Raw genomic sequence first — 57,671 nt, forward strand, 5'->3', positions numbered from 1 at the left:
AATATATTCATCATTTACATTAGTACTTGCAGAGTCACAATAAGTTACTCCACTTCCTTCTAAGGTAGTGAAAGAAACGGTAGCACTTCCAGAGATATTTCCTGCTGCATCTTGTGCTGTTACTGATGCATTATAATTGGTCAATGGAGATAGACCGGTAACATTAAAAGTAGGACTTGCAGAAGTTCCTACTGAATTACCACCTATAGAAATGTTGTATTGAGTAACACCAACATTATCTGTAGAAGCTGTCCAATTCAGAGTTGCTCCGCTTGAAGTGATATTGCTAGCAGTCAAATTGCTTGGATTCGTTGGCGCTTGTGTATCAGCAGGTCCTGATTGTATTTGGAATTTTCCAACAACTCCTTTTCTACCATTTTTCATGTATTCGGTTATAAACCAAAATGAAGAATTATCAGATGGATCAACATCTATTTTACTGTAATCTCCATAGCGTAAACTAGGAATATTACCATTTCCGTTAGAAATTAATTGTTCTGTTCCTGTCATCACACCGAGAGGATCCGAACTTAATCTTCCGGTATAATATGAACTTACCCTAACAGTTGATGAGGTACTCGGACCAGACATAGATGTATATCCCATACCTATATTACCTTGTGCATCCATTGCCATACTAGCGTTCCAGGCGTGTCTTCCATCAGGAGCAGTATAGGTGCCTTCCTGGTGTAAAGACCATGGTTGATTATCTCCACTTTGACGGAATTCATACCAGCGTACTCCGGCAAGCTTACCAGATCCACCATCGGTATCTACTACAAAATTGAATATAGCAGAATTATGAGTAGCAAATTTTCTGAATTGCGCCTGATTCATAATCGTTGCTTGTAATGCATCAATAGTATCGCCTCCTCCAGGTTGAGGTAAGTTAGAAAAACTTCCTCCATCAAATACACCAATAAAAGGAGTTGTGTTAATCTGCTGTGGATTGGATATAGTAGAATTATTTGAATTGTTCCAATCTACATTAACAGTCCATAATTTGATATGATCGGTAGAAACTCCTGACCAGGCATTATCCTGCATATATACAATGGTAGCACCGCCAGCTGCTGGTAAATTAGCATCAGTTACGTTTAATGCCTGTGGGCTGTAAAAACCACTAGTAACAATTCCCGGAAGATTGAAACCTACTATTTGTGCATTAGAATCACCTGTTAACATTTTAGATCTCTCTAATGCCCATATTTTGTTATTACTACTAGTATTATCCGTAATATAATATCCATCACTCCATATTGATAATTTTTGGTAGTCACTAATTGATGATATATTGTATACATACCACCCGGCATTTACTGGATCAGGCCCATCAGATATAGCTACCTGTGCTCCGGATCCCAAAAATGACAATACCCACCTATCGGCGGCATTATCATAAGAAACGGTAAGGTCACAGCATCCTCCGGATGGAAAAATTGCAGGGTTAGGAGCTGTCTGCCCCACTAATTGATTACCTGCTTTATCATAAATCATAAACCCTGTGTTGTAAACAACAAACACATGATTTGGCCCAACAGCTAATGATGGATCTGTTGGTTGAGAATTAGATGAATAGGTATCAAATACAAGACTTGGAGCAGCTAGACTCATACTTGCCGATTTCTGATGCCTGTTTTTTACATAATAATCATTAGTAGTTTGTGGATCTTTACCGGATACAACCATGTTTCCTAATGATCTTTTGTCTTTTGCTTCCTTAAAAGAATTATCAGGAGGTAGGAGATCTTGAGGTCTGGAAGACATTGGAGAAACATACTCTACAGAGGATATTTTTCCGTGATAAAAAGCTTTGTTTTCATTTTGTTGCCCATAGGTCATCATAGAGAAGACCAACAGCAAAGCTAGTGTTGCTAAATTAGTTGATTTCATTTGTGTTGATATATTAAAGTTAGTATTCTAAATTAAACAAATGTGATAAACTACTCGTTATCAAGTAGTTGATTTTTTAACGTTTTTTTGCTAGAATTACGATGTTAAATCATTGATAATCAGTGTTTTGTTGTCAATAAGAATAAAACAGTATTAATTTTGTGGTTATCACACATGGTCAAAAACGGCAATTTATATGTGTATAAACTGTTAATTATTAAATAATTAAAAGAAAATTATGCTAAAAATGAAGTTACTTTTGTTTTGGAGCTTTCTCCTAGTGACCTCGGCAGGATTGATTATAACCTTTCCTGGCAAAGCTCCGTTTTGAGAATCACAAAAAGAATCACTTGGCTTTGTTTCAAAAAAGAAACAACCAAAACCATCCCAAAACCCAAAAAAATTATCTCGATCAACAGTGGTGATTTTGTTATCTTCTTTTTTATCAATTTTGATAATAGAATTATCAGTACGATTTTAAGTGATTTATGAAATCTTAAAATTTATTTCTTCGGGATACAAAACTCCCATAACAATCGAAATAGAATTTTATAAACTTAAAAATGTAGCATATATCTTCGAAAATTGCCCGACTTTTTCTTGCAGGTTCAATAAAAAGAGGTTGTCCAAAGACAAGACAACCTCTTTTGTTAAAAGAAAGGAACAGAATAACTCTGATCATCTTTCTAAAATCGTTTGAATTATTTTAATCAGGATCTTACTTTATAATTAATTTTTGAGAACTACTTACACCGGAAGGGTTTAAAATTCTCACCATATATAATCCTGATTTAATTCCTGAAATATCAATAGTCATATTCATTGTATTTTCCATTATTGTCAGGGATTTTACTTCTTTTCCGTTAAGATCGTAAATAGTAATTACATTGCCTTTTAGATTTGTTTTATTTCGTATTGAAATATTTGTAATTGCGGGGTTCGGGAACATAGCAAAAGAAAGTTCTTTAGCCTTTTTTGTTCTGGTTGTTATAGCCCCACAATCAGGCGTTGTTGACGAACTGCTGAAATAGATAGTATGCGCATCGTCTTTGGAAACCATTGCAAAGTTTCCTTGGTCAATCGTTACATAATAATCTCCATCTAAACCGGGAATACCTGTTCCCGTTAACGAAATTTCCGGATTAGGCCCATTAAAGTTTTGCGTAGCATTTGAAAAATTCATGTACCATGGAGCCGAATTTAAATTGAAAGAAAATTGGTATAAACCATTATTAGCTAAATCCCAATTTATGGTAAACATAGTAATACTATCTAGATTAGGACCATTATCTCCTAATACGTGGACATTTGTATATGTTTGGATTAAAGAAGGTAATGCCGTTGCAATAGGAGTATCAAGAGGACAAATAGGTTCTACACAATCTGGTTCTTCTAATAAGCTAATTGTTTCGACTATACCACTACTGAACTCTCCATCACTTACGGTTAATGTAACCGTTGCGCTATTCATATTAGAATAGCTATGAGAAACTGTAGCACCTTGAGCAGTATTACCATCGCCAAAGTCCCAGGTATAGGTAAGTTCGTCTCCATCAGGATCATAAGAATCAGATGCGTCAAAAGTAACATTAGGACCACCACATCTACCATTATTGCTTTTAAACGAAGGCACGGGAGGTTTATTTGGCCCACCTCCAAAATCAACATCACTTGTTGAGTAAAAAGCTTCTCCGGTAAGTGATCGCTGCCAGATACTATAAATAACATGCTTACCTGTTCTTTCTGGTAATGTAACATCTATATTATCAATTGAAGAAGCAGGTCTTGGTCCGGTACGTACAAGACGCTCCAGACTGTCCCAGGTAAGTGGTTGATCTGGTGTCCAATCTGCTTTTGTTATATACACATCAAAGTATAATGTTTGATGCGGAGCCGAATTAGTCCAGGTTACTGTAAATGGACCAGGAGTAACAGGGGTAGATACCCAGTCGTTTCTTACCTGATCCAATCCTCCATATTTATCTGGTCGTCCGGCACTGGCCAGGTTACCATCCGGAATAATTTCTTGATGCATACCATGTGCATCCATTCTTGCAACCTCATTCCAATCGTAGAAAGCTTGTGTTCCGTGAGAGAGAACTGCTGCGATACAAGCTGGTGAATCGGGACTCTCGGGATCTTCTTGATAACAAATCCAAACTCGGCTGGGAGGACTTGTTACTGTACCATGCGTGAAAATGGACTGAACAGGTGAGAATAATAAGATTATACAGAGTAAAATCTGTAATGACCAATCTTTTAAACGGGGATTTATCCCCGTAAAAATCTCGTTTTTACGGTTATAATTCTTCATGTTAAAAATAAATTTAAGTTAGTTAATAATGCTATTAAGCTAATGCTAATTGTGCGTATATTAACTAGTTAGCCTCTGTATTTGCTAAATTTTAACACAGTTTGTATCAAAAAAAGCAATTTTTTACGGCTAAAACTCAAATGAAGTAAGGCACACTAGTACGATAGAAGTAGGATTGAATATGGATTGATGATTTAAAAACAAAAAGGAAATAAAAATTTCGATCACTTCTATGTCAATAATAGTGTAAATGGTATGGTAAAAAAGTATAATGTTTGCGGGAAAATGGTGTCTATAAATGATTGATTAACAGCTTGTTTATATATAAGGCAGTAAGCGAAATCGTTTTTGTTGTTTATTTCAAAAACGACTGAGTTTACCATAAAGTTTATACCAACTTAAAAATACGAATCTCATGAAAAAAATTAGGAAGCTTATTGCAATAGCTTTGTGGTGCTTTTGGTGTACACATTGTATTGCGCAGTTTAATTATGGAGAAGCATTACAAAAATCGCTTTTCTTTTATGAAGCACAACAATCAGGAGCGATACCCGATTGGAATAGGGTAAACTGGAGGGGAAACTTTGCATTGAACGATGGTTCGGGTGTAGGTGTTGATCTTACAGGAGGATGGTATGATGCCGGCGATCACGTAAAATTTGGTTTTCCAATGGCTTATTCGGCTACAGTTTTATCCTGGGGAGCGCTAGAATATAAAGATGATGCAGAAAGACATTTTGATTACTGGACTACAGGGGTTAGTGGAGAAAGAATTACTTATAGCCCTGGAGGACAAGCACATTTAACGAATTGGAAATCTTTAAGACATAGTGCTAATACCGCTTTTCTTGCATTTATTTATAGTGATAAAGTAGCTACACCCAAAGCGATTACGTATAATAATTTTGCGGTAGATCAAATCAATTACATTTTAGAAATTTTAGACTTTGCCTCTAATCAGGTAATAAGAAGTAAAGTTGTGATTAAATGATGAGTTGAATTCATCTAATTTAATGTAAACGTATAGCAAACTGCCAAAAATCGAAGTTCAATCTTAGTATTCGGCTTCATTTTGAATGGCAGTAATAGTATTATAATTTATAATCTTCATAACACGTCATGAAAAACATAATTAAACAAATAAAACGAGTATTGGTTACACTATTAATTTTTGGTGCAACTTTAAGTTCTATAGCCCAACAACAAAATTGGCTTTCTGTATCGGGAAATAAATTATTTGATTCTGAAGGAAAAGAAGTACGGTTAACAGGTGTTAACTGGTTTGGTTTTGAAACTTCTTTATATAGTCCTCATGGGATTTGGACCAGAGATATGAAAAGTGTACTTCGGCAAATAAAAGATTTAGGGTTTAATACGATCAGAGTACCTTGGTGCAACGAGATGCTTAATCCCGGATCTACGATCAATATCAATTCATTTGGAACCGATCCATATACAGGAATTTCTCCTATGAATGAAGAAGAATCAAAATTAACGACACCTATAGAACTAATGGATGCTATGGTACAATGGTGTCAGGATAATGATATCAAAATAGTTTTGGATAATCATTCAAGGGCAGCAGATGGTTTTCTTAACGAAGCTCTTTGGTATACAAATGTGTATTCTGAGAATCGTTGGATTAATGATTGGATTTTTATAGCAGAAAGATATAAAGATTTTTCAGCTGTTGTTGCTATGGATTTAAATAATGAACCTCATGGATCTACCTGGGGGAACAGTAATCCGGCAACAGATTGGAATAAAGCTGCAGAACGATGCGGAAATGCTATCTTAGAGGTCAACCCAAATGTATTGATTATTGTAGAGGGAGTTGGAGAATTTGAAGGAAATTCTTACTGGTGGGGCGGCCAGTTGATGGGAGCCAGAAAATATCCAATTCAGCTTTCTAATCAAAATAAACTAATGTATTCTGCTCATGAGTATGGCCCAGAAGTGTTTAATCAAGATTGGTTTGGAGCAGCTAATTTTCCTCAAAATATGCCTGGAATATGGCAGGAAAATTTTCATTACCTGTATGAAGAAGAAATTTCTCCCATATTTGCTGGAGAGTTTGGAATCAGAAACCAAGGAGCTTTTGGAGGAGCTGCCTATACCTGGTTTACAGAGTGGATGAATTTTATGGGAGATATTTATTCCTGGACTTTCTGGACGATGAATCCTAACTCAGGGGATACAGGTGGGATTTTGAAAGATGATTGGTTTTCAGTGAACCAATGGAAGATGGACGTCCTACGACCTCATTTTGCACCATTAATCCCAAATATTGTAGGAGAGAATTTGCCGCCAACAGCTAGATTTACAAATGACGTGTCTTCTGGAGATGCGCCACTAACAGTTCAGTTTGATGCATCCGATTCTTCAGACCCTGAAAATGATCCACTATCGTATTCCTGGGATTTTGGAGACGGAACCACAGCTACAGGGATCGCCACATCGCATACTTTTACTAATGTAGATACTTATTCTGTAACGTTAACTGTTTCGGATACTGCTGGTAATAATAGTATATCAACCGGTATTATTATTGTTACTGAACCAGGAAACGGTGATCCTTGTGATTTTGGAACACCATTAGCAAACCCATTACCTAGTATTACGAATGCAACGTACACCAAGGTTCATATATTAGGAACCAATGGCCCTGACCTAAGCAATATGGCCAGTTTTAGCGTAAATTGGGACCTGCCTAATAATGGCTTATGGCAGTTGTCTATGAATACTACAAACGGGATTCCTAATTGGTGGAATGATTTAAAAAGTAAAATAACAAGCCAAAACTTAAACACTTCAAGCCCTTCGATTACCTTGTCTGACACAGGCTTTCCTAATCTGGATGATTCATATTATGTAACTTTGGATGACCAGAACTTTGTTCTTGTTTCTAAAAGTAGAAACGTTACTATATATTTTAGTAATAGTGATGTAGCACCCATTTGTAAAGAAGAAGTCAATGAAAAAAAAGTACTTAATCAGTTAGAAGTCTATATTTTCCCTAATCCGGTCTTAGACAAAATTATGATTCAGGTACAACCCTCTATGAATGGTTTACCGATCCATATTGTAGATGTTAAAGGAAAAGTTATAAAAAACGGTACTTTAAATCCCATTTTTGGTATGACGACGATAGACATTTCTGAATGCATCCCTGGGTTGTATTTTATGAAAATTCCTTATGAAAAAGGAATAATTACTAAGCAAATTATTAAGAAATAGTACGCTATATAAAATTAATACAATGTATTATTTAGCATGTTAAATCTATAGCTCTATTTAAATCTAGGTATTAGATAAAACTAATGAAAAAAGTGCTAATAGAGTTAGTTAATGCGTAGTGTTTGTTAATCAATGCACAAAGACTGCCTGAGAAATATTTTTTTTGGTGGTCTTTATTTATAATATAATAAGAGTAAGTTATTTTTTTAATTATGGAGATTTGAATTCTCAGATTCATAATTAAAAGGACTGTGATAAGATCACTTAATAATGACAATAAGAAACCACGAGTTGTTACTCTAGTTCTTTATTTTATTCCAAAACTTCAAACTACGTTTGGTTTTTCCATAAAATAAAAAACCACGTCTTTTGGACGTGGTTTCTTGCTTGTTGTGACCTCGGCAGGATTCAAACCTGCAACCTCTTGAGCCGTAATCAAGTGCACTATTCAGTTATGCTACGAGGCCTTTTTGCGGGTGCAAATATAGTTGTTTTTTATATTGCTGGCAAAATTTATATAGACTTTTTCGCAAACAGAAAAAAGCTACTCGACAGGTTTTAGATAAATAAGATCTAAAAACAGGATTTGAGTAGCCTGATAGTATGTGTGTTAAAACACAGTTATGCTATATGCGAGTTAATTTATTGACTTTTCCTGGTCATCATTTTTTTGGCAAGATCTGCACCAATTAGTGATTGTAATAAGTTTCCATTAGCATCTTGTTTGCCACCATCCTGTATATAAATCTCTGGTAGTTTTAGTTCTTTAAGCTCTCTGGCTATATTTACAGAAGTCTTATATTCCCACTCGGCACGTTCTTGTGGAGTAAGACCGGCACTTACCAGTTTAGCATTTTCATAGGACTGTGCATCTGCCATGGTTTTTTGTGTTTTGGCTTTAAACTGTGCAACTTCATAATTCTTACGCTCTTCGATAAGGTTAAATTCTGCTACTTTGGCTTTTGTTTCGGCTTCGATAGTTTTTTGAATTTGCTCTTTTTCTAGTCGGGCACGTTCTGTTGCTTTCTCAGCTTCACCCTTTGCCGTTTCTTTTTGAGCACGATAGAATTCACGCTCTGCTTGTTGTTTTTCTAATTGTGTTTGTGCTACCTCTTCTTTTTGTAATTGTAATCGTTTATCAAAGGTGCTTTCCCAATCAATTTCGGTAACCACAGCTTGTACCACGGTAAGACCATAAGCTTTTAAAGAGTTTCCTTTTTCTCGTACAGGCTCTCCATTTACGTATTTGATCTTAAAACGTTTTTGTTTAGATTCTTTATTAACGATAGTTCTCACAACACTGCTATCACCAATCAATTCTCTGTTTTCGTTGGCTATGTATTCTTCTAGTACATACATGCCGTTTTCTAACTGATCTTTAAAATATCGATCAAAATCAGAAGCTTGTCCAGAGATATAATCCTGAGCATCCATTAATTTACATGTATTCTTAATAGATTGATCTATATTAGGGATGATACGTGATCGAATAAGGTTTTTTTCGGTTTTATTACGGTCTGCAACAGATAAGAATTGTGATTCATCTGTAGTATTAATACTAATTACTACCGAAGTTGCAATTCTTGCTTTTACAGCATCGCTAAATGCCCAGTATTTTGCCACATCAACATTGGCATATTTACTTTGTTCTCCGAGCTCACCACTATCTTTATTTGGAATTACATATTTGATAGGGAGTTCGAATTGTATAGGGATCAAACGTCCCCACATTTTGGTATTGATACCTTGATGTACAACAGCTTTTTGGGTGCCCCAAGGATATTGTACTGCATAGGCAGTACCAGGTTCTGCATAAAAAAACATACCAGAGATCACACTTAGCACAAAACCGAATCCAATTAATTTAAAATTACGCGACTTGGTGAACCAATTTATAATTTTTGAATTTGAAAAAAGAGGTTTGATTATGAGCATTATGATTCCTGTAAGAATCATCACGATTCCTATAAATGTTAGCATATTAAATGGTTTTAGAAATGATTAATTGATTTAATTTTTAGGTACAGAAGAAAGTAGTTTTGTTTACATGATTTCTAGATTTTTATAGTTAAAATTAATGGTATTTCTATATTGTCTTTTTAATATATCTGAAAGAAAATTATGGGCAAAATATTTTTATTGAAATCTGTGAAAGTGATTATTATTTTGTAACTAAAAAAACGATAATTGTTTTAGAGTGTAACCACATTTGCTTGATATTGATTAATAAATGTAATTAAAAAATACTTATATTGTTATAAAATGAAACTTTTGTAGAGCGATTTTACGTCGTATTTTGATTTTGTAGGCGATTTTCATCTTTTTTTAGCCTCTTTTTTTTATTTTCATTATTTTCGGCCAATGAATTTACAAGATTATATCAGGGATATTTCTGACTTTCCCAAACCTGGAATTTTATTTAAAGACATTACTCCTTTATTAGCAAATCACAAAGCTTTGGTAAGTTGCGCGGATCAATTAGTTGGTTTATGTCCAGACGGTATTAAGATTGATAAGGTAATTGGTATAGAAGCCAGAGGATTTATTATAGGAAGTATGATTGCAGAACGTTTACAAGCAGGATTTATACCTGTTCGAAAAAAAGGAAAGTTGCCCTATGATGTAAAATCAAAGAGTTACGGCTTAGAATATGGAGAAGATACATTAGAAATCCATATCGATGCTATCAAAGCCGGGGAACATGTGTTGATTCATGATGATGTACTGGCTACCGGAGGAACTGCTAAAGCTGTATGTGATCTGGTTAAAGAACTGGGTGGAGTAGTAGTACAATGCAATTTTATTATGGAGCTGGAATTTCTTAACGGAAAAGATAAACTAGATGTTCCCAGATCTGCTCTTTTAAAATATTAATGATAAAAAAAAGCCTTCAAAAAAGATGAAGGCTTATATTGTTTTTTATAAGAAATTTATTCTTTGGTAGTGGCTATAATAGCACCATCTTTGGCTTTGTCACCATAAATACTAATGGCAGTTTCTGGTTTAAGAAAATCTACTTCGGCTAACTTATCCGACTTTGCAAGCGTATCCAGAGTGTTAAAATCAGCTTCCTTTCCGTCAATAATAATTAGCTTTTCAATATCAGGATTGTCTACAAAATTATATCTTTTGGATTTAAAGTTTTGAAAATGCGGCATTTGCTGCCCGTTAAAAAAGAAGTTTCCATCCTCGTCTTCTTCAAAAGTAAAAGATTTCATGATTTGATCCTTTAGTTTTTGTGCATCAAAATGCCCTTTATAAAATAAAGAGTCATTCTCTTTATCAAAATCAAAAACGAAATTATGCTTCTTCATAATGCTATCCATATCAATTTGTATGTGACTAAAGCCCGACTGATTTTTCCAGGCGGCAATGTCAAACATACCAGAGTTTGAGATATACAAATTACCATCTTTATAACCCAATTCTATTTTAGAAATAGGTGTCTTAGAAGATGAAGAGTATTGACTTTTCGAATTTCCTTTTTTAAGAACAATACTTAGACTGGTAATCTCTTTTTTGTCATTAAATTCTATTTTTTTGATAAGCAATTCGATACCATTTTCTAAAAAGAATGCTTTTAAATCCTCTAATTCTTTTTCTGAGGTGTCTTTGTTTATTACCGCAGTTATTTCGTTAGGTTGAACGTTATCAATTATCAAATCCTTACTAGAATTTGTTGTAAATGCGGTTAAGGAGAGCATACCTAGCATGCTGATTCCCATAATGATCCATTTTTTCATACTACATATTTTTGGTTATTTATAGATGATATTACTTCTTCTTTAATTACGAAAAAGAGTTGCTAGTGTTGCAAAAAGAAGTATTTTTTTATGGATAAGACTATGGTGTTACCCCAAAGCTCTTTTGGTAACATATAGTCGCCATCCAAATATGAGAAGTTGTAATTTGGATGCTTTAGCAAGATCCAGGCGCTTTTTGGTAAAACTCGGTAGAATTACTTTATTAAGTTTGGCGATAAACGAAAAGAAATGTTTTTGCATGGTCAAAAATACAAAAAACTCACTTGAAGGAAGTGAGTTTTTTAAAGATTTATGTCTGGATTGAGTTAGTTCTTTTTGGTAGTAATTTCGATTACTCCATTTTTTGCTTTATCACCATATTTTTTAATAGCAGATTTTCCTTTAAGGACATTCATCATTTCTATGGTATCAGAATCTAATTTTTCCATTTCTTTTTTGGTCGTTTTTTTCCCATCTATATAAATTAATGGTTCACCGTCTCTATCACCAGTAATGTAAGCAAAGGTTTTGTTGTCATTGGTGTGTATCTCATAAATATCTTTTTGATCTCCATCGCTAAAAATGAACTCATTTTTCTTATCACCAGAATGGATTTTCATTGTTTTTCCTTTTTTGGTTTTACCATCCTTATCAACCACCCACACGTAATTTGAGCTATTTCCGGATTGTCCAATTTCGATTTTACCAGTTTCACTATTGTATATAATGGCAAAAGAATTAATTGGGGTGTCATTTGATATGGCGTAGTTGGTCGTTCCTTTTTTAGAGGATATGTCTACTTTAATGCTCGTAATTTCATTAGCATCATTTCGCTTAATACCAGAAAATTTAACTTCAAGGCTGTAGTCATTTTTTAGAGTGTTTTTGACTTTATTGAGATCTTCTTTTGAAGAGCTTTTGTCGACTATAAATTCAATAATCTTTTTTCCTCTTTCTTGAATGACAATATTTTCTGAAGCTTTTTGGTTTGTTTTTGTATCCTGTTTGATTCTAACAACTTCCCGGGTGTTAAAACTCCATAAAAATAGACTTAACAAGGGAAGAATAACAGTGATTTTCCATAACTTCTTACTTTGAGAACTTTGTTTGTTTAGCATAATAATTCGTTTTTTGATTAATGATTGATAAAAATTATTAGTAATGGTAGAGTAATTATTTGATGATACTTTTAGTAAAGTTAATTGATACTCTTTTCTAGATGTCATTTGGTTTATAGCTTCTCGATCGGCGATAAATTCTAGGTTCTGCTCCAGGTTTTTTTTGTATAACCAGGCAAAAGGATTGACCCATTGAAATATGAGAAGAAAGTTCACTAGTATTAAATCAAGAGTATGAAATTGCTGAACATGTATTTTTTCATGTTTTAGAATCATATCTAATTCTTCTCGAGAATGTAATACTGGATTGTATACGATCGTATTAAAAAAAGAAAAAGGAGCGATATCCTGAGTAACTTCAATAAAATTGAAACCGTCTTTTTTTCTGCCTTGATGATGTGCTAGTAATTTCTTTAAGGATAACAGTTGCAGGCCAAAACGAGATAGAAATATAAAGGCACCCAGGCCATAAAGTATAGATCCAATTAACCACCAGTTTATAGTTTCGGGAATTGCATTTTCTGAACCAGATAGATGTGTTCCTGTTACATAAAAGTCTGGATTTTCAATAAACTTAATGGTTGTAAACTCTATGAATGGTAATAGTATAGATGTGATGATACCAACCAATAGAAAATGCCTGTTTATTGTGAAAAAGGTGTCTTTTCTAAGTAGTAAAAAATAAACTCCGTAAAATGTCGAAAGTAAAATACTGGCTTTTAAAAGATAAATTAAGAAGGTTTCCATAGCTTATTTTTCTTTTTCTATTACTTTTAAAATCTCTCGTAACTCATCTGCAGTTATTTTCTCTTCTTTAGCAAAAAAGGAAACCATGTTTTTATACGAGTCGTTAAAATATTGTTTCATGGCTTTACTTACAAAATTGCTGCGATATTCTTCTTTTGTAATAATAGGGAAGTACTGATGTGTTTTCCCATATGCTTGATGACCTACATATTTTTTATCCTCAAGATTACGTATAATCGTGGATACGGTGTTGTAATGTACGGCATGATTTAATTCGGCCTGAACCTCTTTTGCGAAAGCTTTTTTTAGCTTCCATAATGCCTGCATGATTTCTTCTTCTTTATTAGTAAGTTTTTCCATAAGAGAGTATTAATAATGATCAAAAGTATAACTATAATTCTAGTTTCACAACTATTTTTGTAGTTATTTAACTATTTACGTAGTTGTTGAAGAAGAAAAGAGGTGATAATTTTACACTTATAGAGTATAGAAATGCTTTTTTGAAGCGACTTTTTTGTTTTGTGTAAACTACTGTATTACAGTAAGAAAAATGTGACTTATCATCAATTTGTTAATAAAAAAATTTTTCGTTATGTAAATGGAATGTTAAATTTATCACAATAAAATAACACAAACTTAACTTTTATTTAGAATGAGAAGAATCAAATCTTTAGTGATAGCCACTGCAATGGCTATTACACTAACGCTGGTGTCTTGCGATAAAGACCAGGTTAATACTCCCGTTGAAGAATCCTCTTTGGTTGTTGAAAAAGATGTTTTAAACAAAATCACAACATTACATTTTAATCCTAACGGCATAGAAAAAGTAATGGTTAATGATATTGACGGCACTAAAAAAACAATGTATCGTATTGAAGATGATATCATGTTGTCAAAGTCTCAAATAATGGATATGGGGCTTCACGGTGGGATTCAAAATAAGCAGTATAGAACTAATAATTTGGTAACATCAACTAATGTTATTCGTGTAGTGGGGTATACGGGTAATAATCAATATGGATTAAGTTCTACTGCACGAACAGGTCTGCAGTATGCTGTTAATAATTACAATAATGAAAACCTTAGTATTAGGTTTATCGTATCTTTTGGAACAAACTGGGGACCTAATGATATCTTGGTATATGTCGATAATAGCATAAATCCAGATCCAAACAGATCTGCAGGGATTGCAGGTTTTCCTAGTAATGGATATCCTTTTACAAGAGTTAGAATTAATAACGGAGCTAATTTAACACAAACAAATCAGCAACTAGAACATTTATTAGCGCACGAAATTGGGCACTGTATAGGATTTAGACATACAGATTGGGATACCAGAAAAACGTGTGGAGAAAACAGCAATGAAGGAGTAAGTAATGTTGGTCTTGTATATATTCCGGGAACAGCTGGTCCTGGTGGTGACCCAAATTCTATAATGAATGCTTGTTACCCTGCAAATACCGATGGAGAGTGGAGTAATCTGGATAGGGTAGCATTAAACTACCTTTACTAATTTGCTGGTCGAAAGTATATTTAGATATAGATAAAAGACTGCCTTTTGGTAGTCTTTTATTATTTTATAATAATACGGTACGATATAAATAACAGGAGTGTTTTTAGATGCGTTTAAGAAGTTCTCGTTTCTTATCTCTGGAGATAGATAATGTTTTTCCGTCACTCATTACAATATGCCCTCCATCATCATTACTTAACAATTTGAGGTAATGGATATTGATAAGATTAGATTTATGGATCCTGAAAAAGTTAGGTTGTGTTAGCTTTTCCTCAAAAAACTTAAGATTTTTTGATACTACCATCTGTGGTTGATTATTAAGAATTATAGAAGTGTAGTTGCCCTCTGCAATACAATACATAATGTCTTCAATTTTGATAACATGTAGCCCTCTGGCATCTGATAATGTGATCTGTGGAGATTCTCTTAAATTATACAGGTTTTTTAAGTTTTCTTCTACACTGCTCTTAGAAGCTGCTTCTTTACTTATATATTGAGTTACCTTGTTAACAGCTTCTTTTAGTTTTATAGGGTCTACTGGCTTTAAAAGATAATCAATAGCATCATACTTGTACCCTTTTAATGCATATTCATCATGCGCAGATATGAAAATTATTTTGAAATCCATAAGCTCATGACTAGGGATCATATCAAAAATAGTACTGTTTCCTAACTGAATGTCTAAAAACACAATATCGGGATTAAATTCTTTGAAGAGTTTTCTCATTGATGTTTTGTCCCACCCTTCGCCAATCACTTCTACTTCTGGGCAATAGTTTTGTAATAGAACTTTTAAGCTATTTCTTGCCATTTTTTCATCATCTATAATGACGCATTTAAGTGATGTACTCATAAACTATTAATTTATAATTGGTAGATTAACGGTAACCCTGGTGCCTCTTGATTTTTTATTATCATCCAACAAATCTGTAATTTTCATAGACGTTTTTTTATATCCTACCTTTCTAAGAAGCTTTATCCTTTCTGCTGTATTTCCTGATGCAATTGATAAATTGGTAGTGTTTTTTGATTTTTTATTTAATTTGGCAGATTTTTTTCTGCCAATACCATTATCCTCGATAATGCATTGTATACTATTTTTCTTTTTTTGAAATGAAAGCTTTAGTATTTTTTTATTTTTAGAACTTAACCCGTGTATAACAGCATTTTCGAGATGCGGTTGAATAATCATAGAAGGTATTTTAGGGTTAAGCTCTATTAAATTCTCATCAATTGTTAGGTTTAACTCAAATTGATCCTCAAATCGTTTGTTTTCTAGAGTTATATAGGTCTTGATAATCTCTAATTCTTCCTTAAAACTAATGTATAGACTATCTGAGTTAGATAGTATTTTTCGAATTAATTGAGAAAGTTCTCTCATATGTTCACTGGCTTCGAATTTATCTTTTTGAAGAATATAACTTTGCAATGTATTGAATGAGTTAAACAAGAAATGTGGATTCATTATTGATCGTAATGATTTTAATCTAACCAAACTTATTTCTTCGTTGAGTTGTGATATTTTTAACCTGCTTTTTTGATAAATAGTTAAAAAAAACAAGATGCATATTATAGTGATAACTCCCGAACTTAAGGCGAGAATTTTACTATTGTAAACTTGTTTATTTGTTTTTTGATTTTTCTTCTCCAAATTAGTAATTAGTTTGTTTTTTTCGGCTAGTATTTTATTATACTCTGATCGGGCAATCTCTTTTTTAAGATTATGTTCATTAAATTTTTGAAGATAGTTTTCTTTAGCTTTTAAGTATTGAATAGCCTTTTTTAATTCTCCTTTGATTTCATAAATTTCTGCCAAATCATTTAAACTCATTAGATTAGAAGGAGGGTAGGCGTTCTCTGTGTAACTTATAGATTTCTTGTAATAATCAATTGCCTTGTCTAGATGACCTAGCTTATAATTTAATTCTCCTACTGTGTTGAAGAAAAATGATCCAAACTGTTCTTTTTTACTATCTGTAATATTATTTAGATCAATATATTTATCAATAACTCTCGACGCTTCTTTTAGTTTATTCTGCTTGATATAACCATAAGCAACATTATTTGCAGCTATTTCCAGGGAATTGTCTCCCTTTGGATTTTTTTCAAGAATACGTATGGCCTTATTAGAAAAATAAGCCATCGAATCGGGATTTGTTTTTTCGAATGTAGAAGAAATATTTAGAAGCGAAATAGCCATCCTGTGCTCTTCATTTGGTTTAATATACTTAAACGAAATCTTAAAATTTTCCCTGGCAAGCTCTGGTTCTAACAACTCATTGAATAGTGTTCCCTGATTAATTAGAATGTGCCATTTAAAAGGTTCTTTTTCAGTAGCGTTAGAAAGATCAATAGCTTTGTTGTAATATTCTAAAGCTTGCGAGTATTGATCTTTTTTTTGCATTTGCCAGGCTAGCATAGCGCATACTTCTATACGACAATTAATATTGTCGTTATCTGTGCAATACTCTAATAAATCAAATAGCTCACCTGTGTCCGTATTTTTAGATTGATTATATGTGTAGAATCTTAATAATGATAGGTCATTTTTGATAATGCTATCTTTATGATTTAACTGCCTTGCCTGTTCTCGTTTTTGTTTAAGATTGATTAAAATTGAATCCTGAACTCTTTTTTTTGGATCAATCACTGTTGTGTCTTTTGCATAAATTGATACAACAGAGAGCAATTCGAATAGAAAAAACAATACGATAATATACCTGTTTGTTGTCATATCTGTGATATATGGTAAGTAAAATTACGAAACTAATAAAGTTATACAGTATGTATTGCAATTTTGTTGTTTACAAAAAATGAATTGTGATTGGTGTAAATAAATCTATTATTAATGAAATAAGTTGTAGAGCATATCTTGTGAATACCAGATAAAACCATACATATTAAAGTGTTATTGCGCTTTTAACGTTAAAGAAATACGGGTTTGTTACTGTTTATTGTCAAAAAATAGCAGTTTATGTAAAGAAATCGACGGTTTGTGTATTATGATTAAGTTTTAAGAAAATTTAAGAATATATTGTTAAAGTTTTAACATAATAATACAAACTCAATGAAAAATTTTAAAACCCTTGCAGTAGTGTTCATTACTGCTACATTATCAGTTTTTACATCATGTGAAAAAGAATCTCCAGAAGTTGTGGCAGATCAGTCTTCTCAAGAAATTTCAAAAGATGTGTTAAACAAAATAACAGAATTACATTTTAACCCTAATGGTGTCGAAAAAATTACTTTAAACGATATCGATGGAACCCAAAAAACCGCATATAAGATTGAAGATGATATTCTTTTTACCGAAGATCAACTAATGAATATGCAGCTTCATGGTGGTATTCAAAACAAACAATATAGAACAAACAATACAGTAACTGCCACTAATGTTATTCGTGTTGTTGGGTATACAGGAAATAATCAATTTGGGTTAAGTGCTACAGCACAAACAGGTCTTCGATATGCGGTTGACAATTATAATAATGAAAACCTTAGCATTAGATTCGAATTATCCTTCGGAACAAACTGGGGTGCTAGAGATATATTAGTGTATGTAGATAATAGTATAAACCCAGATCCAAACAGATCAGCAGGGATTGCAGGTTTTCCTAGTAACGGATACCCTTTTACAAGAGTAAGAATTAATAACGGAGCAAATTTAACACAAACAAATCAACAACTAGAACACTTATTAGCTCATGAAATTGGTCACTGTATAGGATTTAGACATACAGACTGGGATACCAGAAAAACATGTGGCGAAAATAGTAACGAAGGAGTAGGTAACGATGGTTTAGTGTTTATTCCAGGAACAGCAGGTCCGGGAGGAGATGCTAATTCTATAATGAACGCTTGTTATCCTGCAAATACCGACGGAGAATGGAGTAATTTGGATAGAGTAGCTCTTAATTTTCTGTATTAGAAAATTTAGCAAGAATAGTTGTAATACCCCTTAACTTACTTGCTAATATATAGAGTTATATTATCAAATAGCATCCTGAAATATGGATGCTATTTTTTTTGAGAAAAGTTTCTATATAATAGTATCTTCGCAAACAAAATTAAAATTTATGGTTGCCAGTATATTGTACGTTATTATAGGGCTTATACTTCTTGTTGTGGGAGGAGAATTTTTGGTAAGATCCTCTGTTGCCTTGTCTTTTAGACTTAAATTGTCTCGTATGGTTATTGGGTTAACTGTAGTTTCTTTTGCTACCTCTGCTCCAGAATTATTAGTAAGCATTCAAGCGGCATTAGACGGATTGTCGGATATATCTTTAGGTAATGTGGTTGGGTCTAATATTGCTAATATCGGTTTGGTATTGGGTATTACTGCTATAATAGGTCCTTTGGCTATCGATAAGGATTTTTACAAATTCAATTGGCCGGTAATGGTATTGTTATCGTTTGTTTTGTATCTCTTTTTAGAAAATGATGCAATTTTAACTCAGTTAGAAGGACTTTTGTTATTAATATCTTTAATTGTTTATCTGTTCCTCTTGATTCGAAGAGCTAGAAAATCTTCTGAAACTGCAACAGAAGAGGTCGACGATTCTCTTCAGAAAACATCTAATTTTAAAATTATAATTTGGCTACTTATAGGTGGGAGTGCATTATATTTTGGTTCAGAATTATTGGTGAGCGGGGCAGAAACCATTGCCAAAAAAATGGGCGTTAGTGAAGGTGTAATAGCAGTTACCCTTATTGCAATAGGGACTAGTGTACCAGAATTAGCTGCTTCTGTTATTGCAGCTCTTAAACAAGAGAAAGCAATTTCATTAGGAAATCTTATCGGATCCAACATTTTTAATATCGCTTCAGTATTAGGAATAACTTCATTAATTCAGCCTATCGCAGTAAAAGATGAAACACTAATGAATGTAAATATTTATTGGATGCTTGGTTTTGCTATGATTTTACTTCCATTGGCTTTTATACCTAAAAAAATGATCCTGGGACGCCCAAAAGGATTATTGATTTTTGCAGCATATTGCATTTTTATAGCAATGGTTTTTATAGAATAAACTACACATGTAGACAGAAGTTATATCTATTGAGAAAAGCAGATATATAATGATTTCATCATTACCATCTATCCTGCGTATTTACCATTCGTCATAATTTGAACTACTATATATAGAGATTCATATATTTTTGATCATAAATCAAAAAGAAACTAATTATGATGTCATTGGTTAAATGGATAATTGGATTGTTACTAGCTTTTCTTTCTCAAATTATAAATGCGCAGGAGATTGTCGGGATTTGGAATGGAGCAATTAAGGTTCAGGGAACCGAACTTCCTGTCATTTTTAAAATTAAAAAAGAAGGCAATACCTATATATCTACTTTAAAAAGCCCAAAACAATCAGATCAAGAGCTTCCGGCAGAAAAAACAACATATGTAAATCAGAAGCTTACTATCGAGGTTAAAGCTTTTAAGGTTATGTATGAAGGAGTATTAGAAAATCATGAAGTAAAAGGGGTTTTTGATCAGGCAGGGAATAAATTTCCGTTAAACCTTAAAAAAGGGGATGTTGTTACTAAGGGTAGACCGCAAGACCCCAAAAAACCATATCCATATAAGTCAATCGATATTGTTTTTAAGAATACAGAAGCCAGTGGTATTAAGCTATCGGGGACGCTAACTTTGCCAAAAGATAAAAAAAAACCTCCAGTTGTTGTTTTAATTTCGGGATCCGGTCCACAGGACAGAAATGAAGAAATTAAGGCAGCTAATCATAGACCTTTTTTAGTGCTTTCAGACTTCTTAACTCGTCAGGGTATAGCCGTATTACGATACGACGAAAGAGGTGTAGCAAAAAGTGAAGGTGTTTTTAAAGGAGCAACCTCTGTTGATTTTGCGTCTGATGTCGAAGCCGCAATTAAATTTCTTAAAACCAGAGATGATGTTGATGTAAATAAGATTGGCTTGGTAGGACATAGTGAAGGAGGTTTTATTGCTCCTATAGTGGCTTCTAAAAATAAAAAGGTAGCATTTGTTGTGCTTTTGGCAGGAACTGGCGTTGATGGGAAAGAAGTATTATTGTCACAAATGAAACTTGACGCCGAATTAAAAGGCGTTTCACCAAAAATAATAGAAATCAATAACAGGTTTACCGATATTGTATTAACGTCAATTCAAAAAGAAAAGGATGTAGCTGTAATGAAGATGATGTCTAGAGAAAATATGACTGCATACCATAATACTTTAGATGATAGCATGAAAAAAGTATACTCTTTGGGGATGTTAGAGCAGCAACTTTTTGAGTTTATTAAAGATCCTTGGATGCGTTATTTTGTAAGAACAGATCCAAAGCAGTTTTTGTCGAAAGTAAAAACTCCTATATTAGCAATTAGCGGAAGTAAAGATTGCCAGGTGATACCTGATCTTAACTTAACAAGAATCGAGAGCATTCTGAAAAAATCTGGAAATAAGGATGTAACGATAAGTGAAATTGAAGGCTTAAATCATTTATTTCAGACAGCAAAGACTGGTTCAGAATCAGAGTATCCCAATATTGAAGAAACTTTTGCTCCAGAAGCAATGCAAATAATTAGTAAATGGATTCTGAAACGATTCTAATTTTTTAAAATTAGATAATCGATAGATATTTAGGTAATTATGATAAACGATATCACAATTTGAATACATTAAAGATTTCAAAAAAGAACTGGTTTTGGATTTTACAACTTTTAGGTTGGGGGATACCTGGTTGTCTTATTGTGTATACAAAGTTTAACTATGAAAAAACATTATCTCAAACCTATATTGTTTCAGAAGCAGTCTTATTTACTAGTGCAGGAATATTGTTTTCTTCGTTTTTATGGCTATTAATTAGAAATAAAATTTTCATAGAAACTATAAGTATTAAGATAGTCATTAGAATACTTTTGATCTACCTGTTAATGTGCTTGGCAATGACAATATTTGTAGAGGTTTTGGTTTATTTATTATATGTAAATATCGAAAATAAAGAGTTAGATAGATCTTTTAATGATTATATCCTCAATTTTATCAATATCTCTGTAATCTTATTTTTTTGGCTCATTCTTTATTTCTCAATCAATTCGATTCTAAGAGCTCAAAAAGGAAAAGTAGAAGGCCTGCAATTGAAGAGTATATTAAGGGAATCTCAACTCAACACACTTAAAGGTCAAATTAATCCTCATTTTATGTTCAATAGCCTTAATAATATTAGAGCATTAATGTTAGAAGATGTGAATAAATCACGAGAGATGATTACTAAGTTGTCAGAGTTGTTAAGGTATTCATTAAATAGTAATAAAGTAGATAAAATAACTCTTGGAGAAGAAATTGAGGTTGTTAATAATTATATCGAATTGTCAAAGATTCAATTAGAAAAACGATTGCGATATCATGAAGAAATCGAAGCAGGTATATTGGATATAAAAATTCCTCCTATGCTAATTCAGATGTTGGTAGAAAATGCTATAAAACATGGAATCTCTAATCAAATAGGGGGTGGAGTAGTATCTTTAAAAATAAGAACAGGAAATAATGACTTGCAAATCGAGGTGTATAATACGGGAATGCTAAAAGAAAGTAGATCTACTACAAAAATTGGGCTTCAGAATATTTCAGAAAGACTACGATTATTGTATGGTACGACCTCTTCCTTTGAATTGAAAGAAGAGGACCAAGAAGTAGTTGCCAGAATAAAAATACCGTTAGATGAGTAATACTGCTGTTATTGTCGAAGATTCGCGTTTAGCACGTAATGAATTAAAAGAGTTACTTAAAAAGTATCCTTTGGTAGAGATCATTGGTGAAGCCGAAAATGTGGATCAGGGATACGAGCTTATAACAAGTACAAATCCGGATATTTTATTCCTGGATATTAATATGCCAGAAAAAAATGGTTTTGATTTATTAGAAATGTTAGATCAAGTGCCTTTGGTTGTTTTTACAACTGCTTATGATGAGTATGCTATTAAGTCGTTTGAATATAATGCGTTTGATTATTTATTAAAACCAATTAATGAAGAAAGATTTTCTAAGACAATAGAAAAAATACAGAAAACTATTGAAGAAAAGAAAACCTCTGAGTCAAAAGAAAAATTGTCAGAAACCAGTCAGATTTTTATTAAAGAAGGAGAAAAATGTTGGTTAGTAACGATATCAGATATAAAACTGTTTGAAGTGGTCGGAAACTATACGAGAGTATACTTTGATCAAGAAGCTCCATTAATTTATAAATCTCTAAATCAAATAGAGCAAAAACTTCCTGTAAAGATCTTTTTTAGAGCCAGCAGACAGCAAATCATTAATCTCAACTTTATAGAAAAGGTTGTTCCGTGGTTTAATGGTAAGTTAAAAGTCACTATGAGTTCTGGTTTAGAAATAGAAATATCAAGAAGGCAATCCATAAAATTTAGAGAACAATTAGGATTGTAGTCTGTATAAACAATAAAAAAAACACCTTTAGAAAATTCCTAAAGGTGTTTTGGTGTTTAACCAACTTAGTTAGTTAAGTTACATACAATAAATTATTATGCCATTACAGATGCAACATCTGCAGTTTTAACCGTGGTTACAATTCTTGCGGCAATTTTATATGGATCACCATTAGATGCAGGTCTGCGATCTTCTAGCCAACCTTTCCATCCTTTTTCTACGGTGATAATAGGGATTCTTATAGATGCTCCTCTATCTGATACTCCATAAGAGAATTCGTGTATAGATTGTGTTTCGTGCTCACCAGTTAATCGTTGATCATTAAACTCGCCATATACAGCAATATGTTCTTTGGTAACAGGTCTAAATGCTTCACAAATAGTTTCATAAACTTCTTTAGAACCGCATGTTCTTAATACTTCGTTAGAAAAGTTTGCATGCATACCAGAACCATTCCAGTCTCCTTTAATAGGTTTTGGGTGATATTCAATATAATATCCATAATGTTCGGTAAGACGATCTAATAAGTAACGAGCTACCCATATTTCATCTCCGGCTTTTTTAGCTCCTTTGGCAAATAATTGAAACTCCCATTGTCCACTCGCAACTTCTTGGTTAATTCCTTCAAAATTAAGTCCTGCAGCGATACATAGATCAGCATGTTCTTCAACAAAATCTCTTCCATGTGTGTTTCTACCTCCTACAGAGCAATAATACATACCTTGTGGACCAGGGTAACCACCAACAGGAAATCCTAGAGGTAATTGTGTTTTAGAATCCATAATAAAGTATTCTTGCTCAAAACCAAACCAAAAATCATTATCATCATCATCGATTGTTGCTCTTGCATTAGATTCGTGAGGAGTTCCATCAGAATTTAAAACTTCTGTCATTACCAGGTATCCATTTTTTCTTGCAGGATCAGGATATATAGCAACAGGTTTTAATAAACAGTCAGAAGAACCACCTTCTGCTTGTCTTGTAGAACTACCATCAAAAGACCACATAGGGCAATCTTCAAGCTTTCCGCTAAAATTTTCTTCAATTTTTGTTTTACTTCTTAAGTTAGCAGTTGGTTTGTAACCATCTAGCCAAATGTATTCTAATTTAGCTTTACTCATAATTAACACTTTATAAATTGAATTGTTATAAGGTTCAAAATTAATTTTTATTTTGGTATTACCAAAAAAATAGGGGGTGTATAATCATATTTGTAATAAATTTTATTAATACCCTGTTTTTTTAGGGGGTATTTTAAATAATTATTAATTTTGAAAGAAAATATTTTTTATATTATCAATAGAAACTTCTTTTATCTTTGTATAAAACTCACTTAATTATGTCAACACTCAGATTTCAAGCTCTAAAAGAGACCTTACATCGTAAACCTGTTATAGTTACAGAAACAGAACGTCGATCCGTATTATTTGGTAACAATGTATTTAATCAAACAACAATGCTTCAGTATCTTACCAAAGATGCTTATAGTAGTGTAATGGATGCCATAGAACATGGTTCTAAGATTGATCGCAAGATTGCTGATCAAATTTCATCTGCGATGAAAGAATGGGCACTTTCTAAAGGTGTAACACATTATACACATTGGTTTCAGCCATTAACAGGAGCAACAGCAGAAAAACATGACGCATTTTTTGAAACCATAGGTAATGGACAGTCAATCGAAAAATTTGGAGGAGGACAACTGGTACAACAGGAGCCAGACGCATCTTCTTTTCCTAATGGAGGGATTCGTAATACCTTTGAAGCTAGAGGATATACTGCATGGGATCCTACTTCTCCTGCTTTTATTTATGGGACTACATTATGTATTCCTACCGTTTTTGTCGCCTATACAGGGGAGGCTCTTGATTATAAAACGCCATTGTTAAGAGCTTTACAGGCAGTCGATAATGCAGCAACAGCGGTTGCCAAGTATTTTGACAAGAATGTTAAAAAAGTGAATGCATCTTTGGGTTGGGAACAAGAGTATTTTTTGATTGATAGTGCATTGGCATATTCCAGACCAGATATAGTAATGACTGGTAGAACACTTCTTGGTCATTCTGCAGCAAAAGGACAACAACTAGATGATCACTATTTCGGAAGCATTCCTACGAGAGCTTTGGATTATATGAGGGATTTAGAAACAGAATGTATGCTGTTGGGTATTCCGGTAAAAACACGTCATAATGAAGTAGCTCCTAATCAATTTGAGCTGGCTCCTATATTTGAAGAAACAAATCTTGCCGTAGATCACAACTCCTTACTTATGGATGTTATGGATAAAGTAGCTGCAAGACATCACCTAACTGTACTTTTGCACGAGAAACCTTTTGCAGGTGTAAATGGATCAGGAAAACACAATAACTGGTCTTTGGCAACAAATACTGGTGTAAATTTATTAGGTCCGGGAAAAACACCAATGAGTAATCTTCAATTTTTAACATTTTTCATTAATACTATTAAAGCTATTAATGAAAATGAAGAATTAATGAGAGCAGGGATTGCTTCGGCTAGTAATGATCACCGTCTAGGAGCTAATGAAGCACCACCAGCTATTATGTCTGTATTTATAGGAGAACAATTAACAGCGGTACTTAAAGAATTAGAAGGAGTTACTAATGGAAAATTATCTCCACAAGAAAAAACAGATCTTAAATTAAATGTAGTAGGAAAAATACCAGAGATTTTATTAGACAATACAGACCGTAATAGAACTTCTCCTTTTGCTTTTACAGGAAATAAATTTGAATTTAGAGCCGTAGGATCTAAAGCAAACTGTGCAAACCCAATGACAATTCTTAATACTATCGTAGCAAAACAGCTGGTAGATTTTAAGAAAGAAGTTGACGCATTGATTGATAAAAAAGGACTCAAAAAAGATGAGGCAATATTTAATGTGCTAAGAGAGTATATAAAGCAGTCCAAAAATATTCTTTTTGAAGGAAACGGATATGGCGAGGAATGGGAAAAAGAAGCTAAGAAGAGAGGGTTAAGTAATAATAAAACTACTCCCGAAGCGCTAAAAGCTAAGGTTTCTAAGAAAAACCTGGAGCTTTTTGAGAAAATGGGGGTAATGAATAAGATTGAAGCCGAAGCTCGTTATGAAATTGAAGTAGAAGAATATGTATTAAGAATTCAAATAGAGGGTAGGGTGCTTGGAGATATTGCTCGAAACCATGTGATTCCGACCGCAATACGATATCAAAATATGTTAATCAATAATGTATCTGGATTAAAAGAACTATATGGTAAAGATTTCAAGAAATATGCTAAGGAGCAGATGGAAATCATAGAAGAGATTTCGGGACATATTGGTAAGATCAATACTAAGGTTAATGAAATGACCGAAGCACGTAAAAAGGCAAATAAACTTGAAGATCTAGAGAAAAAAGCTTCAAGTTATTGTGATAAAGTAAAACCTATGTTTGATGAAATTAGATATAGTTGCGATAAATTAGAGTTACTTGTAGATGATGAACTATGGCCGTTAACAAAATATAGAGAACTGCTCTTTACAAGATAGGTAAGAATTGTCTCACAAGTATTGTTCTTGATGATTAGTTAACTAAAAATTAACAATTTTAAGAACTCTTTAAAAACCATAGAAATATATATTTCTATGGTTTTTCCGTATGCATTTCATCGAATGTAAAGCAAGTATGTTATAAATAGACTTAATATTTTCTTAAATTTGAATACTATCATAATGATTGTAACTCATTTTGATACTACCTCCCTAACCCCAAGCACATATTTTCATGTTAGTCAAAATGGAGATTAGATTTTTCTAATATTCCTTTATCGTGCAATAGTTTTTATATAAAAATCATATTAACCACTTAAATTTATATTATACATGAAAAAAACAGTTTTTAGCTTGGTAGCTTTATTAGGTACCACGGCAATGATCGCACAATCGAACAATAGTTCTGTTACGCAGACAGGAGAAAAAAATTTTACTAATGTTACTCAAATAGGGGTTTCTAATTCTTCTTTAACCATTCAAAATGGGATAAGCAATAATGCAGAAACTATACAAGGGAGTAAGGAGTTTAACTCTAGTAACGGAGTTGTAAAACAAATTCAAACAGGAAATAGGAACTCTGCCTATGCCCAACATGAAGAAAAGAATAATCGAGTAAACCAGGTACAAATAGGTAATCGTAACTCGTCAAATACTAAACAAAATTTAAAATATGAAGGGGGGAATAATATAGCAAGACAACGTCAAAAAGGAAATAAGAATGATGCTATAATATCTCAGGAAGGAGTATCTAATTCTGCGTTTCAGGTGCAAATAGGTAAAAGTAATTCTGCTTCTTCGGTGCAATTAGGAAGCAATGACCTTAGTAGGCTTATGCAGGTAGGGAACTTTAATACCGCCTCGGTTTTTCAAGAGGGTGACAAAAATAATTCTTTACAAAGGCAAGCCGGAAATTCTAATATGGTTAAGGCTGAACAATTGGGTAATGGTAATCTTATACGCCAAATCCAACGAGGAGATGGAAATACAGGAACTTCTATGCAAGGAAGTAGTCTTTTTGATTCTAGAGAAGGTAGAATTGAGCAAGTGCAATATGGAAATGAGAATTCAGCTTTTGCAAATCATGAAGAAGATGAAAATACTATTCTTCAAGGGCAAGGGGGAGATGGAAATAATGCCAGGGCTGAGCAAAATTTAACTCGTTTTGGAGGTAAGAATTTTGCAATGCAAATACAGAATGGTTATGGTAATTCGGCTATAGCAGCACAAGATGGAAATGAAAATCGTCTAAACCAGTCACAATCCGGTAACGGAAATAGAGTCTCGGCAACGCAATTTGGGGGAAATAATGTGCTTTTTCAAAACCAAACAGGAGTAGATAATGAAGCAATTTCTAAACAAGGAGGATTTTTATTTGCCTCTAGAGGTGGGATGGTAAATCAATTTCAGTATGGTAATAGTAACAAAGCATTCGCTCAGCAAGAGGAAGATAAAAATTCAGTACTACAAGCTCAGGTTGGAAACAGGAATAGTGCTTCTGCAACTCAAAATATTCTATTTTTTGGTGGAAAAAATACTGTTAAACAGGCTCAAGTTGGAAATGGAAATATTGTTGAAGCTTATCAGGAAGGAAACTCGGATTTGAATTTAGTAGGAGAGAATAATCTAATTAATCAAATTCAAATTGGAAGCCAAAATAAAGTTACTTCATCTCAAAATGGAATAAATAATGTAAACGATATTTTACAGTCTGGAAACATGAATATAGCAGAGGATACTCAATTTGGTATAGGTAATGATATATCACTGAATCAGGTAGGAAATATGCATATGAGCACAATTCTTCAGACAGGAACTAATAATACTACTAATGTGACTCAAGGAGGGGCTAATTAGGTAAGGAGGTGATTACTTCTTTACTTGGTTTTTAAACTTGAAAAGGTAATCAAATCTTTTTGCCTTAGAAATGGTGTTGGTTTTTATAAACAAGTAAGAATTAACCTACGATTTGTTTTTCAATGAAATTTTAGCAAAAAAATCATATTTGATAAACCCTTTAAAAACCATAGAAATTCAAATTTCTATGGTTTTTTTGCATGTATTTCGTCGAATAGTTGGGAAATTGATAATAATAGCTTTAATATTTTCCTAAATTTGATAATGTCAAAATGGTCGTCATACTTTTGATTATACCCCCCAGGTCCCAAAATATATTTGTTTTTATTGAATAATAATGGAGATTAGATTTTTCTGATCTTTATTGTTCTTGTGCTGTAAAATTTTAAGGAGAGTAACTCAATTTAATCACTTTTAATATATATTACGTATGAAAAAATTAATTTTTAGCCTAGCAGCTTTATTAAGTGCTACGGCAATGATCGCACAGTCAAACAACAGTAATGTTACTCAAACCGGGGATGATAATATCGCTAATATTTCTCAGGTTGGAGCAACTAATTCTTCTTTAACAACTCAAGAAGGAAAGGCTAACAATGCAGAAGCTATTCAAGGTACTGCTGCATTTAATTCAACTAATGGAGTTGTAGAACAATCTCAAACCGGAGATAAGAATTCGGCTTTTGCTCATCATGAAGAAGCTGATAATCAAGTGTATCAAGTACAAGTAGGTAATGGTAATTCTGCTAGAGCTACTCAAAACTTAGCATTTGAAGGGGGCGGCAATGTAGCTAATCAACTTCAGGAAGGAGATAGAAACGAAGCAACAATATCTCAGGAAGGATTAACCAATACTGCTATTCAGGTTCAATTTGGAGATGGTAACTCTGGATCTTCAAGCCAAGAAGGGATAGATAATTTTAGTGAACTTAATCAAGAAGGAAACTTTAACACAGCATCTATTACACAAGTAGGGCAGAACAATCTTTCTTCACAATCACAAATAGGAGATGCTAATATTGCTACTGCGGGACAGTGGGGTAATAATAACTCTGTGAGCCAAGACCAAGAAGGTGGAGGTAACACTGCAAATTCTGTACAAGGTAGTACTCTTTTTGATTCTAGAGGAGGAAGAGTAGAGCAAGTACAAGCAGGTGATGAAAATAACGCATTTGCGAATCATGAAGAAGATAATAATACAATTCTTCAAAGCCAGACAGGAGATTCTAATGATGCAAGTGCAGAACAAAACTTAGGATCTTTTGGAGGAGATAACTTGGCTACTCAAGTACAAGAAGGTAATAGCAATGCGGCTACAGCGTCTCAAAACGGAAGTACTAATATTTCTGATCAATCACAATCTGGTGATGAGAATGTTGCTTCTACAACACAATCAGGAACAAATAATACAGCTATCCAAAGTCAGACAGGAGTTGGTAACAATGCGACTTCTGTACAAGGAGGAGCGTTCTTTACTTCTAGAGGTGGTCTTGTAGATCAATTTCAATCTGGTAATGGTAACGAAGCTTTTGCAAGACACGAAGAAGATAATAATGTTGTAGTACAAACTCAGTTAGGAGATAGAAACAACGCTTCTGCTACTCAGAACCTTATAAACTTTGGAGGAGAAAATACTACAAGACAACTTCAACTAGGTAATGGTAACGTTGCTGAAGCTTCTCAAGAAGGAAGTTCAGATTTAAATTTAGCTGGAGAAAATAACCTTGTTAGCCAAATTCAGTTTGGTGATGAAAATAGAGCTACTTCAACTCAAAATGGAGCAAGCAATACAAGTGATATTTTCCAATTTGGAAATATGAATGTCGCTACAGATACTCAGGTAGGAACAGGTAACAATACTTTTGTAACTCAGATAGGAGATATGAACACTAGTGTGATCCTTCAAACAGGAGTAAACAATGGTGCTACTGTAACTCAAAATGGTTCGAATTAATTAAATTCGAATAAACTTTAATTTCTTTATAAGAGTTATGCTCAAATTGAGCATAACTCTTATCTTGATTTTTTTAAATTCTGAAAAAGATGAACAAAACCATTCTTATACAGACATTGGTGTTTTTTATTTTCTTTACTTTTTCTAATGGGTATGCTCAAAATTTAAAAGGTGAAAGCGAGCTTTCTGTTACTGATCAAGATAAGTTTATTACCCTGTCTCAGGTTAATAATGTGTTATCTACAGGAGCAGAATCGTCACCTCTTTCTAATGGAGTAAATGCAGTTTTTATTCAGCAAATAGGAACAAGTAATGCTGTACTTTCTACTATTATTGCAGAATCTTCAGATATTAAAATACTTCAGAAAGGGGATCAAAATCTAGTAGAGATAAATGAATCTGCCAGAGAAATAGAGAAATCAATTATACAAACAGGAAATAATAATTCTGTGACTGATTTTTCTTTTAATCCTGATATATCAACTAATTTAGAACTTATACAAGAAGGTAATAACTTGATTTTTGAACGATTTGGTAGTAATGAACTGTCAAAGAATTTGAAATTTAAAATGTCTGGCGATGCCAGAACTATAATTGTTAGAAGTTTTTAATAACATACATATAAGAGTATGAAGTGTAAACTTATCATACTTGCGACTTTGTGTTTTCAGGTTTCAATTGCACAGTTCACAAATACCGATGTAGTTGCAAAAGTTAAAACAGTAACTATAGATGATATGATTTCTGTGGTTGCTACTGCTACTAATACTACAGAAGTATACAAAAGTTTGCAATACACTATTACTGTTTTTCGAACAGATGCAAATAACAATGTATCTAAAAATAATCAGGAAGGAAGATTTACGCTAGAAGCAAACGAAAGTAAAGAACTCTCAAGAGGGGCAATTAGTGTAGATGAGAGTGATAAAATAGTATTACTTTTATTGATCTATGAAGAAGATAAGATTATAGGTAAAGATAGACTTGGTTTTAATGAAGAAGCTAATCAGAAGCCTAATTCAACAGAAGATGATATCTCCTCTGATGATGGAGTTGAATTAAAAGGAATAGTAATAGAAGAGACTAAGACCAAACCAGGAAGAGATTTCTATGAATTTTTCTATGCCTCCTATACATTAAACCAAATAAATGGTAATAAAGTAGTTGGGGTATATGAAAAATTAAGCTTTGGCCGTAGCACTATTATTCAAGTAAAAATAGAGGATAATGTCATTCATGAATTTATAGGAAAACCAGATTTGGAATATTTAGAACAAATGTCGAAAATTGCAATTCGAAAAGTGTATAAATATTTTAAGGATCTAAAAAAACAGAAGAACGATATTTTTCAGTATTAAAACAGTTAAGATGAAATCAATTTTAATAACGCTTTTTCTTGTTTTCTCGATATGTAGCTTTTCTTTTGGACAAGATTTGGTGTATAAGCCTGTAAATCCTGCTTTTGGAGGAGATACCTTTAATTATCAGTGGCTCCTTAGCTCTGCCGAAGCTCAGAATAAATTTACAGACCCTACCGATTCAAGAGATCAAAGGTCTGATGTAGAAAGATTTACAGAGAATCTAAATAACCAGTTATTAAGTCAGATATCAAGAACACTATTTACCGAACAATTTGGAGAAGGAGGTCTTACCGAAGGAACGTATAATTTTGGATCATTATTCATAGAAATCTTTCCTTCTGGAGAAGGGTTGGTAATCAATATTTTAGATACAAGCACCGGAGATCAGTCCCAAGTAATAATTCCTAATTAATTTTTAATGTATCATAAGTTTTATAAAGTAATCGCGGTAATTTCTTGCGTATTTTTATTACACGGATGTGGGACGTATTTTAATCAACCTATAACTATCGAAAATGCCAGAATAGGAGAAGATACAGAAGTTACAAAAACATTAAGGGATTTTCCGTCACCGGAAGAACCTGTTGTTGTTGGGGTGTATAAATTTAGAGATCAAACAGGGCAATATAAACCCACAGAAAATGGAAGCACTTTTAGTACAGCCGTTACTCAGGGAGCAACAACAATTTTGATCAAAGCACTCGAAGATTCTAAGTGGTTTGTGCCTATCGAAAGAGAAAATCTAAGCAACTTACTCAATGAACGTAATATTATACGTTCTACAAGAAAAGAATATAGAAAAACCAAAAACACCAACGAGCCACAATTACCACCATTACTATATGCAGGGATTATCCTCGAAGGAGGGATTGTATCTTATGATTCTAATATCATCACAGGTGGATTGGGAGCAAGATATTTTGGTGTAGGGGCTTCTACTCAATATAGACAAGATAGAATTACAATTTATTTAAGAGCTGTTTCTACTTCGAGTGGTAAAATCTTAAAAACAGTGTATGTGTCTAAAACTATTTTGTCACAAGCACTAGATGCAAATTTCTTTAGATATATAAAGTTTAAAAGATTGCTCGAGGCTGAAACTGGTTTTACTAAGAATGAACCTGCTCAAATGGCAGTATCAGAAGCAATAGAGAAAGCCGTAGAATCTCTAATTGTAGAAGGAATCGAAGATAAGTTATGGGCTGTTAAAGCAGAACCAGAAGTTGTAAATACATTGATAGAAAATTACAAAGCAGAAAAATATGAAGCACAAAATACGGCATTGTACGATCGGTATTTTAAAGAAAGAAGAACTAAGCTTTCTGCATTTTTAAAAGGAGGAACCGCTTTAGTGAGTGGAGATTATAATAATCCAGAGCTTACCTACTCTGCAAAGATTGGTGCGAGATGGTATTTTAACCCATATCTTAATGTTAATGGAAGTATTAATAAATTTGAACTCACTAATCAAAACGCATTTTCTAAAGGATTTAACGCTTTTGATCTTAATACAGAGTTAAGCCTTTTGCCCTTTGATAGGTTGTCACCCTTTTTATTTGGAGGAGTAGGAATTGTGAATGATGATGATTTTGATACTACATTGTTTAAGTTTCAATATGGAGGTGGTGTAGAATATTTAATTTCTGATAAAATAGGTATTTCTGTTGGAGCTACTCATAATCTGATTCTTAGTGACGAATTGGATGGTGTAGTTCAGGGAAAACGAGATGATCAATATTTTAATTTTTCTTTTGGACTTAATTGGTATTTTGGAAACCCTGCAAAGGCAAGTAAAAAATCAAGATTACAGAAACAAGAGAAAAATGTAGAATTACGTGAGCTAAGAAAAAGAAATAGAAGAATTAGAAAAGAAGGTATAATCCGAGAGGATAAAAACGAATAGGTTGTGAGAAAAATTATCATAAGAATAATAAGTGTTTTTGTAATTTTGGCTACGGCTTCTTGTAGTGAGGATACTATTGATTCAGAAGGTTTAGGATCTGTTAAAGGGAAAGTAGTTAAAAAAGGAACTAACGAACCTTTAGAGAATGTGAAAATATCAACAAATCCTGCTTCAAGTACTGTTTTTACAGATAAAGATGGTGTCTATCATTTAAAGAATGTACCTTCAGGAGATTATTCTCTTTCGGGTCAACGAGAGGGACTATTAGCAGTTTTTGAAGCAATTACAGTATTAGCAGATAAAGAACTTGAAATAGTTCTTGAAATGGATATTGCAACAGCTACCAATCGCCCGCCAGAAGCTGCAACTTTAGTGACACCAGTAGATAACGCTGTCGATCAGCCATTAGAAGTTAAATTGGTGTGGAGTGCCAAGGATCCTGATAAAGATAAACTTACTTACAAGGTAAGTTTAAGGAACGAAGAAAATTCTAATGTAGAAGTTTTTGAAAATATTGCAGATACAACATATACCGTATCTGGACTTTCTTTTGCTACCAAATATTTTTGGCAAGTAAGCTCTAGTGATGATATTAATGATCCGGTTAATAGTACAACTTTTGCCTTTACGACTGCGGGACCACCAAACAATAGAATTGTGTATACAAAACTAGTTGGCGGCAACAGTGTTATTTATTCTGCAGATGAGAGTGGGGGAACAGAAATAGCGCTTACTTCGGTATCAAAAAATAGTTTTAGACCTAGAAGAAATGCTACTACTAAGAAAATTGCTTTTTTACAATCGGTTGGTTCACAAACTCATTTATTTATAATGAACCAAGATGGTTCGCAAATAAAACAAATTACTTCTACAGTTGGAGTTTCTGGATTTAACCTTGAAGAAGTAGATTTTTCATGGGATGCCAATGGAGCAAAATTGTTATTTCCTAATCAGAATAAATTGTATTCTATTAATATAGATGGAAGCGGCTTGAGTTTAATATATCAAACCACTGGTGACTTGATTACCGAAGTAGATAAAAATGAAAGTACAGGTATAACGGCCATAAAAACGAATAATTTAGATGGATATGGAGTGCAAATTTTTACAATTGATGGTGCTGGAGCAGTCCAAAATACAGTTCTTACAGGCCAAAATGGTGCTGCGGGTAGTATCAATTTGTCTGTAGACGGTACCAAATTGTTGTATAGTCGAGATATGTCTGGGGCAGAAAATCCAAATTATCGTCAATTAGATTCTCGTGTGTTTACCTATGATTTTGGTACAATGGTAAGTACAGATCTGTCTACAGATAAAACAGCAGGGACTAATGACCTGGATGCCAGATTTTCGCCAAATGAAGCTAGTATCATTTTTGTAAACACTTCGAATGATGGGATTTCTGAAAAAAATATTTTAACCGTGCCCATAGCTGATTTAGATGGAAGAACTACAATATTACAAAAAGCAGCAATGCCCGATTGGGAATAGCGTTATTTTTGATTTTTGACTTGCGAATTATGATGCCTGTATAATGTTAAGCTTAGTAATTTAGACTTTATAATTCGTACATCGTAATTCGCAATTCGTAATTAATTAAATTATCTTTGCGCTTTAATTTTCAATATAATGAGTCAAGAAGTAAGTAAACGTTATGCGCAACGTGGTGTTTCTGCGTCTAAAGAAGATGTACATAGTGCGATTAAAAACATTGATAAAGGACTTTTTCCAAAAGCGTTTTGCAAAATTGTACCAGATCATTTAACCGGTGATCAAGAGTATTGTTTGATCATGCATGCCGATGGGGCAGGAACCAAATCTTCTCTGGCATATATGTATTGGAAAGAAACAGGTGATGTTTCTGTATGGAAAGGAATTGCCCAGGATGCATTAATCATGAATATCGATGATTTATTATGTGTGGGAGCAACCGATAATATAATGTTGTCTTCTACTATCGGAAGAAATAAAAACCTGATCCCGGGTGAAGTGATATCTGCAATCATTAACGGAACCGAAGAGTTGCTTAAAGAACTTAAAGATTTTGGAGTTGAAATTCATTCTACAGGTGGAGAAACTGCTGATGTTGGGGATCTGGTACGAACAATTATTGTAGACTCTACAGTAACTGCTCGTATGAAACGTAAAGATGTAATTGATAATGCAAATATAAAAGCAGGTGATGTAATTGTAGGATTGGCTTCTTTTGGACAAGCAAGCTATGAAAAAGAATATAATGGTGGTATGGGAAGCAATGGTTTAACATCTGCCCGCCATGATGTGTTTAGTAAGACGCTGGCAGAAAAATATCCAGAAAGCTTTGACCCTTCTGTACCTTCAGATTTAGTATACTCGGGTAAGACAAGTTTAACCGATGCTGTGAAAGATGCACCTATTAATGCTGGTAAATTAGTATTATCACCTACCAGAACATATGCCCCGATTATCAAAAAAATCTTAGCAAACTTTGATAAAGAAACCATTCACGGGATGGTACATTGCAGTGGTGGTGCTCAAACCAAGATTCTGCATTTTATAGATAATTTACATATCGTAAAAGATAACCTATTCGATGTACCTCCATTATTTAAATTGATTCAGGAAAACTCTGGAACAGATTGGAAAGAAATGTATCAAGTATTTAATATGGGACATCGTATGGAGTTATATGTTGCTCCAGAAGTAGCAGAAGAAATCATATCAATTTCAAAAAGTTTTAACGTAGATGCCCAAATAGTTGGTCGTGTCGAGGCTTCTGAAGAGAAGAAACTTACCATCAAAAGTGAGTTTGGAACTTATGTTTACTAAATTTTGCCGGTAATTATAAAAACTCGTTACAATTTAAATTTCAGTTCAACGATAAACAGTTTTAAATGAATAAACAATACTTAATGCTATTGTTCTTAGTTTTAATTACAAGCTGTAAACAGCAAGATAAAGAAAGAAAAACTACAAGTAATCCTAATAAAATTACTTTTGAAGTAAATGAAGGAACTGAATTTTTATTAACAGCATTCAATTTGGCAGTAGAAAAAGAAATGTCAGATGAATATAAACCTTGCGAAACAAGTTATGTAAAACGCCTGAATAATTACTTTGCAGAGTATAAAGAACATCCTTTTTTAAAATATATTTTTGATGAAGTAAATTCAGGGACTGATTTTTCAAGTGTTGGTTTAGTTATAACAAACCTTGAAACCATGGAATTAAATTCTGATATTGATATAGAGTTGATAAAAAGAAAAATTTATACCAATGATATCAATAATTTCAGAAAGTTAGCAGCAGATTTTTATAGAGTAACTAAATTTAATTCATTTTTTAAGAGTAATAAAGAGTACTACGCAACATCTAATTCAAAAATTAAAAGACAAGTTGAAGCAGAAAATTTGTTAGGAAAAATACAAGAATTTTATCAAGATGATAGAGATGGTTTAGAATTTAAAGTATTTGTAGAATTAACAAATAATAGCGAAAGTCAAGCGGTTGATTTTTACGATAATTACAATCCGAATATAAGAGCGATTACATTAGGTAATTTCTGTGATTTAAGTTCTGAAAGTAAGCCACAAAATGAGGTGTTAGATATAGAAAACTATCAAGGAGTATTTTGCCATGAAATATCACATTTATATACGACCAGTATTTTTCTCGACAAATATATTGGGGATGTAGAAGATTTTAGGGTTTTGTTTGATGATAAACTAACAAAACTGCAAATTAAAGATAGAGTAGACCACATGATTATTAGACCGCTACAAGCGGTATTAACAAAAAGGATTTTCAATGACTTAGCAGGTAGTAATTTTTATAAAAAACAACCTAATAGTATCGAAAAAAATATTTACCTTCTTTTTTCAGAGTATAAACCAAATGGAAATAAAACGTTTGAAAGTTATTATAAAGAGGCTATTAAAATCATAAGAAATAGAGGGTGATTTTTTAACCAGTTGAAAAAGCTTAAACGAGTTCTATGATAGATATTTCAAAAATCGAAGAAAAAGAGATAATGGAGGGCTTTAAAGGTAAATTTATTCATACCGAATATTCAACCCTTGCCTTTTGGGAAATAAAAAAAGGATCGGTCTTACCATTACATTCTCATATTCATGAACAAACAACACAAGTTTTAGAAGGAAAACTAGAGTTAACCGTAGGTGAGGAAACAAATGTTTATGAAAATGGATTTGTTGCTGTAATCCCTGCAAATGTGCCCCATAGCGGAGTTGCATTGACAGATTGTAGAGTTTTAGATACGTTTAGCCCGGTAAGAGAAGATTATAAAAATTTTGGGAGAGAATAATTTCTACTACATACTTTTTCGATAAAGTCTATGTTGTACTGCACGTAGTCAAAATACTCCAGATGATATTTTAGAGATAGTATTTCAAATACATAGATCAACTAATACTATAAAAATTAAATCATTATCTTTTACTGAACAATTAATCTGGATGTCAAATGAAAAAAATAAATTGGCAGTACACCTTAGGAGAAATTCTAATAGTTATTGTTGGTATCACTATTGCCTTTAATCTTAATCAATGTGCAGAGGAGAAAAAAGATAAAAATCTTAGAGCTACGTATCTTGAAAATTTAAAGATAGATATACTTGCCGATAAAGAAGAATTAACAAAGAACCTAAAGACATTAGTAAAATATAAGAAAGAAGCCGAAACTATTGCAAAAGTGCTTAATGATACTACTATAGAAAATTATACAATTACTAAGAAAGTGTTTAGTATTTCTCCGCTGGTAGAGTTTACTCCTCAAGACATCACTTATAAAACCCTGGTCAATTCTGGAGATTTTACTCTTTTTAATGACATATCTTTAAAGTCGGCTATTCAGAAACATTATTCTTCAGATTTACAGAAAGTAACTAAAGCTTATGAACGACAGGAAATTATTCACCGTGAGTATTTGGGAAAGTATTATATATATAACTCAGATTTTGATAAAATGAAAAAAAGGGAGTTCCCTTTTGAAGATGTTCGTTTATTAAAAAGAATTGTTCAAAGTCTCGGAGGAGCATACACTATTCAGATCAGTGCTACCGAAATGGCTATTGCACATTGTGATGGTATTTTAAAACTAGTAAGTCCATAAAATAGAGTGTATATAAATGTTTGAGAACGTATTGAAACCTTATGAGATGATTTCACAATAACCACATATTTCTAATCAGTAATACTATATTATTTGATTGTCATATCAAAAGATAAATAGTCTTGTTTTAAATCGAATATGTAATTACCTTTATCGTTCAGATAATCAGATATGTCAGATATTACTAAGTTTTATAGCCTGGCACATATATGTATCGCTTTGATAGGAGGGATATTGTTATTGGCTATATGGTATAATATAAGGAAACGTTTCAGACAGTTTTTAGAAGAAGATGATTCTCAAAAAAGAATAGATAAAGGCTTATTGTATTTAAGTCTGGCCCTTTTTGTATGGGTGTTTTCTGGAGGTTGGATTTATATGGGTAATCTTTTCTTATTTACAGATACGATTATCTACGATATAGGATATAGTTTTTTTTCGGTGCTGAATACTCTGGTTTTAATAATGGCATTGTTTTACTTTGATTTTGCACCTCAGTTTTTGTCAAAAAATAAGAGAAATACCCTTATTCTTATTGGTATAGCAGTAGTGGTGTCTATTGTAACTTTTGTTTTGATTCAAGCATTTAAAAATACTCCTGTGATAAACGGAATACGAATAAGCAGTGTGCCGGATTTGATATTTTCTTGTTTACTCACCTGGTTACTTATTGTTTCGTTTTATAGAACTTTCATGAATCGAGGACTAAGACTGGTAGCCATTATCTCTGTATTAGCTTTTTTATTAATGCTAATCTCACAAATGCCAGATGTTTTTGTGGTAATGAGTAATGAATTATACGGCCATTTAATAAAAATTATTGCTAAAACAACATTCATTTCTGTTTTTCTGGTATTAGCTACAAGTTGGGTTATTCAATTAGCATTAACACCTAAACCTAGTGAAATGACTATTAAATTTATGGATTGGGCATTGGTCAAAATAACAATCCCATCTAAGGAGATTTATGATAAAACCATAGATTTTGGTTCCAAAACTACACAATACAAAAACTTATTAAAGTTTGCTGTAAAACGGAAATATGAAGCAGGAGACAGGCAATATTTAGTAGTGAACTCTGGAGGCGAAATAAAGAGCCAAACCTACTTGAGTAGAATTATAGAAAATATCAATACAATACTTCAATTACAGTCTATATCACAACTAGAAAGAAAAGATTTGTTCACATTTATGGGACAGGGAAAATATAGGCTTCGAGTTATACCAGAAAATATAATTATTGATCAAACACTATTAGAAGAGTTTAATAAAACTTCGTAAACCATAGATTGTAATTATTTGTAACTACTTGTAAGAGAATAACAATTTGATATAAATTGCTATTTTTTAGAACTTTCCTTTTAGTTGTTCGTAAACTATTGATGCTTTGTGTTTAAAATAATTTTAAACACATAACATGAACTCAGATCAAACTGAAGTAAATAGGCAGGAAGTATTCGGACACCCTAAGGGATTATTATATCTATTTTTTGCAGAATTATGGGAACGATTTTCTTTTTATGGCATGAAAGCACTTTTGGTGTTGTACATGACCAAACATCTTTTATATTCTGATGACAAATCGTTTGGAGTAATGGCGGCATATATGTCTCTAGTATATGTCACTCCTATGATTGGTGGTATTATAGCAGATAGATATATTGGGTATAGAAAATCAATCATACTGGGAGGCGTTTTGATGGCAGCAGGCCATTTTTTTCTAACTATTGAGACTCCTGTTTTTTTCTACGGATCACTGGCTTTAATAATCGTTGGTAATGGTTTTTTTAAACCCAATATTTCAACAATGGTGGGTACATTGTATAAAGAAGGGGATAGAAGGAGAGATTCTGGATTTACAATTTTTTATCTGGGAATTAACTTGGGAGGAGCTATAGCACCCTTAATGTGTGCCTGGCTAGCCGAACTATACGGGTGGCATTATGGATTTCTATTAGCAGGAATAGGAATGCTGGTTGGGCTTTTAGTTTTTAAACGAGGAACACAACTAGCAGTTTTTGGGGATAAAGGACTAGTACCCGATATCAAGAATTATGAAAAGAAAATATATGGTCTCAATAAAGGGGATCGAGTATGGTTTCTGGCATGGTTATCAGTTCCGGTATTTGCGTTAATTGTTAGATTTAATGAATTTGAACATTACCTGGTCTGGATTGCAACCTTTTTTTTAATAGGATATATAACCTATATTTTAACAAAAGTATCAATCAAAGAACGAAAACGGTTATTGGTTGCAGTATATTTTACTAGTCTATATGCTTTGTTTGCAGCAGTATTTGAGCAAGCCGGAAGCTCACTTACATTATTTGCAGATAGAAATGTAAATCTTATAGGGATTAATGCGGCGCAAACTAATAGTATAAACTCTACCTGGATAGTGGTATTGGCGATTCCTTTTGCGTTGCTATGGACATTTTTGAGTAAGAAGAAAGCAAACCCTAATTCGGCTATTAAATTTGGCTTAGGTATGTTGTTTCTAGGGTTAGGATTTCTAATTTTTGGGATGTCTGCTCAAGAAGTTGATGAATATGCTAGGACCCCAATGTTTTATTTGATTTTTGGATATCTAGTGTTAACCGTTGGAGAATTGTTCTTATCCCCTATAGGGCTTTCTAAAATAACCGAACTATCACCCATAAAATATGTTACCTTCATCATGGGGGTTTGGTTTTCGGCAAATTTCTATGGCCATTTTTTTGCAGGAAAAATAGCAAAGCTTACAACAGTAAAAGAAGGAGAAGCCAGTATTTTTTCAGAAGGTCTCTCAGGAGCTATTAGCGAGGCGATCACAGGGTTATCTAATACGCTGGTAGAAGGTAATAATACAGAAGCTTTTCAGCAATTATATTCTTACGTATCTGTATATGCCAATTTTGGAGTCATTACCATGGGAATAGGAATAGTTGCTATTCTAATTTCGCCAATTATTAAAAAACTAATGACAGGGATACATTAGTAGTTCTGAATTAAGTTTTGTTTTTAAATTCACAGAAGTTGTTGTGTTAGAAATATGAAGACCTTCAGGATCATGATCCCGAAGGTCTGTTTCGTTATAGAAACATAATTCATTATGATTTAAAATTAGTAGTGACTTTTGTTTCTGCTTCTGTGTCATCTTCTTTTACATCTACATGCTCAATAATGTGATCATCATCAAACTTTCCATCTTTTTTCTGAAAGAAGATAGGAACAGGAAGTAAAGAAGCCATTATAATGAATATGATCAAGGCTAAGCGCCTTAGCGTTTTTTTGAATTTTTTCATTTCAGGGAATTAATAATGCCCGCTTATTTCTATTGGTAAGAAATAAATAAGTTGTTAATAGATTATTTATAAACGAATAGATGGATAAGATTTTATCCTATAAAATTGAAATGAAAAGCATCTTCTTTACCATTGTAAGAAGAATTGTACGAAGTATTTATTATTTTATGTTTGTTATATAAACTAATAAAAATGGATTGATCATTTTTGAAAACCCTACTAAGCTTAGTGTGATTTAATGATAGTAAAACCAGATACTTATGGTCGATGTCTGAAAAATCCTTACTTTTTTCTGGATCAATTACATCACTAAAAAGAATACTATTTTGAGATGAAGAGAATTCTTTGGGTGAAACCAGTAATTCAATAGTTTCTTTAAAATCAACAGGCTGCGTGTAATTAGAATATCCTCCAATAGAGATTAAAAGAATAAGTATACCTAACCATTTAGGAATAGGAAAACTAAAATATGTACCTGTACGATCTTGCATATCAATACAAATTTACGATTTTTTAATTAGGGTAAGATAATACGATATTGCAATGATGATTATGTATAATTGTCAATATAGGACAATACCATAACTTGCTATATTTCATAAATTTGCAATGTGAATAAAAAGGATGTTTATATAAAAAGAATGCAAAGTACAGCTTTGTATTTGCGAAATAATTTCAATACAACTTTTGAGATTAAGAAGCTTGAAGAAGTCTCTAATTTTTCATATCGAAACTTACAACGCATCTTTAAAGGATATTATAAAGAAACCATTGGAGCTTATATTACCAGGCTTAAGGTAGAAAGCGGAGCAAAAATGCTTTTGTATCAAAACCAGACGATATCACAAATAGCAATAAAAGTTGGGTATTCTGATTTACAAGCGTTTAGTAAGGCTTTTAAAAAACATTTTGGTATTTCTCCTCAGGAGTATAAAAGTAAAAAAGAAGACATCTTAACGTCGGTAGTAAAGAATACGAAAATAGTAATGAGTTTTTATGAAGAAAAAATAATCAACCTGCCAGAACAAAAGGTTTTTTATAAAACGATTATGGCAGATTATTATAGTGATAAGATTGAAGAGGTTTGGGATGAATTACATGAAGAAGCTGTAGGACTAGAGGTAAATATATCTGCATCAGAAAGTATAGGGATTATTTGGGATGAACCATTAATATCAGAGGCAATTCGATGTAACTATGATGCTTGCTTTACACTACCTCAAAATTGTGATTTTAAAAATAAATTCAGCGTGAAAATTTTACCAGAACAAACATATGCAGTTTTTACACATTATGGGGCTTATGGTTTATTACAACATACTTACGATAAAATTTTTGGGAATTGGATATTAAATACACAACATGAGGTATCTGAATCCCCTTTTTTAGAATTGTATAAAGTAAATAGTATGCATAGCGAAGATCCCAAAGAGTATGTAACCGAAATATATATCCCCATAAAATGATAATATCAAATATTAAAAACAATCAAATGAAACTTATAGCCTTTATTATAACATTAATAGTAAGTGCAAATTCTTGTAATAAAGATGATAATTCTATATCTAATCAAGAGCAAAAAGTTAAAGTAGCTTATATCAACGGTGCAATTTTTACGGTAAACCCAGAGCAGGTATGGGCAGAGGCTATAATTGTTGAAGGAAATAAGATAATCTATGTGGGAAATACAGATAAAGCGCTGGCGCAGATAGGTGAAGATACAGAAGTAATAGACCTTAAAGGAGCTACAGTAATACCAGGGATACACGATGTACATATGCATCCGTTAGAAGCCTCATCAGAAAATTTTAAGTTTATTTTAAAAGAAGATAATGATCCCGAAAATTATGTTCCCACAATTCGTAAAGCTTTACGTGATTTTCCTAATGAAGAATGGCTTTTGGGTTGGGGTGTAGATTTGTATGCACTTCTTGAAACCAAACGTTCTCCTATAGATATTTTGGATGATATTAGTAGTACTAGGCCTATTGCAATTATGGAACGTACTTCTCATTCGATCTGGGTAAATTCTAAAGCGCTAGAAATAGCAGGGATAGATAGTAATTCTAAAGATCCATCAGGAGGAATTTATATGAAGGATGAAAACGGTAACCTTAATGGAATTCTTATTGATAATGCAGGAAACCTTATTTTAGATTTGGCATTGGCTCCAACTAGTCAAACTAAAGCAAATGATTATAATGGTTTAGTAAATTTTGCATTACCAGAACTGGCTAAAAATGGAATAACCTCTATTTGTGATGCGCGAACCTATTGGAAAAGAGATCATCATATCATATGGAAACGAGTAGAAAAAGAAGGAAAACTTACTGCTCGGGTTAATTTAGGACTATGGGCATATCCCATGCAGGATGATGAGTCGCAAATATCATTACTAAAATCATTATATGAGAATGATGATAATCGTCTTTTAAAAATAAACCAAATCAAGCTATATAGTGATGGGATAGTACATAATACAACTGCGGCAATGCAAGAAGAATATCTAATAGATCTTTTTCAGAAACCGAATAATAACGGATTGAATTATTTTACCCAAAACCGAATAACAAGCTATATTCAACAATTAGAAAATGTAGGGTTTGATTTTCATATTCATGCTATTGGAAATAGGGGAATCCAGGAGTCTTTAAATGCGATAGAAACAGCAAGTACTGGTTCGGGAAGGCATAGAATTACACATGTCGAAATAGTAACCCCATCAGATTTGTCACGTTTTTCTCAATTAAATGTTACTGCAGATTGCCAGGTAGCAGGTGATTTTACACAACCAGATCATTGGAGTGAGAATGCAGAACTTATAGGAAAGGAAAATTCACAAAACCTGGTTCCTATTAAGAGTTTAAAAGAAGCTAATGCCAGAATTACATTAAGTAGTGATTGGGATGTAAGCAGTATCAATCCATTTGTAGGGATGCAAAATGCGGTAACACGTTTTCCACAAAATATAACCATAGAAGAAGCTGTAAAAGCATATACACTCAATGGAGCTTATGTTATGAGACAGGAGACAGAAGTAGGATCTCTTGAAATAGGAAAAAAAGCAGATTTTGTAGTATTAAGTCAAAATATTTTTTCTGTAGATCCTAATAAAATTGCCAATACCAAAGTAGATATGACTGTATTTGATGGAGAAGTAATTTTTGAAAGAAAATAAAAGCCAAAAACAATAGATGTTGTAAGGTTAGGTAACTTCAAATCTGGTTTGTAAATAAAATTGATTTGTAATCTTATCATGCTGTATGAGCTTTTGACAAAAAAGCTTACTTTTGTAAATTCTACAGAATAGGAAGAATACACTATGATTGATAAATTAAATATTGTAAAGCAACGATTTGATGAAGTGAGTGATTTAATCATTCAACCGGATATTATTGCAGATCAAAAAAAGTACATACAGCTTAATAAAGAATATAAAGATCTTAATGCACTTATGGATGAAAGAGAGCGATATATAGAGCTCACTGATAATCTAAAGGAAGCCGAGGAAATTATTGCTGATGGTAGTGATGCAGAGATGGTAGAAATGGCCAAAATGCAGCTAGAAGAAGCTAAAGAAGAATTACCAGGTTTGGAAGAAAAAATTCGCTTTATGCTTGTGCCAAAAGATCCCGAAGATGCTAAGAACTGTGTAGTAGAAATTCGCGCAGGAACAGGAGGGGACGAAGCGAGTATTTTTGCAGGAGATTTATTTAGAATGTATACTAAATATTGTGAAGGTAGAGGATGGAGTACTAGTGTTGTAGATCTTAATGAAGGAACCAGTGGTGGTTATAAAGAGATTATTTTCGAAGTTAATGGTGAAGATGTTTATGGGACATTAAAGTTTGAAGCAGGTGTACATCGTGTACAACGAGTTCCTCAAACCGAAACACAAGGTCGTGTACATACCAGTGCTGCCACCGTAATGGTTTTACCTGAAGCAGAAGAATTTGATATCGAACTCGATATGCAAGAAGTACGTATAGAACGTACTACTTCTACAGGACCAGGAGGGCAGTCTGTAAATACTACATATTCGGCAATTAAATTACATCATGAGCCAACAGGAATGATTGTAAGTTGCCAGGATCAGAAATCATCACATAAAAACCTCGAAAAAGCATTGAAAGTATTGCGTTCTCGATTGTATGATTTAGAACTGGAAAAGAAGCAAGCAGCAGATTCTGAGAAACGTAAAAGTATGGTTTCATCCGGAGATCGTTCTGCAAAAATTAGAACCTATAACTATCCACAAGGTAGGGTGACTGATCACCGTATTGGTTTAACCTTATATGACTTAGGTAATATTATAGATGGAGATATTCAGAAAATTATTGATGAACTTCAATTGGTGGCGAATACAGAAAAACTAAAAGAATCTAACGAGATTTTTTAAAATAAAACTAAACGCATAAAAAAAGCCGATGTATCTTACATCGGCTTTTTTTATGCTATTTTCTATTTAATTAACTTCTGTTTTCTTTCGGGATCGTATTACAAAATACAAGCCAACAATAATAAAAGGAATACTAAGCCATTGGCCTGTTGATAGCAAACCTAAGGCGCTTTCAAAACCTCCCTGGCTTGATTTAACGTACTCTACAATAAAACGTACCGTAAATATTAGAATTAAATACATTCCGAAAAGAAACCCACTGTTTTTTCGTTTATCAGTTTTCCAATAGATTAACCATAGGATAATAGATACAAATATATATCCAAAAGCTTCATATAATTGAGCTGGATGACGATATGGAATAGCTTCTAGTAAGTTAGAGAATTTAGGATTTTCTACGATTGCAGAATATGCTTTATTAACGCTATCCATTCCGGTTTCTTTTAAAGCCTCTCTTTTACTTATACCATCACGTATAAACTTTACTCCAAAAAAAGAATCTCCAGATTCTTTTCCAATAATCTCAGAGTTAAAGAAATTACCTAATCGAACAAAAATACCTCCAAATGCTGCAGGAATAGTAACTCTATCTAAAACCCAAAGCGGATGTTTATGTAGGACTTTTTTAGAGTAATAATACATTGCAATTATAAAAGCAATAGCAGCCCCATGACTCGCTAATCCCTGAAAACCTATAAACTCAAACGCTGGCTTAAACCTGAAAGGCAAAAGAATTTCTAAAAGATTGTTTTTGTAATAATCCCAGTCATAAAAAAATACATGCCCTAACCTGGCGCCTAATAATGTACCGATAACAGCATATATAAATACAGAATCTAGTTTTTCCATAGAGACATTCTCTCGGATATAGATTTTTTTCATTAGGTACCATCCTAGTGTAAAGGCAATTACAAACATTAAGCTATAAAAACGAATAACAAAAAAGCCGAGATCTATTCCCTCAACCGGATTCCAGGTAATTTTTGTAAATATCATGCGTGAGTTTTATTTTTCAAAAGTAAATATAGGTATTTATATGAGAAACGTATTACATATTCATATATTGAAAAAATGACCATACGTTTTATAAATACAATTATTATGAAAGGATCTTTATTGTTCACTTTTCACAGATTCATTCTCAACATCAGGAACTGGATCATATCCACTACCTCCCCAGGGGTGACAACTAAAAATACGCTTAATTGAAAGCATTCCTCCTTTAAAAAGCCCATGTTTTTGTAACGCTTCAAGAGTATAATGCGAACAAGTAGGCTGATAACGGCAGGTAGCAGGAGTTAATGGTGATATTAGGTTTTGATACAGCTTAACCAATACCACAAATGGAAATATTAAAATTTGTTTTATGGTCGTCTTAAAAGCCAAAATGGTTAATTTAATGAAAAGCTAGTGCCATCCCTGCCATCCTTAAGTTGAATGCCAATTTCTATAAGTTCATCTCTAATTTTATCACTAGTGGCAAAATCTTTATTAGCTCTTGCTTCTGCTCTTAAGTTAATCAATAATTCTACCGCTCCAGAAAGCTTATCGCTTATGTCTGATGCAGTTTCATTTATGTTCACCAATCCAAGAACGTCAAAAACAAAATCATGTATGGTTTTACGTAATAATTCGAGATCAGTTGCAGAAATTGTAGCCTTTTGTTCTTTAACGGTATTAACAAACTTAACGGCATCAAATAACTTAGCAATTAGAATAGGACTGTTAAAATCATCATTCATTGCATCATAGCATTCTTGCCTCCAGTTTTGAACATTAAACCCTTTGGTGGTCGAGTTAGCTGATAGCGTATCGATAGTTTGTATTGCATCTATCAATTTATAAAACCCTTTTTCTGAAGCTTCTAATGCATCGTTAGAAAAATCCAAAATACTTCTGTAATGTGCCTGAAGCATAAAAAACCGAACAATGCTAGGGTCAAATGGTTTGCTTAAAAAGTTATTATTGCCCGAAAATAATTCTCCCGGGGATATGGTATTCCCGGTTGATTTAGACATTTTTTTGCCATTAAGAGTAAGCATATTGGCATGCATCCAATAATTTACAGGGGTTTGACCACAAGCGGCTTCTCCCTGTGCAATTTCACATTCGTGATGAGGGAATTTTAAATCCATTCCTCCTCCATGAATATCGAATCGCTCACCTAAATATTTGGTGCTCATTACAGTACACTCTAGGTGCCAACCTGGGAAACCATCACTCCATGGAGATGGCCAGCGCATAATATGCTGAGGTTCTGCTTTTTTCCAAAGCGCAAAATCCTGGGGGTTCTTTTTATCACTTTGAGCAGATAACTCCCGGGTATTTGCAATCATATCCTCGAGATTACGCCCACTTAACTTTCCGTAATGATTAGTTTTATTAAATTTCTGAACATCAAAATAGATAGAACCATTTGATTCGTATGCAAAACCATTATCGATAATCGTTTTGATAATTTCAATTTGTTCTACGATATGTCCAGTAGCCGTAGGTTCTATACTTGGTGATATTGCATTAAATTTAGACATAACATGATGAAAATCTAAAGTATATCGCTGTACGATTTCCATAGGTTCTAACTCTTCTAATCGTGCTTTTTTGGCCACTTTATCTTCGCCTTCGTCTGCATCGTTTTCAAGATGACCGGCATCGGTAATATTTCTAACATAACGAACTTTATACTCCAGATGTCTTAGGTATCTAAATACCAGGTCAAAAGAAATAAATGTACGACAGTTTCCTAAGTGTACATTGCTATAAACCGTAGGGCCGCACACATACATTCCTATATTACCTTCTGTAATAGATTTAAATGTTTCTTTTTGACCTGAAATGGAATTATAAATTTTTAATTCCTGAGTTTTATACAACGAAGTTGCTGCCATGATGTAGAGTGATGCTTATGATTTTGTTGAAAATAAAATTAAAAGGTAGTGTCTAATTTGATGTAATCCAAAAATTCTCTTTTTACAGATTGCTCTTTAAATTTACCGCCAAACTCGCTAGTAACCGTACTGCTTTCTATGTCTCTGATTCCTCGAGAATTAACACATAAATGCTTTGCATCGATAACACAAGCTACATCCTTTGTTCCCAGAACTACTTGTAAATCTTGAACGATTTGCATGGTTAGACGTTCCTGTACTTGTGGACGTTTTGCATAATAATCAACAATACGATTCATTTTGGATAGTCCAACTACGGTACCATTAGAGATATATGCCACATGAGCCCGACCAACAATTGGAAGTAAATGATGCTCACAAGTAGAATATACAGTAATGTTTTTCTCTACCAGCATCTCTCCATATTTATAATGATTGTCAAATGTAGAGGCATCTGGTTTTCTTTGAGGATGAAGGCCCGAAAAAATCTCATTTACAAACATTTTTGCTACACGTTGAGGAGTACCTTTAAGACTATCATCTGTTAGATCTAGTCCCAAAGTTTCCATAATATGTTTTACATCTTCTTTAATCAAAGCAATTTTTTCGGCATCGCTAAGTTTAAAGGCATCTTCTCTAAGAGGAGTGGTAGCGCTAGTAGCTACATGATTATCACCTAGCGCTTCAATAGCTTCGAGGGCCTTGTCAATTTTCACACTTCAAAATTTTATAATTTATCAAAATTCTCACTTTTTTGTTTTTTGTAACATAAATAGAATTGTATTAATGAATACCTTCTATATTATGGTGTGCAAAGATACGATTTTGTTGTTTTACTTAGTAAAAGCTATGTTAAACAATTGTAGATATTAGTTTTCTTGGAGAAGTTCTGTATATTTAAGTCCCAAATTGAACTGTAACACACGAAAAATAAAGTTTTAACGTTATATGAAAATGGCAAAAGGATTACCTCAAATTTTGTTACTTTTTAGCATTCTTGTTTTTAAAAGTACGCTTTTTTATGCTCAGGACTTTGATGTAGCTTGTAGAGCTGCTCAACCTTTTTGTTCTGATGCTTCTTTAGAATTGACTTTCCCTAATGTAACTGGTGATATGGATGGTCTTGGTGAAGTGGGTTGTTTAAATACTACTCCTAATCCAGCATGGTACTTTATTCGTATTGATCAACCAGGAGAATTGATTTTTGATATTCAGCAATGGGTCGATAGTAATGATAATAGTAATTTAGACAGAGGAGAAAGGCAACTTGATGTAGATTTTATTGCCTGGGGACCTTTTCCTACTTCATTTGTGAATTGTGATATTCTTTCTCAGGGATGTGATAATAATGGGGACGGAGATAATATACGTCCTGCAGAATGTGTAAATAATGTCGATGATCCTGATTATTATATTAATAATATGGATAATACTAATATTATAGATTGTAGTTATGCAAGAACACCAGATGATGATATCTATATAGAAACACTAACAATACCTAATGCGCAATCTGGCGAGTATTATATTATTCTAATTACTAATTTTGCAGATGAGGCAGGGGTTATTCAACTTCAGCAAACCAATCTTAACGAAGATAATGCAGGAACTACAGATTGTAGTATTTTAGAACCAGGTGTAGGACCTGATATTGCTACATGTGGTGAATTTCCGATTACTATAGAAGGAAGGTTTCCTAGAGCTGTAACGTATCAATGGGCAAGAGCAGATGTAGGAACTACTAATTTTGTGAATGTTCCGGGACCTCCTGGAGTAATACCATTTTTAGAAGTTACTACAGAAGGAGTGTATCAATTAAGAGGTTTTGATGAAACAGGAGCAGAGGTTCCTGATTCTCCTGATGATTTAGTAGTTCTGGATGTTTCGGATGCTGTTGTTTCTGTAGGATATTCTATTGCAGAAGAGTCTTTTGCAGGGCGGTATACTATTACGGCAGAAGTAGTTGCTGCTCCTGATGTAGAAGCTGCAGGGTTTGATGATTTTGAGTATAGGCTCGACCGGGATATAGGAAATGGCTTTTTAGAATATAGGCCTTTTCAGTCTTCGCCAATATTTACTAATGTTCCGCCAGGAGATTATTTTATTACAGCCAGATATGCAAACTGTCCTGCTAGTGAAGAAATATCTGATGTTATTATGATTTTAGGATACCCTAAATATTTTACACCTAATGGGGATGGCTTTCATGATACCTGGAGCCTGATTAATATCGAAGGCCAACCTGCGGCACTAATCTATATATTTGATAGATATGGTAAGTTGTTAAAACAACTAAGGGCAGGTGGACCAGGATGGGATGGTACCTATAACGGAAAAAATATGCCTTCTTCAGATTATTGGTTTAGAGTAGAATTTAATGAACCCAGAGATCCGAATATGCGAAGGAGAGTTTTTGCAGGTAATTTTTCATTAATACGATAAAATACTTTTATACAAAAAAACCGAGATGCTATGATCTCGGTTTTTTTGTATGATAAATACTATTCTAGAAATTCATGCCAAAAGTAAATGTAAGATTTTGCATTTGACTATCTACAAGAGCTGCATTATTAAAACCAGAATTAGGATAAAATTGCTCGGTACGTTCTTGTTCGCTGTAATCATAAGCAATATCAATTTTAAATTTTCCAAAAGAATACCCTGTTCCAAGAGAATACCCTATTTTTTCTCCAAGGATCAAATCATTTTTATATGGGCTTTCTTCAAAACGATATCCACCTCTAATGCTCCAGTTTTCAACTCTCCATTCGGTACCAATTCTTATGCTAGAAGCACCTTGTAAATTGTCGTTAATTTCCCTGTTAAGATTAGAGAAGCTAATGTTTTCGTCAGAGCTTAGTTTTGTTGTAGAATAATCTTTGTATGAGTAATCGACACTGATTAATCCATGTTGTTTAAATAATACAGCAATACTACCTGTGGCTTTTGCGGGTGTGCGTAATTTATATTCTGGGAAAATATTAATAACATCGGGATCAACAATAGATCTTCCGTCTATATCGCTAAATGTTTCTAGGCGCTGAGTGGTCTCTTCTTCAATATAGTACCAGGTAGGAGATTCAAAAGAAGCTCCTAAGCGAATCATTTCAGATACCTTGGCAATACCCCCAACTTGAGCAGAAAACCCTCCACCAGTAGTAGATAATTTATTGGTAAATGTTACTTCATTAACATTGCTGCCTGCATTGTTATTTCCTTCAAAAAACTCAGTAACTCTATCGTAATTAATAAAATGAGAGTTGATATTAAATCCTACATAAAAAACTTGATTAATTTGCGCACCTCCATTTAAGGTGAATTTTCCATTTAAACCTGTGCTTTCATAATAGTATTCCTGATCAAAAACACCAGGTGCAATATTCGAGAAATAAGAAGTGTTATTAGGATTGTCAACATCAGTTGCTTCTATAACAAAAGCTTCACGACCTAGGAATGCTTGTTGAGCAGCATAGCCTTCAGATTCTCCAAGAAAACTATAAAGCTGGTCTATAGATTCTCCCGATCTTCTCGAAATCAGATCCAGAGGCAGCCCTTGGGCTTCGGCAAGAAAAAAGTTGTCGATAGAATTAGAACTTCTCCCAAAAGCAGCAAATTCATTGGCGTTATTTGCAGTCTGATCATACGCTAATCCTAATGAAAGCTTATTAATGATCGCATCATCACTGTAATGATCGAAAACAAAAACGGCTCCTACTTGATTAAAATTTAAATTTCTAGAATCACGATTAGTTAAACGATTAGAGTAGTTTATGTCGTTATCAATATGACTAGTTGAAAGGGTAACCGATCCATGAGGATTTAAAAAAACGGCTGATCCTGCAGGGTTAATTTGCAGTGCAGATAAATCCCCGCCCAAGGCGCCAAAAGCACCACTCATAGCTCTGTAGCGTGCGGTACCAAGGATATCTTGTTGTGAATAACGTAATGCATCGGTAATATCTTGAGCACTCAAAAAAGACATAGATAGTATACCTATGAATAAGAATAGCTTTTTCATCAATTTTTTAAATTTTGAATTACAGAATACCTCAAAAATAAGTAAGATATTCGGGAAAGTTATCTAACAATTGGTTTATAAGTTTGAATTAAGTTTTTTAATTTCTTCCGCGACTTCTGCTTCTGCTACCACCACGACTTCCGCTACTTCTAGACCTGCTGCTACTTCCTGATCGTGAATACCCACTGCTACGAGGCGCACTACTTCTTGAATACCCAGAACTTCTACTTCTTGAAGAATTATTCGACGAAGGAGAGTATCCTCTGCTTCTTGTTGAATTACTTCTGGATCTTGTCGTTGTTGCTGGTCTAGTGTATCTTGTCGAATTACTTCTGCCTACCGAAGATGATCGCGAACGAGAATACGTATTATTTGAAGATCCGGATCTGTTATAATAGTTGTTTGATGAAGATCGTGTTCTTCTGGCAGCATCAACTCTTCTGTTGCTATATCCTTGTCTGCTTCTGCTGTAAGTTGAAGATCTTCGTGACCTTGTGCTGTATTTTGAATTATTATATGCTCTGCGACTTCTGGTAGAGTAAGCGTAAGAGTTTCTTGCACTCCTGTTGTATGCTCTGTAACGAGATCTTCCATAATATGGATACCTGTTATAGTAAGGGCGATAATATCCTCTGTAATATCCCGCATAACCTCCATAATAAGGAGGGCAATAGTAACCACCATACCAATAAGGGTTACCCCAGCCAAATCCCCATCCAGGACCATTCCATCCCCATCCGGTGTTCCATCCCCATCCTGCATTCCATCCCCATCCATTACCGTACCATCCATTCCATCCCCATCCAGGACCCCAGTTATTCCAACCAGTATTGTAAAGGTTAACGCTGATTTCTGTAGGGTTGCTGCCCCATGCTGGTTGTCCAACTTCATAGTTTAATGCAGTAGCAGTAGTATCTGCAGCATCATAACCTTCGCTAGAATAAGAATCAATATCGGTAAAAATTGCATCTTCCTCAATTGCGGTATCGATTTGTGCAGATTTTTCAGAAAAATAGCTAGAATAATAATTAGATTTTTTATCTGTATTATTAGGTTGGGTCTCAATGTTTTTTTGGCTTGCCGCGTCGCCATAAATACCATCTCTATAAGGAGTGTATTCATACGAACCACAAGACGTCAACATAAGGATGGCTGCTAAAAGTAAAAAACCTAAAGCTCCACTTCTCTGAAAATAATTTTTAAGTCGCATATCTTCTTATTTTATTGTTGAACATTACAAATTTAGTTAGTTTTGCGCTAACTAAATTATATTTAACAGAGCCACAACATTTGTGCCAAATAGAAGTTTATGAGTAAGAATTTAACAAAGCGTAGTGAAGATTATTCAAAATGGTATAACGAATTGGTCGTTAAGGCCGACCTGGCCGAGAATTCGGCAGTAAGAGGGTGTATGGTGATTAAGCCGTATGGGTATGCTATTTGGGAAAAAATGCAGGCAGAATTAGATAAAAAATTTAAAGAAACAGGGCATCAAAATGCTTATTTTCCATTATTTGTGCCTAAAAGCTTATTCGAAGCAGAAGAAAAAAACGCAGAAGGGTTTGCTAAAGAATGCGCAGTAGTTACTCATTATAGATTAAAAACTGACCCAGAAGATAGTTCTAAGCTTATTGTAGATCCTAAAGCTAAGTTAGAAGAAGAGTTGATTGTACGTCCAACTTCTGAAGCTATTATTTGGAATACATATAAAGGATGGATACAATCATATAGAGATTTGCCTTTGTTGGTGAATCAGTGGGCTAATGTAGTGCGATGGGAAATGCGGACTAGGCTATTTCTTCGAACTGCAGAGTTTTTATGGCAAGAAGGGCATACAGCTCATGCTACAAGGCAGGAAGCAATTGCAGAAACAGAGCAAATGAATAATGTATATGCGGATTTTGCAGAGCAATTTATGGCTATTCCTGTAATAAGAGGAAGAAAAACAGAGAGTGAGCGTTTTGCTGGAGCAGAAGATACATATTGTATTGAAGCGTTAATGCAAGATGGAAAAGCTTTACAGGCAGGTACTTCGCACTTCTTAGGGCAGAATTTTGCAAAAGCATTTGATGTAAAATTTACGTCAAAAGAAGGTAAGTTAGATTATGTATGGGCTACTTCATGGGGAGTTTCGACTCGTTTGATGGGTGCTTTAATTATGACTCATAGCGATGATAATGGTTTGGTTTTACCACCTAATTTGGCTCCTGTTCAAGTAGTAATTGTTCCTATATATAAGGGAGAAGAGCAATTAAATCAAATTTCTGAAGTTGCTAATGCATTGGTCACTGACTTAAGATCTAAAGGAATTTCTGTTAAGTTTGACAATAGAGATACGCATAGGCCAGGAGCTAAATTTGCTCAGTATGAATTACAAGGAGTTCCTCTTAGGATTGCAATTGGACCTAAGGATTTAGAAAAAGGAACTGTAGAACTTGCTCGCCGTGATACATTAACAAAACAATTTGTTGCTAAAGATGAAGTTGTTGAAACAATAGAGTCGTTGCTTGTAGAGATTCAGGAAAGTTTACATCAAAAAGCAACTCAATATAGGGATGAACATATTACAGAAGTAAATTCTTTTGATGAGTTTAAAGATGTTTTGGAGAATAAAGGAGGGTTTATTTCGGCACATTGGGATGGTTCTGCAGAGACAGAGCAAAAGATAAAGGAGCTTACTAAAGCTACAATACGATGTATTCCTTTTGATGCAAAAGAAGAGGAAGGGAGCTGTGTTTATAGTGATAAGCCATCAAAAATGAGAGTGTTATTTGCTAAGGCTTATTAAGGGTTTTAGAAAAAAATAAAATAACACTTGCAGCATTAAAAAATAGTTGTATTTTTGCATCCGCAATTAGACAACATGGCCCGTTCGTCTATCGGCTAGGACGCCAGGTTTTCATCCTGGTAAGAGGGGTTCGATTCCCCTACGGGCTACAATAATGAAATTAATTGCAAATTTAAAGTGAAAGCTATAAATTTGCAATCCTTGAAAAGGGAAAATGGCCCGTTCGTCTATCGGCTAGGACGCCAGGTTTTCATCCTGGTAAGAGGGGTTCGATTCCCCTACGGGCTACAAATTTTATAGTAAGAAATTTAATAGAAGAGAGATGGCAAATCATAAGTCAGCATTAAAAAGAATCAGAAGTAACGAGACAAAACGTCTTAGAAACAGGTATCAGCATAAAACTACACGTAATGCTATAAAAAAATTACGTGAGTCTGATAAGAAAGAAGCAGAGACTTTGTTTCCTACAGTTGTTTCTATGCTTGATAAGTTAGCTAAGAATAATGTTATTCATAAGAATAAAGCTGCTAACTTGAAATCACAATTAGCAAAACACGTAGCTGCACTTTAAGTAGCGGTACTTTTATTATAATATTAAAATCAGGAGTGATATGTTATGGTGTCACTCCTGATTTTTTATTTATTTTGAGAATTGTTATTTTTTTAGAAGTTTAGAGAATAATTATAATAACAAGTCCATTAGAACAGACAATAATGATGATTATTGTTACTCTTTTGCCTTCATGTGTAACTCCTTCAAAAACAGTTACAGGTTCGTTTTTGTATTCGTGATGTACCTGAATTACTTCCCCGTTTATTCGATGTTCAGCTAGTCCAATTCCAGAAAATTGTCTTTCGGTGATTCTGTAATCGGCAAAATCATCTTTTTTGAGATTTGCTTTTTCTAAAAATGTTTCTAAGGTGATTTCTGTACCTCTACGCTCCATAGGGTATTCATCTGCTCGTATAACACCATATTTTTCGTGATAATCGAGTTTAATATCATCAGGTATTTCGGATCTCTTGATTCCAATGATATCTTCCTGGGTAATTACTTCCTGAGTTTCGATTGTAGTGTTAACTTCTTTTTCACAAGATGAGAATAATAGTAACATAAAACTCGCCAAGATAGTTAGTGTGAATTTTTTCATAAGGTTTTAAGATTTATACTAGTTTCGATCAAATTTATATAGTAATAGAAACCAGTACTAGTTGTTCGTACTCTGTTAAAGGATTTTCTGATTCCTCCTAAAATTAATTTTGTTGGTAAAGTAAAATTAGAGATATTTTTATTCTAATAAAAGGGGGATTTCCCCTATTTTTCAATTTTATTAATTGATTTACAGTAGGTTACAGGGGTAGTGTTGTTTTATAATGCGAACTCACTAAGCTTTGTTTTTTTCTTCTATCCATCTAGACATGAATTCGGTGCTTCGTAGTGTATGATGCTGTAGTATGCTACCGATAAAGTTTTTGGTACGATGTTTATTAAGGTCTTTTTGAAGTTTAGAAACCTGATTGAGAAACGGGGTACAGAACTTTTTTTTCTGAAACCGTGTATTTGTAATCTCTATTCCGTTTTGTTGTGATTGTT

At 33.4% G+C, this 57,671-nt stretch carries 49 protein-coding genes and 3 tRNA genes (1 of these 52 running past the window's edge); 31 read left to right on the forward strand and 21 right to left on the reverse strand.

Annotated elements, in window-relative coordinates; genetic code table 11:
- A partial coding sequence (locus Z053_RS0119465) for a fibronectin type III domain-containing protein (protein ID WP_160170126.1) occupies positions 1-1,893 on the reverse strand: 1,893 nt, incomplete at its 3' end.
- Positions 1,894-2,611: 718 nt separating this feature from the next.
- Entirely contained in the window at positions 2,612-4,207 is a 1,596-nt protein-coding gene (locus Z053_RS0119470) for a lytic polysaccharide monooxygenase (protein ID WP_025666651.1), read from the reverse strand.
- Between the two features lie 415 nt (positions 4,208-4,622).
- Between Z053_RS0119470 and Z053_RS0119475 the strand changes: the two genes are divergently transcribed.
- Positions 4,623-5,198 carry a glycoside hydrolase family 9 protein gene (locus tag Z053_RS0119475; protein ID WP_025666652.1) on the forward strand — a complete coding sequence of 192 codons (576 nt, stop codon included), beginning with the start codon at positions 4,623-4,625 and terminating at the stop codon, positions 5,196-5,198.
- A gap of 128 nt (positions 5,199-5,326) precedes the next feature.
- Complete coding sequence (locus tag Z053_RS30375) at positions 5,327-7,444, forward strand: cellulase family glycosylhydrolase (protein WP_025666653.1); 2,118 nt, start codon at positions 5,327-5,329, stop codon at positions 7,442-7,444.
- A gap of 393 nt (positions 7,445-7,837) precedes the next feature.
- Here the strand turns inward: Z053_RS30375 and Z053_RS0119485 are convergent.
- Both Z053_RS0119485 and Z053_RS0119490 read right to left on the reverse strand, forming a co-directional pair.
- A tRNA-Arg gene (locus Z053_RS0119485) sits at positions 7,838-7,911 on the reverse strand.
- A 175-nt stretch (positions 7,912-8,086) separates the two neighbouring features.
- Positions 8,087-9,424 (reverse strand): SPFH domain-containing protein, encoded by a 1,338-nt coding sequence (locus Z053_RS0119490; RefSeq protein WP_025666654.1) that lies wholly within the window; start codon positions 9,422-9,424, stop codon positions 8,087-8,089.
- A 381-nt stretch (positions 9,425-9,805) separates the two neighbouring features.
- Here Z053_RS0119490 and Z053_RS0119495 point away from each other — a divergent pair, with 381 nt between their 5' ends.
- Positions 9,806-10,318, forward strand: a complete 513-nt coding sequence (locus Z053_RS0119495) for an adenine phosphoribosyltransferase (protein WP_025666655.1) — start codon at positions 9,806-9,808, stop codon at positions 10,316-10,318.
- A gap of 56 nt (positions 10,319-10,374) precedes the next feature.
- Here Z053_RS0119495 and Z053_RS0119500 read toward each other — a convergent pair whose 3' ends face one another.
- The 4 genes from Z053_RS0119500 to Z053_RS0119515 form a co-directional block, all read right to left on the reverse strand.
- Positions 10,375-11,187: a hypothetical protein gene (locus Z053_RS0119500; protein ID WP_025666656.1), complete on the reverse strand. Its 813-nt coding sequence runs from the start codon at positions 11,185-11,187 to the stop codon at positions 10,375-10,377.
- Between the two features lie 108 nt (positions 11,188-11,295).
- Positions 11,296-11,448: a hypothetical protein gene (locus tag Z053_RS30745; RefSeq protein WP_025666657.1), complete on the reverse strand. Its 153-nt coding sequence runs from the start codon at positions 11,446-11,448 to the stop codon at positions 11,296-11,298.
- 65 nt (positions 11,449-11,513) lie between these two features.
- On the reverse strand, positions 11,514-13,052 hold the full coding sequence (locus Z053_RS0119510) for a M56 family metallopeptidase (protein WP_025666658.1): 1,539 nt from the start codon (positions 13,050-13,052) through the stop codon (positions 11,514-11,516).
- A gap of 3 nt (positions 13,053-13,055) precedes the next feature.
- Positions 13,056-13,412: a BlaI/MecI/CopY family transcriptional regulator gene (locus tag Z053_RS0119515; protein WP_025666659.1), complete on the reverse strand. Its 357-nt coding sequence runs from the start codon at positions 13,410-13,412 to the stop codon at positions 13,056-13,058.
- Between the two features lie 292 nt (positions 13,413-13,704).
- Between Z053_RS0119515 and Z053_RS0119520 the strand changes: the two genes are divergently transcribed.
- Positions 13,705-14,565, forward strand: a complete 861-nt coding sequence (locus Z053_RS0119520) for a M57 family metalloprotease (RefSeq protein WP_025666660.1) — start codon at positions 13,705-13,707, stop codon at positions 14,563-14,565.
- 103 nt (positions 14,566-14,668) lie between these two features.
- Here the strand turns inward: Z053_RS0119520 and Z053_RS0119525 are convergent, their stop codons facing one another.
- Together Z053_RS0119525 and Z053_RS0119530 are read right to left on the reverse strand one after the other, a co-directional pair.
- Positions 14,669-15,418: a LytR/AlgR family response regulator transcription factor gene (locus tag Z053_RS0119525; RefSeq protein ID WP_025666661.1), complete on the reverse strand. Its 750-nt coding sequence runs from the start codon at positions 15,416-15,418 to the stop codon at positions 14,669-14,671.
- Between the two features lie 6 nt (positions 15,419-15,424).
- Complete coding sequence (locus Z053_RS0119530) at positions 15,425-17,299, reverse strand: tetratricopeptide repeat-containing sensor histidine kinase (RefSeq protein ID WP_025666662.1); 1,875 nt, start codon at positions 17,297-17,299, stop codon at positions 15,425-15,427.
- A gap of 333 nt (positions 17,300-17,632) precedes the next feature.
- Here Z053_RS0119530 and Z053_RS0119535 point away from each other — a divergent pair, with 333 nt between their 5' ends.
- The 5 genes from Z053_RS0119535 to Z053_RS0119555 all read left to right on the forward strand — a co-directional run bounded on the left by Z053_RS0119535 (position 17,633) and on the right by Z053_RS0119555 (position 22,990).
- Positions 17,633-18,493, forward strand: coding sequence for a M57 family metalloprotease (locus Z053_RS0119535; RefSeq protein ID WP_025666663.1), 861 nt, complete (start codon positions 17,633-17,635; stop codon positions 18,491-18,493).
- Positions 18,494-18,641: 148 nt separating this feature from the next.
- A complete protein-coding gene (locus Z053_RS0119540; protein WP_035096465.1) occupies positions 18,642-19,595 on the forward strand; it encodes a calcium/sodium antiporter in 954 nt (317 codons plus the stop codon).
- Positions 19,596-19,753: 158 nt separating this feature from the next.
- Positions 19,754-21,157: an alpha/beta hydrolase family protein gene (locus Z053_RS0119545; RefSeq protein ID WP_025666665.1), complete on the forward strand. Its 1,404-nt coding sequence runs from the start codon at positions 19,754-19,756 to the stop codon at positions 21,155-21,157.
- A 59-nt stretch (positions 21,158-21,216) separates the two neighbouring features.
- Positions 21,217-22,275 carry a sensor histidine kinase gene (locus Z053_RS0119550; protein ID WP_025666666.1) on the forward strand — a complete coding sequence of 353 codons (1,059 nt, stop codon included), beginning with the start codon at positions 21,217-21,219 and terminating at the stop codon, positions 22,273-22,275.
- Positions 22,268-22,990 (forward strand): LytR/AlgR family response regulator transcription factor, encoded by a 723-nt coding sequence (locus tag Z053_RS0119555; protein ID WP_025666667.1) that lies wholly within the window; start codon positions 22,268-22,270, stop codon positions 22,988-22,990. Before Z053_RS0119550 ends, Z053_RS0119555 begins: the two co-directional genes overlap by 8 nt.
- Positions 22,991-23,085: 95 nt before the next feature.
- Here the strand turns inward: Z053_RS0119555 and Z053_RS0119560 are convergent, their stop codons facing one another.
- Positions 23,086-24,111: a glutamine synthetase beta-grasp domain-containing protein gene (locus tag Z053_RS0119560; RefSeq protein WP_025666668.1), complete on the reverse strand. Its 1,026-nt coding sequence runs from the start codon at positions 24,109-24,111 to the stop codon at positions 23,086-23,088.
- Between the two features lie 218 nt (positions 24,112-24,329).
- Here Z053_RS0119560 and Z053_RS0119565 point away from each other — a divergent pair, with 218 nt between their 5' ends.
- The 14 genes from Z053_RS0119565 to Z053_RS0119630 all read left to right on the forward strand — a co-directional run bounded on the left by Z053_RS0119565 (position 24,330) and on the right by Z053_RS0119630 (position 41,677).
- Positions 24,330-26,516 (forward strand): glutamine synthetase III family protein, encoded by a 2,187-nt coding sequence (locus Z053_RS0119565; RefSeq protein WP_025666669.1) that lies wholly within the window; start codon positions 24,330-24,332, stop codon positions 26,514-26,516.
- Positions 26,517-26,849: 333 nt separating this feature from the next.
- Complete coding sequence (locus Z053_RS0119570) at positions 26,850-28,373, forward strand: hypothetical protein (RefSeq protein ID WP_025666670.1); 1,524 nt, start codon at positions 26,850-26,852, stop codon at positions 28,371-28,373.
- A 430-nt stretch (positions 28,374-28,803) separates the two neighbouring features.
- Positions 28,804-30,327 carry a hypothetical protein gene (locus Z053_RS0119575; protein WP_025666671.1) on the forward strand — a complete coding sequence of 508 codons (1,524 nt, stop codon included), beginning with the start codon at positions 28,804-28,806 and terminating at the stop codon, positions 30,325-30,327.
- Positions 30,328-30,416: 89 nt separating this feature from the next.
- The gene (locus tag Z053_RS0119580; RefSeq protein ID WP_025666672.1) at positions 30,417-30,938 is read left to right on the forward strand and encodes a hypothetical protein; all 522 of its coding nucleotides are present in this window, start codon (positions 30,417-30,419) and stop codon (positions 30,936-30,938) included.
- Between the two features lie 18 nt (positions 30,939-30,956).
- The gene (locus Z053_RS30380) at positions 30,957-31,685 is read left to right on the forward strand and encodes a CsgE family curli-type amyloid fiber assembly protein (protein WP_025666673.1); all 729 of its coding nucleotides are present in this window, start codon (positions 30,957-30,959) and stop codon (positions 31,683-31,685) included.
- A gap of 10 nt (positions 31,686-31,695) precedes the next feature.
- A complete protein-coding gene (locus tag Z053_RS0119590) occupies positions 31,696-32,100 on the forward strand; it encodes a curli production assembly/transport component CsgF (protein WP_025666674.1) in 405 nt (134 codons plus the stop codon).
- Positions 32,101-32,106: 6 nt separating this feature from the next.
- Positions 32,107-33,591, forward strand: a complete 1,485-nt coding sequence (locus Z053_RS0119595) for a CsgG/HfaB family protein (protein ID WP_025666675.1) — start codon at positions 32,107-32,109, stop codon at positions 33,589-33,591.
- A 3-nt stretch (positions 33,592-33,594) separates the two neighbouring features.
- Complete coding sequence (locus tag Z053_RS0119600) at positions 33,595-35,082, forward strand: carboxypeptidase regulatory-like domain-containing protein (protein ID WP_241459843.1); 1,488 nt, start codon at positions 33,595-33,597, stop codon at positions 35,080-35,082.
- A gap of 138 nt (positions 35,083-35,220) precedes the next feature.
- The gene (locus tag Z053_RS0119605) at positions 35,221-36,399 is read left to right on the forward strand and encodes an AIR synthase related protein (RefSeq protein ID WP_025666677.1); all 1,179 of its coding nucleotides are present in this window, start codon (positions 35,221-35,223) and stop codon (positions 36,397-36,399) included.
- A 65-nt stretch (positions 36,400-36,464) separates the two neighbouring features.
- Complete coding sequence (locus Z053_RS0119610; protein ID WP_081748302.1) at positions 36,465-37,529, forward strand: DUF4932 domain-containing protein; 1,065 nt, start codon at positions 36,465-36,467, stop codon at positions 37,527-37,529.
- A 35-nt stretch (positions 37,530-37,564) separates the two neighbouring features.
- Positions 37,565-37,894 (forward strand): cupin domain-containing protein, encoded by a 330-nt coding sequence (locus Z053_RS0119615; RefSeq protein WP_025666679.1) that lies wholly within the window; start codon positions 37,565-37,567, stop codon positions 37,892-37,894.
- Between the two features lie 158 nt (positions 37,895-38,052).
- Positions 38,053-38,700: a DUF6090 family protein gene (locus Z053_RS0119620; protein ID WP_025666680.1), complete on the forward strand. Its 648-nt coding sequence runs from the start codon at positions 38,053-38,055 to the stop codon at positions 38,698-38,700.
- 171 nt (positions 38,701-38,871) lie between these two features.
- Positions 38,872-39,981, forward strand: a complete 1,110-nt coding sequence (locus Z053_RS0119625; protein WP_025666681.1) for a hypothetical protein — start codon at positions 38,872-38,874, stop codon at positions 39,979-39,981.
- A gap of 136 nt (positions 39,982-40,117) precedes the next feature.
- Positions 40,118-41,677: a peptide MFS transporter gene (locus tag Z053_RS0119630; protein WP_025666682.1), complete on the forward strand. Its 1,560-nt coding sequence runs from the start codon at positions 40,118-40,120 to the stop codon at positions 41,675-41,677.
- A gap of 112 nt (positions 41,678-41,789) precedes the next feature.
- Here the strand turns inward: Z053_RS0119630 and Z053_RS31130 are convergent, their stop codons facing one another.
- Positions 41,790-41,984: a hypothetical protein gene (locus Z053_RS31130; RefSeq protein ID WP_152538347.1), complete on the reverse strand. Its 195-nt coding sequence runs from the start codon at positions 41,982-41,984 to the stop codon at positions 41,790-41,792.
- 92 nt (positions 41,985-42,076) lie between these two features.
- The gene (locus Z053_RS0119640; RefSeq protein WP_025666683.1) at positions 42,077-42,475 is read right to left on the reverse strand and encodes a hypothetical protein; all 399 of its coding nucleotides are present in this window, start codon (positions 42,473-42,475) and stop codon (positions 42,077-42,079) included.
- A gap of 150 nt (positions 42,476-42,625) precedes the next feature.
- On the opposite strand from Z053_RS0119640, the gene Z053_RS0119645 reads away from it, so the two are divergent.
- The 3 genes from Z053_RS0119645 (at position 42,626) to prfA (ending at position 46,383) form a co-directional block, all read left to right on the forward strand.
- Positions 42,626-43,450, forward strand: coding sequence for an AraC family transcriptional regulator (locus tag Z053_RS0119645; RefSeq protein WP_025666684.1), 825 nt, complete (start codon positions 42,626-42,628; stop codon positions 43,448-43,450).
- 26 nt (positions 43,451-43,476) lie between these two features.
- Positions 43,477-45,162: an amidohydrolase gene (locus Z053_RS0119650; protein ID WP_025666685.1), complete on the forward strand. Its 1,686-nt coding sequence runs from the start codon at positions 43,477-43,479 to the stop codon at positions 45,160-45,162.
- Between the two features lie 144 nt (positions 45,163-45,306).
- Entirely contained in the window at positions 45,307-46,383 is a 1,077-nt protein-coding gene (prfA, locus tag Z053_RS0119655; RefSeq protein WP_025666686.1) for a peptide chain release factor 1, read from the forward strand.
- A gap of 66 nt (positions 46,384-46,449) precedes the next feature.
- Here the strand turns inward: prfA and lgt are convergent, their stop codons facing one another.
- The 4 genes from lgt to folE form a co-directional block, all read right to left on the reverse strand.
- Complete coding sequence (lgt, locus tag Z053_RS0119660; RefSeq protein ID WP_025666687.1) at positions 46,450-47,379, reverse strand: prolipoprotein diacylglyceryl transferase; 930 nt, start codon at positions 47,377-47,379, stop codon at positions 46,450-46,452.
- Positions 47,380-47,496: 117 nt separating this feature from the next.
- Positions 47,497-47,751: a membrane protein insertion efficiency factor YidD gene (gene yidD / locus Z053_RS0119665; RefSeq protein ID WP_025666688.1), complete on the reverse strand. Its 255-nt coding sequence runs from the start codon at positions 47,749-47,751 to the stop codon at positions 47,497-47,499.
- Between the two features lie 23 nt (positions 47,752-47,774).
- The gene (gene cysS / locus Z053_RS0119670; protein WP_025666689.1) at positions 47,775-49,271 is read right to left on the reverse strand and encodes a cysteine--tRNA ligase; all 1,497 of its coding nucleotides are present in this window, start codon (positions 49,269-49,271) and stop codon (positions 47,775-47,777) included.
- A gap of 38 nt (positions 49,272-49,309) precedes the next feature.
- Positions 49,310-49,987 carry a GTP cyclohydrolase I FolE gene (gene folE, locus Z053_RS0119675; protein WP_025666690.1) on the reverse strand — a complete coding sequence of 226 codons (678 nt, stop codon included), beginning with the start codon at positions 49,985-49,987 and terminating at the stop codon, positions 49,310-49,312.
- 238 nt (positions 49,988-50,225) lie between these two features.
- Here folE and Z053_RS0119680 point away from each other — a divergent pair, with 238 nt between their 5' ends.
- Positions 50,226-51,713: a T9SS type B sorting domain-containing protein gene (locus Z053_RS0119680; protein WP_160170127.1), complete on the forward strand. Its 1,488-nt coding sequence runs from the start codon at positions 50,226-50,228 to the stop codon at positions 51,711-51,713.
- Between the two features lie 64 nt (positions 51,714-51,777).
- Here the strand turns inward: Z053_RS0119680 and Z053_RS0119685 are convergent, their stop codons facing one another.
- The gene (locus Z053_RS0119685) at positions 51,778-53,289 is read right to left on the reverse strand and encodes an OmpP1/FadL family transporter (protein ID WP_025666692.1); all 1,512 of its coding nucleotides are present in this window, start codon (positions 53,287-53,289) and stop codon (positions 51,778-51,780) included.
- Positions 53,290-53,386: 97 nt separating this feature from the next.
- On the reverse strand, positions 53,387-54,499 hold the full coding sequence (locus tag Z053_RS31135) for a hypothetical protein (protein WP_152538348.1): 1,113 nt from the start codon (positions 54,497-54,499) through the stop codon (positions 53,387-53,389).
- Positions 54,500-54,598: 99 nt separating this feature from the next.
- Here Z053_RS31135 and proS point away from each other — a divergent pair, with 99 nt between their 5' ends.
- The 4 genes from proS (at position 54,599) to rpsT (ending at position 56,648) form a co-directional block, all read left to right on the forward strand.
- Complete coding sequence (proS, locus tag Z053_RS0119705; RefSeq protein ID WP_025666695.1) at positions 54,599-56,077, forward strand: proline--tRNA ligase; 1,479 nt, start codon at positions 54,599-54,601, stop codon at positions 56,075-56,077.
- A 77-nt stretch (positions 56,078-56,154) separates the two neighbouring features.
- Positions 56,155-56,226 (forward strand) — tRNA-Glu (locus tag Z053_RS0119710).
- A gap of 67 nt (positions 56,227-56,293) precedes the next feature.
- A tRNA-Glu gene (locus tag Z053_RS0119715) sits at positions 56,294-56,365 on the forward strand.
- Positions 56,366-56,399: 34 nt separating this feature from the next.
- Complete coding sequence (gene rpsT / locus Z053_RS0119720) at positions 56,400-56,648, forward strand: 30S ribosomal protein S20 (RefSeq protein WP_024770782.1); 249 nt, start codon at positions 56,400-56,402, stop codon at positions 56,646-56,648.
- A 100-nt stretch (positions 56,649-56,748) separates the two neighbouring features.
- On the opposite strand, the gene Z053_RS0119725 is transcribed toward rpsT, so the two are convergent.
- Positions 56,749-57,228: a hypothetical protein gene (locus Z053_RS0119725; RefSeq protein ID WP_152538349.1), complete on the reverse strand. Its 480-nt coding sequence runs from the start codon at positions 57,226-57,228 to the stop codon at positions 56,749-56,751.
- Positions 57,229-57,462: 234 nt separating this feature from the next.
- On the reverse strand, positions 57,463-57,671 hold the final stretch of the coding sequence (locus tag Z053_RS0119730; protein WP_316930200.1) for a glycosyltransferase. 1,045 nt of this gene lie beyond the right edge of the window; the window shows 209 of its 1,254 coding nt (coding positions 1,046-1,254); its start codon lies beyond the right edge, outside the window; the stop codon is at positions 57,463-57,465.

The sequence above is a fragment of the Aquimarina megaterium XH134 genome (genome assembly GCF_000520975.1).
Classification (GTDB): domain Bacteria; phylum Bacteroidota; class Bacteroidia; order Flavobacteriales; family Flavobacteriaceae; genus Aquimarina; species Aquimarina megaterium.

Bases quoted from the DNA above. Each gene is read 5' to 3' on its own strand.
- Z053_RS0119470 (WP_025666651.1), bottom strand. From the start codon at position 4,207: ATGAAGAATTATAACCGTAAAAACGAGATTTTTACGGGGATAAATCCC.
- Z053_RS0119475 (WP_025666652.1), top strand. From the start codon at position 4,623: ATGAAAAAAATTAGGAAGCTTATTGCAATAGCTTTGTGGTGCTTTTGG.
- Z053_RS30375 (WP_025666653.1), top strand. From the start codon at position 5,327: ATGAAAAACATAATTAAACAAATAAAACGAGTATTGGTTACACTATTA.
- Z053_RS0119490 (WP_025666654.1), bottom strand. From the start codon at position 9,424: ATGCTAACATTTATAGGAATCGTGATGATTCTTACAGGAATCATAATG.
- Z053_RS0119495 (WP_025666655.1), top strand. From the start codon at position 9,806: ATGAATTTACAAGATTATATCAGGGATATTTCTGACTTTCCCAAACCT.
- Z053_RS0119500 (WP_025666656.1), bottom strand. From the start codon at position 11,187: ATGAAAAAATGGATCATTATGGGAATCAGCATGCTAGGTATGCTCTCC.
- Z053_RS30745 (WP_025666657.1), bottom strand. From the start codon at position 11,448: ATGCAAAAACATTTCTTTTCGTTTATCGCCAAACTTAATAAAGTAATT.
- Z053_RS0119510 (WP_025666658.1), bottom strand. From the start codon at position 13,052: ATGGAAACCTTCTTAATTTATCTTTTAAAAGCCAGTATTTTACTTTCG.
- Z053_RS0119515 (WP_025666659.1), bottom strand. From the start codon at position 13,412: ATGGAAAAACTTACTAATAAAGAAGAAGAAATCATGCAGGCATTATGG.
- Z053_RS0119520 (WP_025666660.1), top strand. From the start codon at position 13,705: ATGAGAAGAATCAAATCTTTAGTGATAGCCACTGCAATGGCTATTACA.
- Z053_RS0119525 (WP_025666661.1), bottom strand. From the start codon at position 15,418: ATGAGTACATCACTTAAATGCGTCATTATAGATGATGAAAAAATGGCA.
- Z053_RS0119530 (WP_025666662.1), bottom strand. From the start codon at position 17,299: ATGACAACAAACAGGTATATTATCGTATTGTTTTTTCTATTCGAATTG.
- Z053_RS0119535 (WP_025666663.1), top strand. From the start codon at position 17,633: ATGAAAAATTTTAAAACCCTTGCAGTAGTGTTCATTACTGCTACATTA.
- Z053_RS0119540 (WP_035096465.1), top strand. From the start codon at position 18,642: ATGGTTGCCAGTATATTGTACGTTATTATAGGGCTTATACTTCTTGTT.
- Z053_RS0119545 (WP_025666665.1), top strand. From the start codon at position 19,754: ATGATGTCATTGGTTAAATGGATAATTGGATTGTTACTAGCTTTTCTT.
- Z053_RS0119555 (WP_025666667.1), top strand. From the start codon at position 22,268: ATGAGTAATACTGCTGTTATTGTCGAAGATTCGCGTTTAGCACGTAAT.
- Z053_RS0119560 (WP_025666668.1), bottom strand. From the start codon at position 24,111: ATGAGTAAAGCTAAATTAGAATACATTTGGCTAGATGGTTACAAACCA.
- Z053_RS0119565 (WP_025666669.1), top strand. From the start codon at position 24,330: ATGTCAACACTCAGATTTCAAGCTCTAAAAGAGACCTTACATCGTAAA.
- Z053_RS0119570 (WP_025666670.1), top strand. From the start codon at position 26,850: ATGAAAAAAACAGTTTTTAGCTTGGTAGCTTTATTAGGTACCACGGCA.
- Z053_RS0119575 (WP_025666671.1), top strand. From the start codon at position 28,804: ATGAAAAAATTAATTTTTAGCCTAGCAGCTTTATTAAGTGCTACGGCA.
- Z053_RS0119580 (WP_025666672.1), top strand. From the start codon at position 30,417: ATGAACAAAACCATTCTTATACAGACATTGGTGTTTTTTATTTTCTTT.
- Z053_RS30380 (WP_025666673.1), top strand. From the start codon at position 30,957: ATGAAGTGTAAACTTATCATACTTGCGACTTTGTGTTTTCAGGTTTCA.
- Z053_RS0119590 (WP_025666674.1), top strand. From the start codon at position 31,696: ATGAAATCAATTTTAATAACGCTTTTTCTTGTTTTCTCGATATGTAGC.
- Z053_RS0119595 (WP_025666675.1), top strand. From the start codon at position 32,107: ATGTATCATAAGTTTTATAAAGTAATCGCGGTAATTTCTTGCGTATTT.
- Z053_RS0119605 (WP_025666677.1), top strand. From the start codon at position 35,221: ATGAGTCAAGAAGTAAGTAAACGTTATGCGCAACGTGGTGTTTCTGCG.
- Z053_RS0119610 (WP_081748302.1), top strand. From the start codon at position 36,465: ATGAATAAACAATACTTAATGCTATTGTTCTTAGTTTTAATTACAAGC.
- Z053_RS0119615 (WP_025666679.1), top strand. From the start codon at position 37,565: ATGATAGATATTTCAAAAATCGAAGAAAAAGAGATAATGGAGGGCTTT.
- Z053_RS0119620 (WP_025666680.1), top strand. From the start codon at position 38,053: ATGAAAAAAATAAATTGGCAGTACACCTTAGGAGAAATTCTAATAGTT.
- Z053_RS0119625 (WP_025666681.1), top strand. From the start codon at position 38,872: ATGTCAGATATTACTAAGTTTTATAGCCTGGCACATATATGTATCGCT.
- Z053_RS0119630 (WP_025666682.1), top strand. From the start codon at position 40,118: ATGAACTCAGATCAAACTGAAGTAAATAGGCAGGAAGTATTCGGACAC.
- Z053_RS31130 (WP_152538347.1), bottom strand. From the start codon at position 41,984: ATGAAAAAATTCAAAAAAACGCTAAGGCGCTTAGCCTTGATCATATTC.
- Z053_RS0119640 (WP_025666683.1), bottom strand. From the start codon at position 42,475: ATGCAAGATCGTACAGGTACATATTTTAGTTTTCCTATTCCTAAATGG.
- Z053_RS0119645 (WP_025666684.1), top strand. From the start codon at position 42,626: ATGCAAAGTACAGCTTTGTATTTGCGAAATAATTTCAATACAACTTTT.
- Z053_RS0119650 (WP_025666685.1), top strand. From the start codon at position 43,477: ATGAAACTTATAGCCTTTATTATAACATTAATAGTAAGTGCAAATTCT.
- prfA (WP_025666686.1), top strand. From the start codon at position 45,307: ATGATTGATAAATTAAATATTGTAAAGCAACGATTTGATGAAGTGAGT.
- lgt (WP_025666687.1), bottom strand. From the start codon at position 47,379: ATGATATTTACAAAAATTACCTGGAATCCGGTTGAGGGAATAGATCTC.
- cysS (WP_025666689.1), bottom strand. From the start codon at position 49,271: ATGGCAGCAACTTCGTTGTATAAAACTCAGGAATTAAAAATTTATAAT.
- Z053_RS0119680 (WP_160170127.1), top strand. From the start codon at position 50,226: ATGGCAAAAGGATTACCTCAAATTTTGTTACTTTTTAGCATTCTTGTT.
- Z053_RS0119685 (WP_025666692.1), bottom strand. From the start codon at position 53,289: ATGAAAAAGCTATTCTTATTCATAGGTATACTATCTATGTCTTTTTTG.
- Z053_RS31135 (WP_152538348.1), bottom strand. From the start codon at position 54,499: ATGCGACTTAAAAATTATTTTCAGAGAAGTGGAGCTTTAGGTTTTTTA.
- proS (WP_025666695.1), top strand. From the start codon at position 54,599: ATGAGTAAGAATTTAACAAAGCGTAGTGAAGATTATTCAAAATGGTAT.
- rpsT (WP_024770782.1), top strand. From the start codon at position 56,400: ATGGCAAATCATAAGTCAGCATTAAAAAGAATCAGAAGTAACGAGACA.
- Z053_RS0119725 (WP_152538349.1), bottom strand. From the start codon at position 57,228: ATGAAAAAATTCACACTAACTATCTTGGCGAGTTTTATGTTACTATTA.